We start from the raw sequence: 55,795 nt of genomic DNA on the forward strand, positions 1-55,795 counted from the left end.
CGCCGCGCCCTCGCGGGCCTGGCCGTCCAGCCCGACTACGCGCTCACCGACGGCTTCCGGGTCGACGGCCTCGCCGTCCCCGGCCTCGCTGTCTGGAAGGGCGACCAGGTCGCCGCGTGCGTCGCGGCGGCCAGCGTGGTGGCGAAGGTCACCCGGGACCGGATCATGCGGCAGCTGCACGAGTCGTATCCCGAATACGGGTTCGACGAGCACAAAGGTTATTCGACGCCGGACCACCAGACCGCGCTGACCGCGCACGGGCCGTGCCGCGAGCACCGTTTCTCCTACGCGAACGTGGCGGCGGTGGGGCGTCCGGAGCAAAGGCGCGGTAACGTCGGCGTGGCGCCCGGCGAGGCCGCACGGGTTCCGGCGCAAGTGGGCGACAATGTGGCTATGGAAGGCGGACCGCGATGAGCGCCGAAGATCTCGAGAAGTACGAAACCGAGATGGAGCTGCAGCTCTACCGGGAGTACCGCGACATCGTCCGCCAGTTCTCCTACGTGGTGGAGACGGAGCGCCGGTTCTACCTGGCCAACCAGGTCGACCTGCACGTGCGCAACTCCGACGGCGAGGTGTACTTCGAGGTCGAGATGCACGACGCGTGGGTCTGGGACATGTACCGGCCCGCCCGGTTCGTGAAGAACGTCCGGGTGATGACGTTCAAGGACGTCAACGTCGAGGAGCTCGAGAAGCCCGACATCTCGCTGCCGGACAACGGCTTCGGCGGCTGATCAAGCACCAGCGCCACGCGGACCCGGAATTCGCTACCAGCGCCGGGTCCGCGACGGCCTGCCGTAGCGGGTGTACAGATACCAGGCCCCGCCCACGACGAGCGCCCCGACAACCAGGTACAGCACCAGGCTGAACAGCAGCTTGACCAGCGACCACGCGATCATCCCGATCACGATCAGCCCGATGACGACGAGCGCCGCTTTCACCGCGTTCATGCCGGTTTCCTCCCGATGTCGCCGCCCGCCGTGCGGGGGTTATCCACAGGCCCTTCGGTTATCCACAGGATAGCCAGGTCCGGTTTGCCGCCGGCCGCCCGCATGCGCCAGGCTGCCCGCCATGTTGAAGCGACTGCTCCGCGCCGGACTCCTTGCCCTTGCCGCCTCCGTCCTCGTCGCCGCCGGCCACGCGGTTGCCGCCGCCCGCTCCGCCCGGGCCGAGCCGCCCGCCCCACCCGCCGACCCGGCCGCGTCTCCTTCGTCCCCGGGTTCGTCCGCCCCGGGGACGGCGTCCGCGCGGTACCAGGCGCCGCTCGACGGCCCGGTGACGGTCACCAGGGGCTTCGAGCCGCCGTCGGACCGCTACGCGGCCGGCCACCGCGGCGTCGACCTGGCCGGCGTGCCCGGCCAACTCGTCCGCAGCGCCGGCCCCGGCACGGTCGTCTTCGCCGGCATGGTGGGCGGCAGGCCGGTGGTGAGCGTCGAGCATCCGGGCGGGGTGCGGACCACCTACGAGCCGGTCGCACCCACGGTGGTGGCGGGCCAGGCCGTCTCGCCCGGGACGCAGCTGGGCACCCTGAGACCGGGCCATCCGCAGTGTCCGGTGGCCGCGTGCCTGCATTGGGGCCTTCGTTCTGACGAGGGGGTGTACCTCGATCCGCTCAGCCTGCTGCAGCGCTCCCGTGTGCGGCTCCTACCCGTGACGTAGCCCGGTCTGCCCCTGAGGTGGCCCTCATTCCCGTGTGAGTGGCCCTCGTCCCCGTGAGGTGGCCAGCCCCGCCGATGGCCGCCCTGCCCGCGCTTCGCCCTCGCGCACCCTCGCCGCCCCTTGCCCCGCACCGGCGCCCCGTGCCGCCTCGGCGCCCGCGCCCCGCTCCGCGCCCCGCGCTTCCGCGCCCCGCGCTTCCGCGCCCCGCGCGTCCGCGCCCGCGCGTCCGCGCCCCGCGCTTCCGCGCCCCGCCCCCAGGTCGGGTTTGCGCTGCGGCCCATGTCGGCATGCCGCGTGCGCTTCCGCGCGGTTAGGCGCGTCCGAGCAGCGCCGGCAGCCCGTCGGCGAGCCGCTGGTAGTCCTCGGGCCGGTTGTACACGTGAGCCGAGACGCGCAGGTATCCGCGTCCGCGCCAGGCCGAGAGCCCCACCTCGGCGGCGAGCTCGTCCGAGATCCGCCGTCGCAGCGCGATCGCCGCCGCCGGCTCCGCCGCCACGCCCGGGGGCAGCGGGATCAACGCCATCGGCAGCCCGGTCGCGGGCGGCAGCTCGGCCCCGATCGCGTCCGCGATCACGCGCTGCCCGTGCTCGACGAGGGCGGTGTTGTGGCGCCGTACCGCCTCGATCCCCAGCGACCGCAGCACGAACAGCCCGGTCGGCGCCGCGAGCCACGGCGTGTAGTCGTGGGAGCCCAGCCACTCGAGGTTCGCCGGGAAGCCGGCCTCGGTCGACCATGACAGCACCAGGGGCCGCACCTGTGCCCGCCGCGCGGGCGCGACCGACAGCAGCGCGGTCCCGCGCGGCGCGAACGCCCACTTGTGCAGGTTGCCGACCCAGAAGTCCGCGCCGATCTCCAGCACCGCCGGGTCGAGGATGCCCGGCACGTGTGCGGCATCCACGTGGATCGCGACCCGGTCGCCCCACCGCTCCCGCACGGCCGCGACGATCCGCCGCACCGGAAACACCCGGGCCGTCGCGGCGGTGATGTGGTCGACGATCAGCAGCCGCGTCCGGGCCGTGACCGCCTCCAGCACCGCCCCGACGACGGTGGCGTCGTCGGCCGCCAGCGGCACCCGCGCGACCCGATGAACGGCCCCGGTCCGCCGGCAGACCGCCGCGACGGCCAGGTCAACGGCGCCGTAGCCGTGATCCGTCGTGACGATTTCGTCCTCGGTACCGAGCGGCAGGCTCCCGAGCACCACCGACGTGCCCGTGGAGGCGTTGCCGACCAGCGCGGTGCCGTCCGGGTCCGCTCCCACGAACGCCGCGAGGTGGCGCCGCACGTGCGCGATGCGCTCCTCTAGCCCGACGGCGAAGAACCGATGCGGGTTGGCCTCCATCTCGTCCCGAAGCCGCTGCTGGGCCCGCTGAACGGTGATGGGCACCATCCCGAACGACCCGTGGTTCAGGTGCGCGACGGCTGCATCGTGAGAGAAGAGCAGCCGCGCGCCCGGAAGCGGCTCGGGTACGGACACATCAACGATCTTAGGGCTCCCACCCGCCCGGAGGCGTCGGATGGCCCGGACAGTGCCCGTTCACCCACCTCGCCGCACGTCCGCCGCCGCCCCTCCGCCGTTCCGCCGCTGGCCCTGCGCAATCAGCCCGCCGCCGGCGCGCACCTTCCGCCGGCGACACTATGCGCGCGGATGCGCCTGCTCGTACGCGCTGCGCAGCCGTTCGATCGACACGTGGGTGTATATCTGCGTGCTCGACAGCGAGGCGTGCCCCAGCAGCTCCTGCACCGACCGCAGATCCGCACCGCCTTCGAGGAGGTGTGTCGCGGCGGAGTGGCGCAGGTCATGCGGCGAGGTGTGCGGCAGGCCGGCCGCCCGCGCGTACCGGTCGACGATCCGCCGCGCCGCCCCCGGCTGCAGCCGTGCGCCGCGGGTGCCGAGCAGCAGCGCCTGGCCGCTCTGCGCGCCCTCGAGCGCCGGCCGCCCGTGCCGAAGCCAGGCGGTCAGCGCGTCGTCGGCCGGCAGCCCGTACGGCACCGCGCGCTCCTTGTCGCCCTTGCCGACGACCCGCACCACCCGCCGCATCCGGTCAACGTCGCCCAGGTCGAGCCCGCACAGCTCGCTGACCCGAATCCCGGTGCCGTACAGCAGTTCGAGTACCACCCGGTCGCGCAGCCCCGCCGCGTCCACGCGGCCCGACGGCGACGTCACCAGCGCCTCCGCCTGCTCGGCCCGCAACACGCTCGGCAGGTCCCGGTGCGCCTTGGGACTGGCCAGCCGCTGGCCGGGGTCGACCTCGACGAGCCCTTCCCGCCGCGCCCACGCGGTGAACGTCCGCGCGGCGGCCGCGTGCCTGGCCAGGCTGGTCCTGGCATCCCCGGCCGCCCGCCTCCGCGCGAGCCACCCGCGGAGCATCACCAGTGTGAGCTCGGAGGGCGCCTGCGCGCCCCCGGCCGCGGCGTGGTCGAGAAGCGACACGACATCGCCCACGTACGCCCGTACCGTGTGCACCGACCGGTTCCGCTCCGCCGCGAGGTACCGCGCGAAGTCGTCCACCGCCTCCCGCATGGCCACAGGCAGCCGCTCGTGCATCTCCGCGGTCCCCGCTGCGGTCGCATCCGCCCTACCGCTGACCGGCGCCCCCGCGCGTGAGGATGAGCCAACACCTCCGCGTGAGGCCGCGCCCGTGCCTCCGCGCCGGGTTTTGTCTCTGCTCGCGCCCGCGCCTCCGCGCGAGGTTGTGCCTGCGCCTGTGCGCCCATGCGTCCGGGCGGTTCGGCTCACCGGGGCGTCTGTGCCTGGGTGCGAGGCTTCGTGGCCGCCTGTGCGCGGCGCTGGCTCGTCGTCGTCCTGCGCTGCGGTCACCACACCAGTCCTCCGCTCGGTCGCGCGAGTCCCGGAACGGGACCGGAAGCTACGCCTCCGCACGATGGTGCCAGCCTCGCCGTCGATTGGCGTCGCAGCGCACCGCCGACCCTCCGCCGCGCCTCGCGCGAACCCGGGCAGGCACGACGGGGATTGGCAGGTCGATCCGTCGATGCAGCAAACCGCGTGACCTTGAGGCGCGTCCGCGCGTGGGTGCCGTAACGGAGCGACCTGCGCCGCAAGCCAGCCCAGGGCAGGGCAGGGCGCCCGCGCCCGGGTGAGGTCCTCAGCGCAGGCGATGACCAATCGAACTGCCTCCGCGGCCCCCGACGCTCGTCGCGGCCACAAGGACGCGTCCGCGCGTCGGCGTCAGGGGCGAGCGCCGGACGGAGACCCGCCACGGAGTCAGTGGCGCTGCTGCTCTTCGAGGAACCGCTCGATCAGCCCGCGCACCACGGCGGCCATCGTGAAGCCGTGCTCGGTGCACCAGGCGCGAAGTTCCGCGTGCCGCTCGGCCGGCAGCCGGAAGGTCACCAGCTGGCTCTCCTCGCCGACCGGCAGACTCCCGCCGAGCGTGCCATGGCTTGCCTCGGGGCCAAGGCTCGGCATGCCGAGCAGGGACCGGCCGCGCAACTCCGGGCTGGCGAGCAGGGACGCCATGCTCGCCGGCGCGGTCCGGTTGAGCAGCCAGGCGGTGATCTCTTGACGGTCGTCGGGCGTGAGCGTCTCGAGCAGCCTGACAAGCTTGTCGACGGCGACGGGAGGATTCATACCGCCACGATAGCGCCCGCTATCCCGCTATCGGCATCGGTCGTCTCCATCGCCACGACCCGAACTCCTTGGATCTCTTCCAGAAGTGCGGGCAGTGACCGGTCGATGACCGCACCCGGCACGCTGACCACGAACTCGTCCGTCGCCACCGCGCCGTCCCGGTTCAGCACTCTCATCTGGCGGATGTCCACGCCCAGGCGGCCGAGCAGGGTGGTCACCTGGCCGAGTGATCCGGGCCGGTCGGGAAGTTCGACGATTACGAGACGTAGCGACATAGGGCAAGCCTGACGAAACGGCGTTTCCACGGAGTTACGACGCCACGTCGCCCGGCTTTCGGCAAATGTTGACGGAGTCAAGGAAAACCATGACGATGTCAACTATGACTATCGATACGGTGGCTGCGGTGCGGCGGTTCAACCGCTTCTACACGAACTTGATCGGCGTGTTGCGGGCCGGTCTGCTCAACTCGCCCTACTCGCTGGCCGAGGCGCGCGTCTTGTACGAGCTGGGCGCCGCGCCCGCGCCCGCGCCCGCGCTGGACGTGGCGGACCTGCGGCAGAGCCTCGACATGGACGCCGGATACCTCAGCCGCATCCTGGGCCGTTTCGAAGGCGACGGCCTGGTCGTACGCGAGCGCTCGGACGCGGACGCGCGCAAGCAGCGCATCAGGCTCACCGACGCCGGCCGGGCGGCCCAGATCGAGCTGGCCCGGCGCTCGGACGCGCAGGCGGCGGTGCTGCTGGCGAACGCGACCGAGGCGGACCAGCGGCGGCTGGTGGGGGCCATGAACGCGATCGAGTCCGTCCTCGGTGAGCGCGCGCCCGCGCGGCCGGCCGTCGTGCTGCGCGAGCCCGGCCCGGGTGACCTCGGCTGGGTCGTCCAGCGTCACGGAGCGCTCTACGCCGCCGAGTACGGCTGGAATGACGAGTTCGAGGCGATGGTCGCGCGCATCGTCGCCGACTACCTGCAGTCGCGCGATCCGCGCTGGGATCGGGCCTGGATCGCCGAGGTCGACGGCGAGCCCGTCGGGTCGATCTTCTGCGTCCGCGCGAGCGAGGGCGCGGCGAAGCTGCGGCTGCTGCTGGTCGAGCCGAAGGCGCGCGGCATGGGCGTCGGCGGCCGGCTGGTCGACGAGTGCATCCGGTTCGCCCGACGCGCCGGTTATCAGGAGATGGTCCTGTTTACCCACGATGTCCTCGCCGAGGCACGCCGGCTCTATCAGCGCGCCGGGTTCGTGCTCGATCGCGAGGAGCGCAGGCCGGCGTACGGACAAGATCATTTGGTCCATCAGGACTGGCGGCTGAAATTTTTGAATCCGGCCCAGTAGTGGCTCCAACCCGTTCGACCAGCACCGCAATCCCGCCCCATACCAAAGTCAAGTAACGTGTCCGATTTAATCCACAAGCACTCGGTTATCCACAGATTGATCTTCAATCCGCCGCATTGATCATCCGGACGCGCCAGAGTCGCCCGCATGACGAACCACAACCAGCTCGTCGGCGGCTTCGGCGAACGCCTCGCCTGCCGGTACCTCGTGTCACAGGGACTCGTGCTGCTCGACCGCAACTGGCGCAGCCGGGCCGGCGAGCTCGACGTGGTCGCCCGCGACGGCGCCGACGTGGTGTTCGTGGAGGTCAAGACCCGCCGCAGTGTCCGATACGGCACGCCGGCGGAGGCGCTGGTCCCGGCCAAGGTCCGGCGCCTGCGCAACCTTGCCCGAATGTGGCTGGCGACCAATGACGTGCGCTACGACCGGGTCCGCTTCGACGTGATCAGCGTGCTGGTCGGCCGCTCGATCGCCGTGCAGCACCTGCGCGGAGCGTTCTGATGGGCTACGCGAAGGTCCGCTCCGTGGCCCTGCACGGCGTCGCCGGTGAGGTGATCGTCGTCGAGGCCGACGTGACGCCCGGCCTGCCGAGCCTCGTCGTCTCCGGCCTGCCGGACGCTGCCCTCAGTGAGGCCCGCGACCGTGTCCGCGCCGCCGTCCACAACTCCGGCGCGTACTGGCCGCAGCAACGCATCACTGTCAACCTGCTCCCCGCCCACGTGCGCAAACACGGTTCGGGCTTCGACGCCGCCATGGCGCTCGCCGTCCTCGCCGCCGGTGCGGACCTGCCGATCGCCCGGCTCGCCGACACGGTCGTCCTCGGCGAACTGGGCCTGGACGGCACGGTCCGCCCGGTCCGCGGCGTGCTACCGGCGGTCCTGGCCGCCAGCCGAGCGGGCGTCGGTTCCGCGGTGGTACCCCTGGCCAATGTCGCCGAAGCCCGCCTCGTGCCCGACATCGAGGTCCTGGCCACCGACTCCCTGGGCCGCATCATCGGCTATCTCTACGGCGCCGAAAGCCTGCTCGATCCCGTCGCAGAGACCCCGCCACCAGATACCGCCGTACTCGACCTCGCAGACGTGCTGGGCCAGGAACGAGGTCGCCGGGTCATCGAGCTTGCTGCGGCCGGCCGGCACCACGTGGCGATGTTCGGTCCTCCGGGTGCCGGCAAGACCAACCCCGGATTTTACCCCCTTTGAGAACCGGGGCGAACCCCCGCGAACCGGGCGCCTGGCGGCGATGAGGCGGGGAAACGCGAACGCGGCCACCCCAACCCCGGCTCGTCAACGGGGTCAGGATGGCCGCGTGCTGTCGGCGGCAGGTCGCGTCAGCGCGGCGATGAAGTGAGCCGCTCAGCGCCTTACGTCCGCATCCCCGCTGAGGCTGCCCGCGATCGGGCGGCAGGGTGCGGTGGGCTTGACCGCCGAGGTCAGGGTACGGGCTACGCGGACAGGTCAATCTTCACAACGCCGCTGGGTCGCAGGACGCCGAAGCCAACGCGTCCCTCGGCCAGGTAGCGGACGAGGTTGCGCTGGAAGTCGGAGGCGCCCACGCCGGCCCCGAGCGCGTCGGGGTCGTAGACGGCTTCGCTGGCGCGGATGTTCACCTCTTCACGCATGAACAGCTGGGTGCTGCCGGTCCAGTCGGCCAGATAACCGGTGCCGACCGCCACCGCTGGGCTGGCGACGACCGGGTAGCCCCAGAGGCGCCGCGCGGCGGACTCGACCGGCACGCGGGAGCCGCTGTCGGCGAGCAGGAGGTTGCCCGTGGTGGAGGCGCTGAGTTCGATCTGTTCCCAGTCCGACGGCGCGAGCGCCCACCCGGTCGGCGTGATGCCCTGGTTCTCCAGGGCCGTGATCGCCTTACGGGTCGTGGTAATGAGGTTCACGGCGTACGCCTGGGTGAGGACGCCGGAAGTGTTGGCGACGCCGAGCAGGTTCTCGCCGGTGCCGTCGCCGTTGATCACTTGGTTCTCGACCTCGCGCTCCCAACCCCAGGCCAACTCGGAGCTGATGAACGCCTCCAATTGAGCAGCGTCACTGAGATGCTGACGTGGGACGGGCTGGGTTGTGTGGGCGATGGTGACGGCTCGTCCATTCACCAGTGTCGTTTCCAGCACGCTCTCGGGCTTCAAGCCGCCGGGGGCAACTGGAGCCGCATTGAAAGTTCTCGTGGTCTGGCGCAGGTATGAATAGACGCCATCCGTGGGCACCGCCGGGATGAGCTGGCGCAGGGACAGGACCGGCTGCCCCAGGGTGATGATCGGGGGTGCCGGGACATCGACCAACGTCACATCGTTGGCCACGACTCCTTTGAACCGCACGCCGTCGCTGGCCGTCTTGACCACGGCCTTGCCCCAGGCGTGGCCCGGGTGACGCTTCGCGCCGGTCGGCGTGTAGCCGGTGAAGCGAGGGCCGTCCTGCTCTGGCAGCAGGCCGACATCGGCGCTGAGGAGGCCGAGCTGACGGTCGAGTGCCGCGTCCTTGTCGGCTTCGGCCTTGGCCTTGGCCAGCTTGGGCTTGAGCTGCTTGGCCTGGTCCAGGTGGTGCTTGACGGTGGCGATCTCGTCGCCGGTGAGGTCGCGGCCAGCGCGCTCGGCGGCGTCGGCGATGTCACGGGCGGAGTCGAGGTGGCCGAGGATCTCGGCCTGGACGGCCTTGAAGTACTTGGTGGTCATTGAAGGAGCCCTCTCGGGGTCTGAAGTCGGCTCCCTGCGCGCGCACGCCACCGGCACGGCCACGAGTCGTGGGCCGTCAGCGGGTGTGTGCAGTTGGCGCTTTCAGGGAGTGGCGACCATCGACGGGTCTGGGCTCCTCGCGCTTGGCCCCGGTGGGCTCCTCGCGCTTGGCCGATGATCCAGTGATCTGCCTGACGTGACGATACCCCCACACCGGGTCAATATGCACTCATCATGCACAAATCGTGGCTCGGCCACGCGATCGAGTACACCGGCCAGCGGTTCAGCCCGAGACGATGCGGCGGGAAACCTCGCGTCCGCCCTCCCACGTGACGATCTCGTGCTTGCCGTCCGACAGATCGGTCTGCCGCCAGGCTTGGCCATTGCTGATGCCCCACGCTGCGGCGTCGCCGTTGCCGTAGTCGGTGAGTACCGCGAACGCCGCCACGGCCCGCACGCGGCCCAGCGAGGCGCCAACCGGGATCTGCTCCGCAATGCGCGCGATGAGTTCCTCGGCGGTGGCGCGGTCGCAGTGGACGAGTTGCACGGCTTGGCCTCCTTGCTCGTACGACAGCGGAGCCACGATCTCGTGGTAGAGCGGCTGCCGGTGCAGCCACCCCGACAACTCGATCTTGCCGTCCGGGTGGGCGAGGTAGCGGTGGAGCGCGCCTCCACTCGCGCGTGTCACGGCGAAGCTGCCGTTGACGTCGGTCACGAGCTGCCTGCCGATGGCCGCGACTGGGGTGCCGGGGTCGACGTCGAGGGGCATGTGGTCGTTCATCGCGCTCAGTAGCGCGTGCATCTCGGTCTCGGTGGTCTTCCAGCGGTGCAACGTGTCACTCCGGTCAATCGATGAAGTATCTGTTCGGATCTATGCATCCACGCCGGCCCCAGCCCGGCCGGCACTCCGGCCGGGGCACGCGCCGCCGGGCGGCCGGTCAATGCAGTGCGCGTGGGTGGGTCAATCCATCAATGCCGACGCGGGAAAGGCAGCTCCGGCAGGGTTTCGTGGACATCGTGAGCGGTCAACGAAGGAATTTCATGAAACCTGCGCGCGAACGCGCGGCAGCACGCAGTGCTCGGCGAGCACACACCCATCTCAACTTTTCAACACCCTTTACCCGGCTCGTGCGCATGCTCATCAATCACCTTGCTCACGTTCGTCACTGCTTGCGCAGTCGCGCCGGTCAACGCGTGCGGATCTCTTGCCTCTGCCATCGTTTCCGGCACGCTGGCCGCGGTGCCTTGGCCGCGCTGGCGGTCCGGATGTCGTGGCGCTGCCACGGCTTCTGCCCGGCCGCTGCCGACGCCTTGGCGCTGCCACGCCTCCAGCGGCTCGGGCTCGCGGTCGCTCCGGTCCGCTGGCTCGACTGGGCGACCCCACCCCTGGACCCCACCCCCTGGGATACCCCCAGCCACCTTTCCGGGGGCAGAACCCTGCCTGAGCTGGGGTCCCGTCGCCATACGTGGGATGTGCGTGATACAAGTGGATCATGGCGGCCTGGATGTTGGCCGAGGAGTAGGGCAAGACCTGGATGAAGGAGTTCCGATGACCGACCCCGGCACGCCCCAGCGGCCCGACCTCGACGCGATGCCCGAGGAGGAAGCCGTGGCCTGGCTGATGGAGCACGGAGATGAACTCATGACCGAGGGGCACCGCGCCGGACCTGGCCGCCTGGTCGACGCCGAGGGCAATGAGGTGATGCGGCAGATCACCGTGCGGTTGCCTGTGGGTCTTGTCGTCCGGCTTGACGCGCACGCGGGCCGCGACCGGGAGGGTCGCTCCGGCTTGATCCGCATGGCGGTCGTTGACCTGCTCAACAAGCTGGATGCCGCGTAGTTGGGGTGGCACGTTCCCTGCCGCAACTGGGATCGCACGCGCTCACAGCCCGTCCAGCCGCCGCCAGTTGCGCTCGTCCCACTGGCTGGCCGCTGCCGCGTCGCGAACCTCCACGTACTCCACGGGGTAGCCGTAGATGTCGTGGGCGACGGGCACCCGCACGGCGGGCCTGACCGGGGCATCGCCCGCCGCTGCCTCGGGGTCGGGCTCATCTCGGTCTTGGCCGCGTTGGCCGCCATCGTCGGCGTCTTGGCCGCGCTGGAGTATCCATACCGAGCCGCCACCCCAGCGCGGCGCCGGAACCTTCCGGACACCGATGCGGTTTGCGGCACGGCCGAGCGTGCGCTCGGCGTGCCCCGCCCGCTTCCCTGCGGCCAGGACGTCACCGGCCAACGCCTCGCCGCCGTGCTCACGCAGGTACGCCCGAAGCCAGGTCGCCGCGCGGGCCAGCGCGGACGCGCCCTCCGGGGCGGTCACGCGGCCCCCCAGGTGCGCGCTCGGCCGCCGGACGCGGGCCGGTGAGGGCGAGACCCTGGGTGACCGGTCCAGCGGCGGCAGAACGGCGCTGAGGCGGCCAGACGACCTGCTCGCCGGGTGGCAGGGCAGCCGGTCTGGCGGTCGTGGTGGCCGTGGTCGGTGGCCGGGCGTGTCGGTGCGCTCATGGTGTCTCCCCTCGGTGCTGCGCGGCGGTGCGTGCGTTGGGTGTCTCGCGCGGCAGGCCCCAGGTCAGTTCGTGGCTGATCCAGGCTTCGGCGAGGTCGGCGATGACGGCGCGGTCGAGCGGGGACGCCGACGCGTAGTCGCCGCCGCCGGTCGGCAGGATGCTCCAGCCACGACGCCGGACCTGGCTGGCGGCCTCCACGAGCGGCCAGACGTGCTGCCGGAACCATGCCTCGGATGGCTCGGTGCGGCGGTCGGTGGTGCGCCAACGGTCCACGGCCAGGGAGCACCAGCGGCGGCCCAGCGTGACCTTGACGAGAAGCGTGCCGCCGGTGGGCGACAGCACCCGGTAGGACCGGGTGTTGCCTTCTCGGCCATCAGGCCAGCCACCCCAGCGGTCACGGATCATGTCCTCGATGGCGGTCCAGGTGGTCACGCCGCACCCCGGAGCGACTCGATGCCCGTGCGGATCTGTTCGGGCGACGGCCAGGCTCCCTGCGGTTCGATGGCGCTGTTGAAGCCCAACATGTCGTTGAAGGCGTGGACCATGCCGCTGACGGTGTTTGACGCCTCAGCCGAGTGGTCACCCTGTGTCTGGGCCGCCGTCGCCAGGATGGCTTCCAGGACTCCCGCAGCACTTGTGGTGCAGGAGTCAAGGTCGATCTCGGTCGTGAGACCACCGGCGGTCATGCGCAGCTTGCGCCCGGCAGCGTCGAGGTGCCACGGCCCCCAGTTGCGCCGGTAGGCGCGCGGGCGGATGGCCGACGCGGGCATCAGCCGCGCGGCGCGTGTCGTGTCGGTGGTCATGACAGAGCTTCACCTTCCCGGTCGTGATCGTCTTGGTCTGCTGCGCGCGCCAGCGCGCCCCCCGTGTCTGGCGGGCGTGGGCGCGTGGGCGTATGGCTGGTGCGGCTTCGCGCCAACCCGCGCCGTGCGACGTCGCGCGCCAGGGCCTTGGCCTTATCGGCGGGCAGCGTCGGCAGGGCGACGGGCCGGTGGTTGCCGTTGGCGGGCGGCGGCGCCGCGCGGAGCGTGGCGGCGGCGTCGTCCGCCTGCCTTTGACTCTCGGGTACTAGAGAGTCCCGAGAGTCAAGAGAGTCGTCTCCAGTTTCTGGAGCAGTGGGAGCGCTCCCGTGGAGCAGATTGGGGTCCGCGCTGGAGCAGATGGACGTCTCTGCTGGAGCAGATGTGTCTTCGGCTGCTCCAGTTTCTGGAGCAGCGCCTGCTCCAGAAACTGGAGTAGGCGCATCAGGCGTGGTCAATCGGTAGTAGACCTTGCGGCGCTGCACCTTCGGGCCGACCGGAGCGAGCCAGCCGAGTGTCTCCAACTGGGCCAGCGTATGAGAGATCGTCGTGGGGGACCTGATGCCGGTCTGCTGCGCGATCCGGCTGTACGACACCCACGCTTTGTCGGTGCCCTTCGCGTGATTGGCGAAGCAGAGCGCCACGATCTTCTGCGTCGAGGTCAACTCCGTGGAGTCCCACACCGCGTCGCGGTACTTCTGCGCGTGCGTCGCCATCAGCGCCCCCGCACTCCGCGGACGGTGACGCCCTTCGGCGCGTACGCCGAGATCGCCACGCCCGCCAACGCTCCAGCCGGGACAGCGCGATTCACCCCACCGGCGGCACGCGTTCCGCTCGCGCCGGCCAAGCGCGGGCCGGTAACGTGCCGGTCGGTGAGGGAAGTGGGGCGGCCTGCGTGGCCGCCCTGCTCGTTTTTCACGCGGCGCGGCCCCTCACGGGCTGGCCTGCGCTGGTGCGCCGCGTCTTGTGCATGGCGACCACGCCTGGCCGCAGCAGCATCGCCAGGCGTTCGCGTCGCTCGGGCGTCAGGGGCGGTGCCTGGCTGACGATCCAGCGGATGTGGTCGCGGTATTCCTCAGCTCGCACGGGCCTCACCGGTCCCGGTGAATGGCGCCGGGGGCTCGTCGAGCAGCTCGGCCATGGCCGCGTAGTCGCGGCGGGCACGGGCCTGGTAGGCGCGCAGCCGCAGCCGTGCGTAGTACGCCTTGCGGGCGGACAGGGCACGCCGGTCACGCTCGTCAGGGTCGAGCACCCGGTCGGGGTCGACCTCATCGAGGAACTTGCGCCACTGGACCGCGCGGGAGGCTTCGGTGCGGGCGGTGCGGTCCGTGGTCTGTGCCCACCCGGCGTGGGCGGCCACGGTGGCGATGAGCCTGCGCTCGTCCGGGTCTTTGGCTGGCATCGTGGCGGCCCCTTCGCAGTGGATCTGCCCGGCGTCCTGGTCGGGGCGTGGCCCTCACGAGAGCAGGCGGCATCACGCAGGGAGCTGTCCGCTCCGTGCGTTCGTGGACCTGTCGTGAGTTGTCGCGTCGGTGTCGGGAGCCACCGCGCGCACGCTCCGGCGCGGCTGCGCTCGGGCATTGCTGGTACGAGTGGAGCGGCTCTGTAAATCCCATACGGTGCCGCCCGACGAGCACGCTAGCCGACGGATCTGACCTGCTCAAACGGCCTGTTACGGCTGCCTAGCGGTGACCAGAGATGAACATGGGCAGTCACCCCAGGGGATGACTGCCCATTGGCCCGGGGCTGCCGGAGCCTCACTTCTTCCAGGTGATCTGCACCGTCTTCGGGTCGAACGGGCTGCGTCCGCGCCGCTTCGCCTCCAGGATCTTCACGTCCATCAACTCCTTGACGATCTCCCGCTGCGCGCCGAGCGAGAGCCCGTCCCACACCTGCCGCACATCCTTCGCGCCGATCAGCGGCGCGAGCGGAGACCGGACCGAGTGTTCAGCCAGCGTCGTCTGCGCGGCGGCGATCTTGCCCTTCAGGATTCTGGTGTTGTGGAGGAACTGCTCCCGGGTGATGCGGTCCTCGCGCTCATCGTCGGCGTACGTCAACAGCTTCTGGCGCCACCCCGCGATCTGCCTCCGTACCGCTGCGAGGTCCACCGCCTGCTCCGCCGGTGCGGCCAGCAGGTTTGCCGCTTCAGGCTGCGACAGGTACTCCACGATGCTGTCGACCACCAGCGCGTCGACGGCGGTGACGTTGCGCACGGTGTGACGCGCACCGGCACCGGATCCAGTCTCCCGGCATCGATACGCGGGCGACACCTTGTCACCTTTCTTGAGCACCTGCATGGTCGCGCCGCAGATGCACAGGTAGATGCCCGAGCCCAGCCACTTGTGCGCCGGTCCAGGCTTCCCGGGCTGACGGTTCGGGTCGATGAGCTTCGCCACCAACGTCCGCCACGTGTTCTCGTCCAGGATCGGCTCCCACGGAGCGCGGCCCCGTTCGTCGTCCTTCGTGTAGTACCGCCCGGCGGGTTTGCGGGCGCCACCACGCCTGCGCTGCGTCTCCGGGCGGTACACGACGATCCCCGCGTTGCGGGGCCGTACCAGGATGTCCTTCAACGTCTCAGCGGTCCAGCGGGTGCCCTTGACGGTCGGCACGTTCCGCTTGCGCAGGTCCAGGGCGAGCGCGCGCATGGACACCCCGCCAAGCAGCGCGTCAGCCGCCCTGATGATCTCGGCTGCCTCGCCGGAGAAGTGCAACTTGACGATCTCCTTGCTGGGCAGCTCACGCTCAACCGTTTCGCCGTCGTCGTCAGGGATCGCACCGTCATCGAGCCGAACAACTTTGCGCACGGTCACGCCGTCCGCCTCGAACCCGTATGGGCGCTTGCCGCCGCCCCACTCCCCGTTGGTCGCCTTCCGTTCGCGCGCGGCGGCAACGCGGCGCGCCGTGTCACTGCTGGACTTGTTGGCCATCGCCACCATCACGCGGGCCATCGCGTGCTCAGCATCGGTGCCGCCGTTGGTGAACCGGAGAGAGCCGCTGAGCGAGTCAGCGCTCACGCGGTGCTCCCGGCACACGTCGATCAGGTCTTCAAGGTCACGCGGGTCGCGCAGCACCCGATCCAGGTCTTCGGCGAGTAGGGCGTGGGCGCGTCCGTGCGCCAGATCATCGAGAACTGACCGGAACCCTGGCCGGTACACGCGCACCTTGATCCGGCCGTCCGGCAGCGTGATCCGGCGCCGCTTGAACGCGGATGCGCTCTTGGAGCCGCCAGGCATCTCGTCGTTCTCGATCACGACGCGGGTGACCGCCCAGCCCCGGCGTTGCGCGTGCTCGCGGAGCTTCGCTTCCCGCTCGGCGAAGCTGCCCTTCTCGTTGCGCGCGTCGGAGAGGCGCAGGTACAGGTCGACGAGAGTCGGGGATTCGGTGATTTCGGGCAGAACCGGCATAGCATTGCACCTTAGTCGAAAAGGGGTAAAAATCCGGTCTTCGGTAAGACCATGCTGGCCGCCCGGCTGCCGGGCGTGCTTCCACCCCTCGACGACCAGCAGGCCATCGAGGTGACGGCGCTGCACTCGATCGCCGGCATGCTGGCGCCCGGCGGTGCGCTGATCCGCCGCGCGCCGATCCAGGCGCCGCACCACACAGCATCCGTATCCGCGCTGGTCGGAGGCGGTGCCGGCCTCGCAAAGCCCGGGGCGATCAGCCTCGCCCATCAGGGTGTTCTCTTTCTCGACGAATGTGCCGAATTCGCCTCCGGAGTCCTCGACGCCCTACGTCAGCCGCTAGAACAAGGCGAGGTCCGGCTCCGGCGCATCTACGGCGAGACGACCTATCCCGCGCGGGCGCAGTTGGTGATGGCAGCCAACCCGTGCCCGTGCGCGAGGCCCGGAGGCCGTCAGATGTGCCAGTGCCCGTCGATCGTGCGCAGGCGATACCAGGCCAGACTCTCCGGACCGCTGATGGACCGGGTCGACCTTCAGGTGGACCTCGACCCGGTGCGCTCGGCCGCGCTGCTGGACACCGAGCACGTCGAGCCATCAGCCGTGATCGCCAAGCGTGTGCTCGAGGCCCGCGGCTCGGCCGTCCAGCGGTGGGGGCCCCAGGCCCGCTCCAACGGCGACGCGCCGTCCGCTCTGCTGCGCGACAAGAGGTTCCGGCTGTCGCGGCTCACCCTGCGCCCGCTGACCGTGGAGATGGATCGAGGTCGGCTCTCAGCCCGCGGGTTCGAGCGGGCGGTGCGAGTGGCATGGACCATTGCCGACCTCGATGGCCGTGCCCGGCCGACTGTCGACGACATCCGTGAAGCCCTCGACCTGCGATCGAGGTCGTTTCGATGAGCCAAGCACCGATGAGCCGGGGGCAGCAGATGAGCAATGACGAACGGATGGCTTGCATCGCGCTGGGGGTGCTCGTCGAGCCCGGCAGCCGCGAGCTCGGCCTGCTGGTGCGGGCGGTCGGGCCGCAGGAGGCGCTGGCCAGGGCGACCGGCGGGTACGGCGTCAGTCCGGCGCTGGCCGGCGCGGTGCGGACCAGGATGCAGGCCGCCGGCGTGGACGGCACGGCGGGCGTGGCCGCCCAGCTTGCGGAGCGGATGGGCGAGCTGGCCGAGCGGCTCGGCGCGCGGATCATCACCGCCGCCGACGAGGAGTGGCCGCACGACCTCGACGACCTGGTGCACGCCAGCCGCGATGGCCACATGCAACGCCGAGATACGGATCCTCCGTTGTGCCTCTGGCTGCGCGGGCCGCTGCGGCTGGCCGAGACGCTGGAGCGGTCGGTGTCGGTGGTCGGGGCGCGGGCGGTCACCGGGTACGGCGGCTACGTCGCCTCCGAGTTCGGGTACGGGCTGGCTGAGCGGGGGTGGACGATCGTGTCCGGCGGGGCGCTCGGCGTCGACGTGACCGTGCACCGCGGCGCGCTGGCCGGAGGCGGGCCGACGGTGGCGGTGCTCGCGTGCGGGATCGACCGGGCCTACCCGGCGGCGAACGCGGTGGTGCTCGAGCAGATCGGCGTCGAGGGGCTGCTGCTGACGGAGTGGCCACCGGGCACGCTGCCGTACAAGACCAGGTTCCTCACCCGCAACCGGGTCATCGCCGCGGCGACCCGAGGGACGGTGATGGTCGAGGCCGGGTCGCGCAGTGGGGCGCGCAGCACACTGGGGTACGCCCGGATGCTGCGGCGCTCGGCCATGGTCGTGCCCGGGCCGATCAACTCCGCGATGTCGGTCGGCTGCCACATCGAGCTGCGGCAGCCGGGGACCGTGCTGGTGACCAGGGTCGAGGAGATCATCGAGGAGATCGGCAGCATCGGCGAGCTCGCCGTGCCGATCAAGGGCGCGGGACGGCCCGAGGACACCCTCGACCCGCTGCAGGCGCGCATCCTCGACGCGGTCCGGCCGCGGCGGGCCATGTCGGCGGAGCAGATCGCCGCCGTGGCCGGAGTCAGCGGGCGCGAGGCCCGGCGCGGCCTGCCGCTGCTGGAGGAGCTGGGGTTCGTCGTGTCGAGTTCCGAGGGGTACCGCCTGAAGAGCCCTCCGCGCGGCCCGCTCGGCGAGGAGGAGTCATGAGACGGTCAGAGCCGCTGCAGCCGGGCGACCGCCTCGTCGAGCACCTCGTCACGCTTGCAGAACGCGAACCGGATCAGGCTCCGGCCGGCCGCCACGTCGTCGTAGAAGACCTGCGTGGGTACGGCGACGACGCCGCAACGCTCCGGCAACGCCAGGCAGAACTCGACGCCGTCGGTACCGCCGAGCGGGGTGATGTCGGCGGTGGCGAAGTAGGTGCCCTCCGGCTGCAGCACCGCGAAGCCGGCCTCCGACAGGCCCTTGCACAGGCGGTCGCGTTTGCGCTGCAGTTCGTCGCGGAACTCCTGGTAGTACGACGGCGGCGAGGCCAGCGCCACGGCGACGGCCGGCTGCAGCGGGCCCGCGTTGACGTACGTCAGGAACTGCTTGACCTTGGTGACCGCCGACACGAGGGCCGGCGTGCCGCAGACCCAGCCGATCTTCCAGCCGGTGCACGAGAACGTCTTGCCCGCGGAGGAGATCTGCACCGTCCGCTCCCGCATGCCGGGCAGCCCGGCGAGCGGCACGTGCTGCGCGGCGGCGTCGCTGAACACCAGATGCTCGTAGACCTCGTCGGTGACGGCGAGCGCGTCGTACTCCAGGCACAGCTCGGCGATCAGCGCCAGCTCAGCGGCGGTGAACACCTTGCCGGTCGGGTTGTGCGGGGAGTTGAGCAGCACCAGCCTGGTCCGCGGGCCGAAGGCGGCGCGCAGCTCGGCGGGGTCGAAGGAGTACCGGCCGGCGTCGACCCGCAGCGTCACTGGGCGGCGGACGGCGCCGGCGAGCGCGATCGACGCGGCGTAGGAGTCGTAGTAGGGCTCGAAGCAGACAACCTCGTCGCCCGGCTCGCACAGGGCCAGAATGCTGGCGGCGATCGCCTCGGTCGCGCCGGCGGTGATCAGGATCTCGCCGTCGGGGTCGTAGTCGAGGCCCCAGAACGCCCGCTGGTGGGTGGACACCGCGGCGCGCAGTTCGGGAATGCCGGGGCCCGGCGGGTACTGGTTACGCCCGCCGTGGATCGCGGCGGCGGCCGCATCGAGCATGGCGGCCGGCCCGTCGGTGTCGGGGAAGCCCTGGCCGAGGTTCACGGATCCGGTGCGCACGGCGAGAGCCGACATCTCCGCGAAGATGGTGGTACCGAACGGGCGCATGCGGGCGACGAGCGGATCACGGGCGGCGTCAGTCACCCCCCGAGTATGCGGCCCATCACCGCGACGGCGGCAGCGGAGACCGGCCGGCCCCGGGAGCGCCCCGGTTCACCACGGCGGCCGAGGCGGCGCGCGCGAGCTTGCGCGGCCGGGAAGCCGCCAGCCCCCGCGGCCTGCGCGGCCTGCGTGGCCGGGGCTTCGCCAGCTCGGACGACCCGGCCGACCGGGGCGCTGCCGGCCCGCGCGACCTGGGCAGATGGCAGCCGCCGCAGGCCTCGGATGCCGGCAAAGCTGTGGAGGGCGCTTGGCGGGCCGGGAGTCGAGCCGTGACCCGACTACAGCCACCAGCGATCATCGACGCCGCCCCGGGGTCGGCGCGGCGGACCGGTGCGGATAGCGCACCCATCGGGCGCAACCTGCGATCCGCGCGGCTGGGCCGGCCGTATGTCTCCGTGATCATGCGCAACGCGGCGTCGACACCAACGGTTTTTCATGATCGTGGAGTGGTGATGTACCCCTGTGTACCGAAAGGTTCCGGGATCATGGCAAACCCGTGGTGCGGTCGCCGCGGGCGGCATGATCGCGGAGACATATGTCGTAACTATTCAGGTTGGGGTGGGAGCCAGGCGTTGCCGGTGAGGGCGTCGCGCAGGGCGGTGAGGACGTGCAGGCCGTTTTTGCGCACGGTGGAGACGTAGCTGCGCACGGTCAGCCAGTGCTGGGCGCCGTGGGGGGTGCGCCAGCCGCCGGAGATCTTCTGCTGGATTTTGACCATGCGGATGTCGCGTTCGGCTTGGTTGTTGTCGAACGGGACGGTGAAGGTGTGGGCGAAGCGCCAGATCTCGCGCCGGAATCCGTGCATCCGGTCGATCAGCGCGAGGATCTTGCCGCGGCCGCCGCTGGTGGGGGTGGGTTGGCGGCGTAGCCGGCCTGGACGGCCTGGTCCCAGCGGTGCAGCAGATCGGTCAGGACGGTCTGGTCGAGACGGTCCCGGCCGGCGGCGACGGCCTGGTTGACCTGGTGTTTGCCCTCGCGGAGCAGCCCGGCCAGGGTCCCGGCCCAGGTGTGGGCCGGGTCGTGTTCGGCCCAGCCGTCCAGTTCCCGCAGGTGGTGAGCGTTGCACAAGGCATGCCCGGCGGTGTCGTAGGCGGGGTGCAGGTACGACTTGAAGCCGTCGTGGACCGCGGTCTGGCCCGCGCCCAGCGCGGTGAGCACACCGATGACGTCGATGGCGTCCCGGCCGCGTTTGTCGTCCAGGTGGTAGAAGGTGCCCAGCGGGGTGCAGGCCACGTGCAGCCACCGCAGCCGGCCGGCCACCCGCAGCCCGGTCTCGTCGAAATGCACCACCGCCGCGGTGCGCAGGACCTGCCGCAGCCGTTGCGTGAAGCCGGTCAGCCGGGTCGCGGCGCGCCCGGTCAGCCCGGCGATCCACCCCGCCGACGGCGCCGCACCGAACAGATCAGCCAGGATCTGCGCGGTACGGTCCACCGGCGTGTGATGGCCGACCAGCAGATAGACCGTCAGGGCCGCGATCGACGGCCCGTACTGCGCCGGCGCGTCCACCCCCACCGGCGCCGCGGCTGTGGTGTGCGTCCCGCACGCGCAGGCGCACCGCCACAGCCGGTGCTCGGTCACCGCCAAGCGCATCGGCGGCAGGTCGAACACCTGCCGCGCCTCGAACCCGACCGGCGCGACACCGGCCAGGACCTCACCGCACCCGGCGCACGCCACCGGCCGGTGATCCACCACCGCATCCGGCTCATCCACCTGTGTCAACGCCGCACCCGGCGCGCCGGGCTGCTTGCCCGCCCGGCGGCCCGCCGCCCGCCGCTGCGACCGCGGCGCCGGCTTCCCCAGCCCATCCGAGGACGGCGGCTTCGACGAGTTGTGCGAGTCCAGCCCCAACCGCCGCTCCAACTCCGCCACCCGCGCCCGCAACACCGCGATCTGCTCAGCCTGGACCACCACCAACGCCGCCAACTCGTCATAGCTGGGACGCGGACCGGCACTCACAACGGACACCGTGCCCTAAACCACCCAGACGATCAAGTCCCTGCCGCCAACCACCTGAATAGTTACCATATGTCCGGCCGCGCAGGTCGGCGGGTGCGCCGGCGGGTGCGACATCCGCAACGTCACCCCGCAGTGCCGCACAGAGAAGAGCGGACGTGACCGGCCGGCGATCAAAGCGTGTGCAGCGGATGACAGGGCCGTGGGACGGAGGTGGTTGGCCAAGGCGACGGACATTACAGGGACCTTTTGCCGAGTGGCGAGGATCTTGCGGAGGGCCTACCGTGACGCACCGTGGATGGACGCCGGAACTTCCCCCAGGACCCGGATGCGGATTCCCGCTGGTACGCGGACGACCGTGGGTACGACGATCGCGGGTACGACGACCGCCGTGACGATCGGATGCGTGACGCCGGTGGGCGCGACGACCGGGACTGGGACGATCGCTCCCGGGACTCGCGCGCCCGTGACGACGCCGACCGCGCCGACCGCGGGTACGGAGACGACCGGGGGTACTCGCCGGCCAGGTATGCGGACGAGCGGGAGTACGGCGACGGGTACCGCGGCGGCCGCGGCGGTGATCCGCTGGGCTACGGCGACAGCCCGAGCGGGCAGTTCAGCGCGCCGGCGGGGCGGGCCGGGGACCCGGGGGAGCTGTCCGGTGAGTACGGGCGGCGGTCGCGGAGGTCCGAGGCGATCGACCGCGGCTCGCTGCAGCGGCCCGTGTCGGGAGGCGGGGCGTCCGGGCTGACCACGTCGGGTGCGCCGGTGTCGGGGTTACCGGCCTACGGCACCCCCGGGTTCGAGGGCTCCGGGCAGCTCGGTGCCGCGTCGGGGCCGCTGGGGTCTGGTGCGACCGGGTCGCTGGGAACAGGGGCGTTAGGGCCGCTGGGCGCCGGTGGGGCCGGGCCGGTGTCCGGGATGCCCGGGATGCCCGGCTCGGTGTCCGGCGGGCCGGGTGCCGGAGGAAGCGGGGCGGGCGGGGTGGGGGTGGGTGGGGGGCCCGGGAATTCAGTGCCGGTGTCGAGCGGGCCGACCGGGGCGCCGCCGAGTGCGTTCGTGGCGCCGACCGCGCTGACCGCGGCCGTTCCGGCGCCGCAGCCGGGTGGGGCGGCGGGTGAGCCGGGCGGGGCGGTGTACCACAGCAAGCAGCCGGGGCTGGCGATCGCGCTCGGGCTGCTCGCGGTCGTGTTCGAGGTGCCGGTCCTGCGGCTGTTCCTCGCCGCTATGACGGCGGACAAGATCGAGGCGGGAGGCACGCTGGCCGGGATGTTCATGATTCCGGCCGTGCCGATGTTCGCGATCGGGCTGTACGGGCTGATCGGCGGGGCGGCCGCGGCGTCGCCCGGGGTGCGCGGGTGGCTGCGGACGCCCTTGGCGTACCTGCCGGTGGCGCTGTTGCTCTTCGTGGCCGCCGGACTGGCCGCCTAGGGGCTTGTGTCGAAGTCGGCGGTGGTGGCGGACCGCGCTGAGGTTCGGGCGTGTCGAGATCGGCAATGAGCGCGGTCTCCGGTCGTTGGTTGAACGACCAGGAACCGTAAGGGGCCCCCGGCGGCGCTTTCTCTCCGTGATCATGCCGAGGAGCGTCCCGAATGGTGGGATCTCCATGATCGTGGAGCGATGATGTACCAGGAGCGGCACTATCACTCCGCGATCATAAGGATCCCGGCCAGTGGACGCGTCCGGTGCATGATCGCGGAAGCAAAACGCCGGACCGGCCGCGCAGGGGGTCGCCAGCGCCGCGCGCGGCGGGCGGGGCCGCTGGGGGTCGCGCCGCTGTGGATCGGCGGGGTTGAGTCGGCCGCTGGATCCTGGCGGCCTGGGAGGGCGCAAGCCGGGGTCGGAGGCGGCCGGGCACCGGCTTTGACCCCGTAACCCCGCCAGCGGTGCCACGCGGTGGGGTGCGGGTCGAGCGCATCCGCGCCGTCGCGGACCGGGGTGGCGCACCGGGGGGGCTACGAAAACCGCGGTGCACATCGCCGCGATCAACGAATGGCTGTGACTGACTGCGATACAGGCCCCAGCCGTCCAGCGGGCCCGGGAACAGCTAAATTTCCCAAGCACGACGAAACCTGGACAAACGCCACGCGACCGGGCCGATTCCAGGGCGGCGCCGACCGGCGCGTACACTTTCCTCCGGCGACCGCACACCGTGTGGTCGACCTCGCGCGCCCTCCCTTAGCCCGCCGCACTTCTTCCCGCGCCGGGTGAGCGTTCAAGGGCGGCGGCCGCCCTGGTCCCGATAGACACGCCGGCAAGCAAACGCAGCGTGCGTGACGGGTGAGACGGCCGACGACCGGGCGCCAGGACGGCGGTCCGACCGGTCCGCCGTACAACCAGGATCGAAGGGATCCCGCACACCATGGCCGTAACCATGCGCCAGCTGCTCGAGAGCGGCGTGCACTTCGGGCACCAGACCCGCCGCTGGAACCCGAAGATGAAGCGCTTCATCTTCACCGAGCGCAATGGCATCTACATCATCGACCTGCGCCAGACGCTCGACTACATCGAGAAGGCGTACGACTACATCCGCACCACCGTGGCCGAGGGCGGCTCCGTGCTGTTCGTCGGCACGAAGAAGCAGGCTCAGGAGGCGATCGCCGAGCAGGCGACGCGGGTGGGCCAGCCGTATGTGAACCACCGCTGGCTGGGCGGCATGCTGACGAACTTCCAGACGGTGTACAAGCGGCTGCAGCGCATGAAGGAGCTGGAGAGCCTCGACCTGACGGGTACCGCACAGGGGTACACCAAGAAGGAGACCCTCCAGCTGTCCCGTGAGCAGACCAAGCTGAGCCGCACGCTCGGCGGCCTGCGCGACATGCAGAAGCTGCCCTCGGCGATCTGGGTGATCGACACCAAGAAGGAGCACATCGCGGTCGACGAGGCGCGCAAGCTGGGCATCCCGGTGATCGCCGTGCTCGACACGAACTGCGACCCCGACGAGGTCGACTTCCCGATTCCCGGCAACGACGACGCCATCCGCTCCGCGGCGCTGCTGACCCGGGTGGTCGCCGACGCCGTCGCCGACGGTCTCATCGCCCGGTCCGGGCGCGCGACCCGGGCCGACCAGAAGCCCGAGCCGGGCGTGGTGGCCGGCGACGAGCCGCTCGCCGAGTGGGAGCGCGAGCTGCTCGAGGGCGCCAAGTCCGGCGACGCGGCCCCCGCCGCCGCAGACAACACCCAGGCATAACCGCCCAGGCGTAACCCACAGAGCGAGAGAGAGTCATGTCCAACTTCACCGCCGCTGACGTCAAGCGGCTCCGCGAACTGACCGGCTCCGGCATGCTGGACTGCAAGAAGGCGCTCGAAGAGGCCGAGGGTGACTTCGACAAGGCGGTCGAGCTCCTGCGGATCAAGGGCGCCAAGGACGTTGGCAAGCGCGCTGGCCGGACCACCGCCAACGGCCTGGTCGCGCACTACGGCACGGGCCTGGTCGAGATCAACTGCGAGACCGACTTCGTGGCCAAGAACGAGGCGTTCGTCGAGCTTGGCCAGAAGCTGGCGCAGCAGGTCGACGTGATCAAGCCGGCCGACGTCGACGGCCTGCTCAACTCCAAGATCGGCGACGCCACGGTGGCCGACCTGATCCAGGCCGAGTCGGCCCGCATCGGCGAGAAGCTCGTGGTGAACCGGATCGCGGTGCTCGGCGAGCCGGTCGCGATCTACATGCACCGCAAGAGCCCCGACCTTCCGCCGCAGGTCGGCGTGGCGGTCGAGTTCACCGGCAAGACCGACGAGGCGGCGGTCGCCGACGCCCGCGGGGTGGCGATGCAGATCGCCGCCATGCGGCCGAAGTACCTGACCCGCGACGAGGTTCCCGCCGACGTCGTCGAGTCGGAGCGGCGCATCGCCGAGGAGACGGCCCGCGAGGAGGGCAAGCCCGCCGCGGCGCTGCCCAAGATCGTCGAGGGCCGGGTCAACGCCTTCTTCAAGGACTTCGTCCTCATCGAGCAGCCGTCGGTCGGCGACAACAAGAAGACCGTCAAGCAGGTGCTGGCGGAGGCCGGCATCGAAGTCACGCGGTTCGTGCGGTTCGAGGTCGGCCAGGCCTGATCGGCAGTACAACGGGAAATGAGGGGGTCACGGTCCACCGGGTTGGGGCGTGACCCCCTTTTCACAACGTCGCAGAAGGGTGCCCACATGACGAACACCGCCGTCGAAGCGGCCAGGCAGTCCCTGACCCCCGTCCCGATCGGGGCGCGGCGCGTCGTGCTGAAGCTCTCCGGTGAGGTGTTCGGGGGCGGCGCGGTGGGCGTCGACCCCACGGTGGTCCGCCTCATGGCCCGCCAGATCGCCGCGGTGGTCCGCCGCGGCGTCCAGGTCGCGGTCGTCGTCGGCGGCGGCAACTTCTTCCGCGGCGCGGAGCTGTCCCGGGCCGGCATGGACCGTTCGCGCGCCGACTACATGGGCATGCTCGGCACCGTGATGAACTGCCTGGCGCTGCAGGACTTCCTGGAGAAGGAGGGCATCGACACCCGGGTGCAGAGCGCGATCGCGATGGCCCAGGTCGCCGAGCCATACATCCCCCGCCGGGCGATCCGCCACCTGGAGAAGGGCCGTGTGGTCATCTTCGGCGCCGGCGCCGGCATGCCGTACTTCTCCACCGACACGGTCGCCGTGCAGCGCGCCCTGGAGATCCACGCGCACACGGTGCTCATGAGCAAGAACGGGGTCGACGGCGTGTACACCGCCGACCCGCGCACCGATCCGACCGCGCGCAAGCTCGACCATCTGACGTTCGCCGAGGCACTGCGGCAGGGGCTGCGGGTGGCGGACCAGACCGCGTTCAGCCTCTGCCAGGAGAACGCGCTGCCGATGCTGGTCTTCGGCGCGGAGGGGGAGGACAACGTCGCGCGGGCGTTGAGTGGTGAGAGGATCGGCACACTCATCACCGCCGAGCCCGTCCCGGATCGAGGAGGACAGACCACGTGATCGAAGAGACACTCTTCGAGGCCGAAGAGAAGATGGAGCGCGCGATCGAGCACGCCAAGGAGGAGTTCGCGGTCATCCGTACCGGCCGCGCCAGCCCGGCGATGTTCGGCAAGGTGATGGTCGACTACTACGGCACCCCGACCCCGCTGCCGCAGATGTCCTCGATCGCGATCCCCGAGCCGCGCATGGCGATCATCAAGCCGTACGACACGTCGCAGCTCGGTGCGATGGAAAAGGCGATCCGGGACTCCGACCTGGGTGTGAACCCGAACAACGAGGGCACCCAGATCAGGATCGTGCTGCCGCAGATGACCGAGGAGCGGCGCCGCGACATGATCAAGGTGGCCCGCAACAAGGCGGAGGACTCCCGCGTCGCGATCCGCAACGTGCGCCGCAAGGCCAAGGAGGAGCTGGACCGCATCGTCAAGGACGGCGAGGCCGGCGAGGACGAGGTCCGGCGCGCGGAGAAGGAGCTCGACGACCTGACGCACAAGTTCGTGGCGCAGGTGGACGAGCTGCTCAAGCACAAGGAAGCCGAGCTACTCGAGGTCTGATGGCCCATCTCGACCGGGCACACCGGGCCCCCGACCCGTCGTCGACGCGGGCGCGGCAGGATGACGATGCCGCGCCCGAGCCGATCGACGGCACAAACCCGGATGATTCGGTACCCCAGGTGCCGGAGCCCCAGCGCAAGAGCCGGGCGGGCCGCAACCTGCCGGCCGCCATCGGGGTGGGCGCGGGCCTGGGCGGCCTGGTCGTCGTCTCCCTGTTCGTGTGGAAGTGGCTCTTCCTCGGGCTCGTGATCGCGGCCGTGATGGTCGGCGTGTGGGAGATGGTCCGGGCGGTCAGCGTGCGGAAGGCCCAGCCGCCGCTGGTACCGCTGCTCATCGGCGCGCCGCTCATGGTCAGCCTGGCCTGGTTCGGCGGCGCCGAGCGGCTGCCGCTGGGGCTGCTCGCCACGCTGCTGCTGCTGTTCGTCTGGCGCTTCGCCGACGGCGTGGCCAACTACTCCCGTGACGTCACCGCCGGCGCGCTCATCGCCGTCTACGTGCCCTTCCTGGGATCGTTCGCCGCGCTGCTGGCCTATCCGGCGCAGGACGGCAGCGTCCGGGTCCTGGTGACCATCCTCGCCGTGGTGCTGTCGGACACCGGGGGGTACGCCACCGGTGTCTTCCTCGGCAAGCATCCGATGGCGCCGTCGGTCAGCCCGGCCAAGTCGTGGGAGGGCTTCGCCGGGTCGGTGTTCTGGACCGGCGCGGGCAGCGCGCTCGCCCTGCCGCTGCTGCTCGACGACGCGGTCTGGTGGCACGGCGCGATCTTCGGCGTGGCCGTGTCGATCGCCTCCGTCCTCGGCGACCTCGGCGAGTCGCTGATCAAGCGGGACCTCGGCGTCAAGGACATGAGCAACCTGCTGCCCGGGCACGGCGGGCTGATGGACCGCCTCGACTCGGTACTGCTGGCGCTGCCGACGGCGTATGCGGTGCTCGCCTTCCTGGTGCCGTGGAGCCCGAGCTAGGCACTCCGTCGCCCTTCCGCGCTGGTCAGCGGTCTTACAGATCATGCGGTCCGGCATGGGACACTGGAACCCTCATGACGCAGCTTCCCGTAATCAACCTGTCCAGCGCGCCCGGCACCACCGCTGACGGCCGCCGCGCCGCCCTGGACGCCCAGGCTGGCCCGCCGGGGCTCCGCAGAGGCGGCCCAGCCCAGGCGCCCCCGCGCCACCTGGCCGATCTCGACCTCGCCGGCCGGCGCGCCGCCGTCGCCGAGCTGGGGGAGCCCGCGTTCCGCGCCGGGCAGGTCTCCGCGCACTACTTCGCCCGCCTGGTCCGCGACGCCGAGGCCATGACCGACCTGCCGGCCCGCACCCGCGCCGCGATCACCAGCGCGCTGCTGCCGCGGCTGCTGGAGCCCGTGCGCGAGCTCGCCACCGACAACGGCACGACCCGCAAGACGCTGTGGCGCCTGCACGACGGCTCGCTGGTGGAGAGCGTCCTGATGGGGTATCCGGACCGGGTCACCGTCTGCGTGTCCAGCCAGGCCGGCTGCGGCATGGCGTGCCCGTTCTGCGCGACCGGCCAGGCCGGGCTGACCCGCAACCTGTCCACGGCGGAGATCGTCGACCAGGTCGTGTGGTTCGCCGGGCTCACCGCCCGCGGCGCGCTGCCGGGCTGCCCGGACCGGCTCTCCCGCGTGGTGTTCATGGGCATGGGCGAGCCGCTGGCCAACTACAACCGGGTGGTCGCGGCCGTGCGCCGGCTCACCGAGCCCGCCCCGGAGGGCCTCGGGCTGTCGCAGCGGCACATCACGGTGTCGACCGTGGGGCTCGTCCCCGCGATGCGGCGGTTGACGCAGGAGGGGCTGTCGGTGACGCTTGCGCTGTCGCTGCACGCACCCGATGATGATCTGCGCGACACGCTCGTACCGGTCAACCAACGCTGGAAGGTCGCCGAAGTGCTTGATGCCGCGTTCGAGTATGCGGCGCGCACGGGTCGGCGGGTGTCCATTGAATACGCAATGATCCGGGATGTGAACGACCATCCGTGGCGGGCGGATTTGCTCGGTCGGCTCTTGTCCGGCCGTCTCGCACATGTCAATCTCATCCCGCTCAATCCGACACCGGGCAGCAAGTGGGACGCGAGCCCCAAGCCGGTTGAGCAGGAGTTCGTCCGGCGACTCCGGGCCGCCGGTGTTCCCACTACGGTGCGTGACACGCGGGGTCGGGAGATTGACGGAGCCTGCGGGCAGCTTGCCGCCTCCGGAGGTGGCAAGGTGGGAGAAGACGGCTTGCTAGCACGGCGAGCGAACGAGGAGACACAGTGAGTCAGGGTCAGCGGTTCCGGCGCCGTGCGATGCGGCGGGGATACAAGGTCGACGAGGTCGACTCGTTCCTCGACCGGGTGGAGGCCACCCTCTCCGGAGACCCGACGGGTGCGCCGGTGAGCGCCCAGGAGGTCCACGACGTGGTCTTCCGGGTGCGCTTCGGTGGTTACGACGAGTGGCAGGTCGACCTGCACCTGGACCGCGTCGAGCGCCAGCTGGCCGAGCTGGAGGAGCGCGGCAGCGGCGCCGGGTTCGGTGGCCGGCCCCTGGACACGCGCAGCGGCGAGATGCGCATGCCGCCCGAGCGGATGCCGGACCGCATGGATCCGCAGCGTATGCCCGAGCGCATGGAGCCGCAGCGCATGCCCGACCGGGTCGGCATGACCCCGCCGCCCGACCGCATGGGCCCGCCGCAGATGGACCGCATGGGCCCGCCGCCGGACCGCATGGGGCCGCCCCCGATGGACCGGATGGCCCCCCCGCCGATGGACCGCATGGGGCCGCCGCCCGGCGCCCCGCTGCCGCCCCGGCCCGCCCCCGCGCCGGCCGGCCCGCCGCCCGGCGTCTACGGCCGCTACGACGAGCCGACCTACGGCGGCGCGTTCGACGACGAGCGCGGCCCGTATGACCAGGGCCCGCGTGTCCCGCGCGGCGACATGACCGCGGAGATCCGCATGGACCGGCCCGAGCCGGGCACCTACGGCGGCGGCCCCGACCGCGACCCGTATGGCGGCCCCCCGGACCGTGACCCGTATGGCGCCCCGCCCGACCGCGACCCGTATGGCGCACCGCCGGAGCGCGATCCCTACGGTGCCCCCGCCGACCCGTATGGCGCGCCCCCGGCCGCGCCGCCGATGGTGCACCAGTCGACCGAGGTCGCCCGCATCGACCAGTTGCGGCGCACGTTCCAGCTGCGCCGCTTCGGCAGCGGCTACGACCGCGCCCAGGTCGACCGGCTCTTCGAGGGCGTGATGGCCTCGCTGTCCGGCCGTGGCGGGCCGCTGACCGACGGCGACCTGGACCCGTCGCACTTCAATTTGGTGCCCGGGGGGTACTTCGAGGCCGAGGTCGACGCGGCGCTGAAGGAAGTTCGCGACATCGTGACCCGGCGTCGCTGACCGATCGATCTATTGCTGAGGGCGCCCCCGTGGGGGCGCCCTCAGTTCGTTATACGACACTTTCTTGACCATTACGCGGCGTGACTTTGCGACCGCCGGGCCGTGCCGGCGATTGCGGCAAGCCGCCCGGAACCGAAATAAGGTATAAATCGGATAAGTCCGGACACGAAGTGTCTGGACTTATCCGTCTCTTTGGGCGCAGTTCGCGATTCCGGGCGCCGGGTCAGCGCAGGCCGTTGCGGCGCAGGACCCAGTCGCCGACGAGGGCGAGCACGAGCAGGACGGCGCCGATGATGAGGAAGACGTCCTCGACCCGGCCGCGGTGGTTGCCGATCAACATCGACAGCAGGATCAGCGCCGAGACGGCCGCGCCGATGCGGGCCGCCCGCGGGTGACCCGGCTTGTGCTGGTCGGGAGAGGTCACGGGCTCGTGCTCGGACACGGCATGTCCTTTCGGGGCTGCGCGGCGGTCGAACGTGCTTTCCACAAGCAGTCTGGCATGCGGCACCGGCCGGGACGGGCGCGGGTCGGTCCGGTAGCGTCGGTGGGACGGGTACCACATGGAGGAGGACAAAGCGGTGCGTATCACCGGGACCGGCCACGCCAGCCTGCGCATCGACACGCCGGCCGGGAGTATCCTGTGCGACCCGTGGGTCAACCCCGCCTACTTCGCATCGTGGTTCCCGTTCCCCGACAACTCCCGGCTGGACTGGGAGGCGCTCGGCGACTGCGACTACCTCTACGTCTCCCACCTGCACCGCGACCACTTCGACGCCGAGCACCTCAAGCGGTTCGTGTCGAAGCGGGCGACCGTGCTGCTGCCCGCGTTCCCGACCAGCGAGATGCGCGACGAGCTGGAGGAGCTGGGCTTCACCCGGTTCCTGGAGACGGTCTCCAACGAGGTGCACGAGCTCGACGGCGGCCTGAAGATCATGATCCAGGCGCTGACGTCGCCGACGGACGGGCCGATCGGCGACTCGTCGCTGTGGGTCGAGTACGACGGCGTGCGGGTGCTCAACCAGAACGACGCCCGGCCGACCGACCTGACCACCTTCCACGCGCTGGGGCACGTGCACGCCCACCTGCTGCAGTTCTCCGGCGCCATCTGGTATCCGATGGTGTACGAGCTGCCCGAGGCCGCCAAGCGCGCCTTCGGCAAGCAGAAGCGCGACCGGCAGTTCGACCGCACCTTCCGGTACATCGCCGATCTCGGCGCCTCGCACGTGGTGCCCATCGCCGGCCCGCCCTGCTTCCTCGACGACGAGCTGTGGCAGTTCAACGACATCTTCGGCGACGAGGGCAACATCTTCCCCGACCAGTGGGTGTTCCAGCAGGAATACGCCAAGGCCGGCGGCACGAACTCGACGGTCCTGCTGCCCGGCTCCGTGATGACGCTCACGGCCGAGAGCGCGACCGCCGAGCACCCGGTCGACGTCGGGGAGTTCTTCGCGCACAAGCGCGAGCACCTGGAGGAGATGCGGGAGCGCAAGCGGCCGGTCATCGAGGCGGCCAAGGCGACCTGGCGGCACCCCGAGGTCGACGTGCTCAAGGAGATGCAGCGGCGCATCGAGCCGCTCCTGGACGAGTCGGTCTACCTCGCCAACGGCGTCGGCGGCCCGGTCCGTTTCGATCTCGTGGGGTACGACGGGGAATCCGTCGAGTCGATCGTCGTGGACTTCCCCGGCAAGCAGGTGCGCGCCTACGCCGACGAGAAGGTGCGGTACCGCTTCCGGACGCAACGGGCCCTCATCGAGCACCTCCTGTTCATCGAGGAGGTCGACTGGGTCAACTCGCTGTTCCTGTCCTGCCGGTTCTCCGCCGCGCGCATCGGCCAGTACAACGAGTTCGTCTACTCGTTCTTCAAGTGCCTGTCCGAGGAGCGGCTGCAGTACGCCGAGGGCTGGTTCGCCGAGCAGAAGCCCGACGCGGAGGACATCAAGCTCGGCGACTGGGTCGTGCAGCGGCGCTGCCCGCACCTCAAGGCCGACCTGACCCGCTTCGGGATCATCGACGGCAACACGCTCACCTGCCAGCTGCACGGCTGGAAGTTCGACCTGCCCAGCGGGCGCTGCCTGACCAGCGTCGGGCACGAGCTGCGCTCCCGCCCGGCCGGCACCCCCGCCGCCCCCGGCACCGAGCCCGCCGCGGCGGCGGCCGGCGAGTAGGCGCGCGGGTGCTCGACAAGGTCCGCAAGCTGCTGGCCAAGGCGGAGGACCCGGCCTGCACGCCGGAGGAGGCCGAGGCGCTGACCGCCAAGGCCGCGGCGATCATCGCCAAGTACGGCATCGACCAGGCGCTGCTCGACGCCCGGCAGGAGCGGCCGGCGGTGGTCGGCAACCGGCTCGTCGAGCTGTCCGCGCCGTACCTGCGGGAGAAGGCGTACCTGCTCCACGTCGTCGCGGCCGCGCTGCGGTGCCGCTCGATCCGGCTCGAGCGGCGCACCGCCGAGGGTCTGCGCGTGTCCGTGCACCTGTTCGGCGTCGAGTCCGACGTCGCCGGCGTCGAGCTGCTGTTCGCCTCGCTGCTGGTGCAGGCCGCGCGGGGCGTGCTGCGCGAGCCGGTGCCGCCCGGCGAGCAGCCGGCCGCGTGGCGGCGCTCGTGGCTGGTCGGGTTCGGCTCGGCGGTCGCGCAGCGCTTCGCCGCGGCCGCGCGCACCGACGAGCCCGCGCAGCCGGGCACCGCCCTCGTCCTCGCCGACCGCGAGCGCGCCGTCGACCTGGCCGTTGCCGAGCACTACCCGAACATCCGCACCGGCCGCCGCCGGCGGCTCAGCGGCGGCGGCTTCGAGGCCGGCAGCGCCGCCGGCCAGCGGGCCGACCTGGGCGGCGCCCGGGTGGACGGGGCCCGGCGGGCCGAGGTGACCTCGGGGCACTGACTCCGCTGCATCCGGCGGAATTGCGTCGCGTGATCGCGCCCGGCCCGGCACCCTGGTGGGTGCGGGGCGGCGAGTGACGACCGCCGTGGATGCCCCGCCGGTCCGGCCTCCCGTCATCGGGGCCGAGAGGCCGCGGCAGTCCCGCCGCGGCGAAGGTGTGGTGGCACCGCGACCGGCCCCATCGCCCACACCTCCGGGGAGCAGTCCTTCCAGGAGGTGGTTTTTCCATGTCGTACCGCGTGTTGTCGGCCGAGCTCGCCCGGCACCCGGCGGCCACGATCCGGCTCGCCGGCTGGGTGCACCGCCGGCGCGAGCTGGCCCGGGTCACGTTCCTGATCGTGCGCGACCGCGCGGGGCTCGCGCAGGTCGTCGTGCCCCCGGGCGTGCCGGTGCCGGCCGAGGAGTCCGTGGTCGAGGTCACCGGGCGGGTGGTGGCCAACGAGGTCGCGCCGGGCGGGTTCGAGGTGGCGTACCAGAAGATCGACGTCCTCTCGGAGGCCGAACCGCCGCCGGTCGAGCTCTTCCGGCCCACCGTGGAGGCGGGCCTGCCGGCGCTGCTCGACCACGCCGCCGTGACGCTGCGCCACCCGGCCCGCCGTTCGGTGTTCGCCGCGTCCGCGGCGGCCGTCGCCGCCTTCCGGGCCACCCTGGACGCCCTGGGCTTCACCGAGGTCTTCACCCCGAAGATCGTCGGCACCGCCACCGAGAGCGGCGCGAACGTGTTCGCCCTCGACTACTTCGGCCGCCCCGCGTACCTCGCCCAGTCCCCGCAGTTCTACAAGCAGACGATGGTCGGGGTCTTCGAGCGGGTCTACGAGGCCGGCCCGGTGTTCCGGGCCGAGCCGCACGACACGTCGCGGCACCTGGCCACGTACACCTCCCTCGACGCCGAACTGGGCTTCATCCGCGACCATCGCGACGTGATGGCCGTGCTCACCAGCGTGGTACGCGCGATGACCGAGGCGGCCGCCCTGGACGCGGTGCGCATCCCCGACGAGATCCCGGTCGTCCACTTCACCGAGGCCCTGCGGCTGGCCGGCGCCCCCGCCGACGAGCCCGACCTGGCCCCCGAACACGAGCGCGCCGTCGGCGCGTGGGCGCTGCGGGAACACGGCTCCGACCTCGTCTACGTCGAGGGCTACCCGATGGCCAAACGCCCCTTCTACACCCACCCCCAGCCGTCCGACCCGCGCTGGTCGAACTCCTTCGACCTGCTCTTCCGCGGCATGGAACTGGTCACCGGCGGCCAGCGCCTGCACCGCTACGCCGACTACCTGCGGGCACTCGGCCCGCAGGCCCAGCCCCTCGACGGCTACCTGGAGGCTTTCCGGCACGGCATGCCCCCGCACGGCGGCTTCGCCATCGGCCTGGAACGCTTCCTGGCCCGCCTCACCGGCGCCGCGAACGTCCGCGAGACGACCTTGTTCCCACGCGACCTCCACCGCCTAACCCCCTAGTAATTCGATTGCCGAAACATGTCCGATGATCTATAATTGAAACATGCGTACGAACGGGGACGGCATCTGGGATTCACCGCGCTGATGGATGGGATCGCGCCTGGCGCGAATCGCATCTGCCCAGCTCAGACCGCTGTTGCGCATGTCCGGCGGGGGTGGGCGAAGCTATGAGTGGACGCGGCCGGCGGGGATTTCCCCCGGCCGCGTTCCGGCTTGAGTCCACATAGGACCACCCGCTGGTGGCCCGCGCCTCCGCGCGCCCACGCCTGGATGGGCCTCCGCGCCTCCGCGCGCCCGCTTTTCCACGCCCGCGCGGCCCTGCTCCACGCCCCCCCGCGCCCGCGCGCCCGGCTCCGCCTCCGCGCCTCGGCGCGCGGCCGGGTGGGCCTCCGCGCCTCCGCGTCCGCGCGCCCCCCGCAGCTGCTCCTGCGCCCTGTAGCCGCGCTTGCACGCCCCACACCCGTGGCGCGTCCTCGGCCTTTTCGCCCGCGAATCTCTGCGCCTCCGCGCCCGGCCCGGTTCGCCGCGCCTGCGCCTCCGCGCCCGTGCCGCGCCTCCGCGCCCGTGCCGCGCCTCCGCGCCCGTGCCGCGCCTCCGCGCCTGTGCCGCGCCTCCGCGCCCGTGCCGCGCCTCCGCGCCCGCTGTCCGCTTCGGCGTTCTCGGCGTCCGCGCCCCCAGGAGGCGCGCCCCCGTGCTGATGCCTGTGGGCGGTCGCGTCTGGGGCAAGGGTGCGGGCGGCCGGGTGGGCGGAGTGGACGAAAAGTCTCCGTGATCATGCGGGTCGCCGGTCCGAGATGGCGGTTTGTCATGATCGTGGAGACATATGGTACCTATAGGTACATATTCGCTCCGCGATCATGGAAAAGCGTTGGTGTGCGTGGCGAGTTTGGCTGTTCGTGGAGAGTTAATGCCTGCGCGGACTCGGTGTGGTGGTGAGGAGTGCGGGCGGGGTTGCGTTGGGGGGGGTGATGGGGTGGCGCCGAGGGTGGGTGTGGGGTGGGGTTTTGCGGTGGCTGTGGCCCCCTGGCGAACGGCTGGGGCGCCTTCCGGCGGGGCCTGACACAATGAGGGAGTGACACCCCGCGAAATCGTGTTGCTCGGCTCCACCGGGTCGATCGGCACGCAGGCGATCGACATCGTTCGGCGCAATCCGGATCGGTTCCGGGTCGTGGCGGTCGGTGCGGGCGGCGGCAACGTCGGCCTGCTTGCCCGGCAGGCGCTGGAGCTCGGCGTCGAGGCGGTCGGCGTGGCTCGGGCCAGCGTCGCGCAGGACCTCCAGCTCGCCTTCTACGCCGAGGCACAGCGGCGGGGGTGGGCCAGCGGTGACTTCCGGCTGCCGAAGATCCTCGCCGGGCCGGACGCGATGACCGAGCTCGCGCAGTGGCCGTGTGACACGGTGCTCAACGGGGTGGTCGGGTCGCTCGGGCTGGCGCCCACGCTCGCGGCGCTGCGGGCCGGGCGGGTGCTGGCGCTGGCCAACAAGGAGTCCCTCGTCGCGGGGGGTCCGTTGGTGCGGGCGGCGGCCGCGCCGGGGCAGATCGTGCCGGTCGACTCCGAGCACTCGGCGCTCGCCCAGGGGCTGCGCGGCGGGAGTCGGGGTGAGGTGCGGCGGCTGGTGCTCACCGCGTCGGGGGGCGCGTTCCGCGGGCGGACCCGCGAGCAGTTGGTCGGGGTCACCCCGCAGGAGGCGCTCGCGCACCCGACGTGGGACATGGGGCCGGTCGTCACGATCAACAGTGCGACGCTGGTGAACAAGGGGCTGGAGGTGATCGAGACGCATGAGTTGTTCGGGATTTCGTACTCCGACATCGCCGTCATGATCCATCCCCAGTCGGTGATCCACTCGCTGGTCGAGTTCGCCGACGGGTCCACGCTCGCGCAGTGCAGCCCGCCCGACATGCGTCTGCCGATCGCGCTCGCGCTCGGGTGGCCGGATCGGGTGCCCGGGGCCGCCGCGGGGGTCGACTGGACCAAGGCGCACACCTGGGAGCTGTGGCCGCTCGACGACGAGGCGTTCCCGGCGGTCAGGCTGGCCAAGGCGGCGGGGGAGGCCGGGCGGTGCCGGCCGGCGATCTTCAACGCGGCCAACGAGGAGTGTGTGGCCGCGTTCACGGCCGGCGCGCTGCCATTCCTGGGCATCGTCGAGACGCTGGAGCGCACGCTCACCGAGGCACCGGATTTCGCCGAACCAGGTACCGTCGATGACGTGCTCGCCGCCGAGTCCTGGGCGCGGGCCCACGCCCGTGCGCTCATCGCGGCGGGCGCCGACCGGAGAGGGGCCTGATGACCTTCGCGCTGGGCATCGTCGTGTTCGCCGTGGGCATTCTGATCGCGGTCGCGCTGCACGAGGGTGGGCACTTCTGGTCCGCCCGCTGGTTCGGTATGAAGGCGACCCGGTTCTTCATCGGCTTCGGCCCGACGATCTTCGCGTTCAAGCGCAACGGCGTCGAGTACGGTCTCAAGGCGCTGCCGTTCGGCGCGTTCGTCAAGATCGTCGGGATGACTCCCAACGAGGAGGACATCGACCCCGAGACCGGCAAGTCCGGCTCGGAGGACCCGAAGGCCATGTGGCGGTACCCGGTGTGGAAACGCACCATCGTCATGGCCGCCGGTTCGATCACGCACTTCGCGCTGGCGCTGGTCACGCTGTGGGTGCTCTTCTCGTTCGTCGGGGTTCCCGACGCGCGGTACTACAACCAGGTGCCCGTGCGCGTCGGCGCGGTCAGCCAGTGCGTGAGCCCGACGTTCGTCTACGACCCGCAGACGAAGTCGCAGAAGGCGTGCGACCCGGCGAGCGACCCCAAGAGCCCGGCCGCCCAGCTCGGCCTGCAGCCCGGTGACGTCATCCTCAGCATCGACGGGCACGCCGTCGGCGGCAACCAGGCGCTGCGGGACGAGCTCAAGGACGACGTCGGCAAGACCGTGACAGTGCAGTACAAACGCGGAGAAGAAACCCGCAGCGGGACTGCCGAGATCCCGGAGGCCCAGCGGCTCAAGCTGGGCGTGCAGAAGACCGCCGACCAGGTCGGCGCCGGTGACCTGGAGCGGGGCGGCATGCTCGGGATCACCGTCGACATCCGCAGCACCGACCTGCCGACCCTGCGCTACGGGCCGGTCGACGGCGCCGGCCAGACCGCATCGGCCACGGCCACGCTCGTGGAGCGCACGTTCGCGTCGTTCAAGACCATCCCCGACAAGATCCCCAACCTGGTCCAGGCGATCACCGGCGGTGAGCGCGACCCGGAGACTCCGGTCAGCGTCGTCGGCGCCAGCCGCATCGGCGGCGAGCTGTTCGAGCTCGGCGACTGGGCGTCGCTGCTATTCCTGTTCGCCACCCTCAACCTGTTCTTCGGCATCTTCAACCTGTTCCCGCTGCTGCCCATGGACGGCGGGCACATCGCGATCGCCTGGTTCGAGCGGGTCCGGTCCTGGATCGCGGCCCGGATGGGCCGCCCCGACCCGGGCCGGGTCGACTACTACAAGCTGGCACCGATCACCCTGGGCGTGATCGGCGTCCTCGGCGTCTTCGTCCTGCTGACGGTGACCGCCGACGTCGTCAACCCGATCACCCTGAAATAGCCGCTGAAGTAGAACCTGCGAAGGTAGAGGGCGCAATCTCATGACCGCTGTCAGCCTCGGCCTGCCCGCCGTGCCGCCGCCACCGCTGGCGCCCCGGCGCAAGTCCCGTCAGATCATGGTCGGCCCGGTGCCCGTCGGCGGCGGCGCACCGGTCTCCGTCCAGTCGATGACGACGACCCTCACCGCGGACGTCAACGCCACCCTGCAGCAGATCGCGGAGCTCACCGCGTCCGGCTGCCAGATCGTGCGGGTCGCGGTGCCCAGCCAGGACGACGTCGAGGCCCTGCCCGCGATCGCGAAGAAGTCGCAGATCCCGGTCATCGCCGACATCCACTTCCAGCCGAAGTACGTCTTCGCCGCGATCGACGCCGGCTGCGCCGCGGTGCGGGTCAACCCGGGCAACATCCGGCAGTTCGACGACAAGGTCAAGGAGATCGCCCGGGCCGCCTCCGTCGCCGGCGTGCCGATCCGCATCGGCGTCAACGCGGGCTCCCTGGACAAGCGCCTGCTGGAGAAGTACGGCAAGGCGACCGCCGAGGCGCTGGTCGAGTCGGCGCTGTGGGAGTGCTCGCTGTTCGAGGAGCACGGCTTCCGCGACATCAAGATCTCGGTCAAGCACAACGATCCGGTCGTCATGATCCGGGCGTACCGGCAGCTGGCCGAGCAGTGCGAGTACCCCCTCCATCTCGGCGTCACCGAGGCCGGCCCGACCTTCCAGGGCACGATCAAGTCCTCGGTCGCCTTCGGCGCGCTGCTCGCCGAGGGTATCGGCGACACCATCCGGGTCTCGCTGTCCGCGCCGCCGGTCGAGGAGATCAAGGTCGGCACCGCGATCCTGGAGTCCCTGGGCCTGCGCGAGCGGGGCCTGGAGATCGTCTCCTGCCCGTCGTGCGGCCGCGCCCAGGTCGACGTGTACTCGCTCGCCGAGCAGGTCACGGCGGCCCTGGACGGCTTCCCGGCGCCGCTGCGGGTCGCGGTCATGGGCTGCGTCGTCAACGGGCCCGGCGAGGCGCGCGAGGCCGACCTCGGCGTCGCCTCCGGCAACGGCAAGGGCCAGATCTTCGTCAAGGGCCAGGTGATCAAGACCGTGCCCGAGTCGCAGATCGTCGAGACCCTGGTCGAGGAGGCCCTGCGGCTGGCCGAGGAGCAGGGCATGGAGCTGCCCGAGGAGCTGCGCGGGCTCGGGCCTTCGGTGACCGTGCACTGACCGGGGGTAATTTTTCGGGTGCTTCGCGGCACCCGGCGTTGACGCGCCCGCACCGGCGGGTGGGTATGTGCAGCCATCCACCCGCTGATCTGGCAGGCTGGTATTCATGCTGACGGTGGCAGCGCGCCTCCTCGGCGACGCCGAGCGCGGTTCGGTCGAGCGCCTCCTCGACCAGGACCCGTTCGGCGGCGCCCAGGTCGCCGAGCGCGTCTCGATGGCGGGGCTGGCCTGGTGGCGGCAGGACGCGCGGATCTTCGGCTACGGGTCCCGGCGCAACCTCGAGTCGCTGTGCTGGATCGGGGCCAACCTGATCCCCGTGCACGCCTCGGCCGCCGCCGTCGCCGCCTTCGCCGACATGGTCGCCGGCGAGCCGCGCGGCTGCTCGTCGATCGTCGGCTCCGCGGACGCGGTCCTCGGCCTCTGGTCGCACCTCGCGCCGAGCTGGGGCCCGTCCCGCGACGTGCGGCCCAACCAGCCGCTCATGGCGATCAGCAGCCCCTCGCCGGTCCCGGCCGACCCCAACGTCCGGCTCGTGCGCCCGGAGGAGATCGACCTGCTCTTCCCGGCCGCCGTCGCCATGTACACCGAAGAGGTCGGGGTCTCGCCCACCGCCGACGGCGGCGAGCGCTCCTACCGCGAGCGGATCGCCGAGCTGGTGCGGGCCCGCCGGGCGTACGCCCGCTTCCTCCACGGCCGGGTCGTGTTCAAGGCCGAGCTGGCCGTCGTCACCCGGCACACGGCCCAGATCCAGGGCGTCTGGACCGACCCCGAGCTGCGCGGCCGCGGCCTGGCCACCGCCGGCATCGCGGCCGTCGTCCGAGATGCGTTGCGCCGCGTCGCGCCATCGGTCAGCCTGTATGTCAACGACTACAACACGCCAGCCCGCCGCGTCTACGAGCACTGCGGATTCCAGCAGGTCGGCACATTTGCGACGGTTTTGTTCTAACTTGGGACAAATCGCCGTCGTGTGGCGCATGATCACGAGGAACCCCGCAGCGGTGAACGAGGGGATGCTCGCATGGGCCAGATGATCCGGCAGATCTCGCCGAACACGACCCGCTACTACTGGTACCCCGGCGACAAGAAGGAATGGCTGCGCGCCCTCCTCGCCGCTGTGACCGGCGGCGCGGTGTTCGGCCTGGCCTGCCTGCTCACGCGCAACAGCCTGCCCGCGGCGGTGCTCGGGCTGTCCGCCGCTTCCGGGGTGTACGGCTTCAATCTCGGCCGCCGCGACCTCACCGCCGTCGAGGCGCTCGACGCCCGCACCTCCCGCCGCGAGGCCGTCGGCGCCGCCGGCCGCTCGGCCTGGCGCGGCTTCGCCGAGGGCGCGGCCGCCGCGTGCGCCGCGCTGATCATCGTGCACCTGCCCGCCCGCGGCCTCGTCGCGGACTGGCTCCTGCCGCTGGTGCCGGCCGTCGTCCTCGGCGTCTCCCGGCAGGCGGCCATGCTCGCCGCCCGGCTCACCCACCGCTCGGACGCCGCGTCGGTGTTCGTCGGCCCGGACGCCACCCGCCGCGACCCTGAATCGGCCGGCTCCGGTTCGCGCGGGCTCGCGGAGGCGGCGCCGGACGCCGCCGGCGCCTGAACCGGCGCGCAGGTGCGTCCTTTCGGCGGCGATTGACCGCGCGGCAGGCTCACCGCATGACGAATGTGTCCGAGCTGCGCCACCGCGCGGGTGACGCACTCCTGATCGCCGGCGGCTTCCTCGGGAGCGGCCGCCAGCACAGCCGCCAGATGACCCGCCTGCTCCAGCCGTGGATCAACGCGTGGACCTTCTCGCACATGCGGCTGCTGCGGCCGGTCGAGCCGGTGCCCGCCGCGGACCAGCCCCGCCCGCTGCCGCGCGGGCACCGGCCGCTCGACGAGGTCCGCTACCGCTTCGACGGCGCCGACCTCGGGCTCGCCGACCTGCACCGGCGCACGGAGACGACCGCGTTCGTCGTCCTGCACGGCGGCGCCGTCGTCCACGAGGCGTATCCGGGCCGCTTCGCCGGACCCACCCGGCCGTCGCTGCTGTTCTCCCTCACCAAGTCGATGCTGTCGATGCTGGTGGGCATCGCGGTCGGCGAGGGCGCGATCGGCGACGTCCGCGACCCCGTGGTCAAGTACCGGCCGGACCTGCGCGGCACCGCCTACGACGGGCCGACGGTGCTCGACCTGCTGAACATGTCCAGCGGCGCGGGCGACCTCGAGGACTGGACCGACCCCGACGCCACGATCATCCGGTTCAAGGACGCGATCGACGGCGACGGCAGCCTCCGCGACGTCGTCACGTCCGTCGAGCGCAACACCACGCCCGGCACGGCGTTCAACTACTCCTCGATCGACGCCCAGGTGCTGGGCTGGGTGCTGGAGTCGGCGACGAACACGACGCTGCCGCAGTACGCGGCGCGCCGCCTCTGGAGCCGGCTCGGCGCGGAGCGGGACGGGTACTTCTGGCTGACCCGGAGCAGGCCGCGCACGGCGATCGGCGCGGGGTCGTTCAACGCCACGCCGCTGGACATCGCCCGCCTCGGCCTGCTGATGGCCCGCGGCGGCGCCGTCGACGGCGACCAGATCGTGCCGGGCGAGTGGGTCGAGCAGTGCCGCACGAGCACGCTGTCCCACCTGGCCGTCGGCGCGCTGGGGCCGAGCGGCTACCCGCACTACGGCTACTCCCGGCTGTGGTGGACCCTCGACGGACCGCGCAACCCGTTCACCGGCCTGGGCATCTACGGCCAGTACCTCTACGTCGACCCGGACGCCGACGTCGTCATCGTCAAGACGAGCGCCTGGCCGACCCCCGACGACGCCGACCGCGACCGTGAGACCATCACCGCGCTGCGCACCGTCGCCGACCGCCTCGCCGCCGACGCGATGATCGCGCACTGACCACGCCGACAACCGGAAGCCGCCGCAGAGATGACCGAATCCCGCACCGACAAGAGCATCGCGGCGAAACGGGACCTGCCGTCGCCGTACAACCAGGACCTCTCGAAGGTGCTGTGCAGCCTCGACCGCTCGACCGAGCAGGGCCTCATCGACGCCGCGAACAGCCGCGGCACGGCGTCGCTGCTCTACGCCGGCATGACCCTCATCCAGAACGAGCTCGGCCCGCAGGCCAGGCGCCGCGAGGCCGTGCCCGGCCAGCGGGACTCCGTCGAGCGGCGCGCCCTGGACTTCCTGTCGCAGCGCGCCGTCGTGGCCCAGACCGGCCGGAACACGGCGCCGTTCGACCGCGGGTGCACCGAGCGCGCGCTGCGCAGCCGGTGGAAGAACCAGTCCCACTACATCGCCGACCTGCTGCGGTTCGGGCTGTGGCAGGAGCAGTACGGCATCGACTACGAGCTGATGCGGATCGAACGCGAGAAGCTGCTCATGGACCACGGCCGCGACCTGGTGGAGGCGGTGCACCTGGCCGCGGTCTGGGAGCTGGACATGCTGGTCCGGATGCCGATCTTCCGGCTGCACCTGCTGGCCATCTCCACCGCGGAGGGGGACGAGGTCATCCGCACGGCGATCGGGGAGAACTACCGGGGCCTGCTCGCCGAGTGGAAGGGCACCTACGAGCGCTCCTTCACGGCGCGCGGCCTGCGGCCCCGGCCGGGCGCGTCGTTCGCCAAGCTGGCGGACATGCTGGCGGCCATGGCCGAGGGGATGGCCATGCGGGAGCTGGGCGACGCGTACTCGCCGGTGCAGACCTCGGAGCATTCGACCCTGCTGGGCGAGGGCGGGATCTGGCTGCTGCTCGGCTGCCTGCAGCGCGATGACGACCCCGACCGGCGCACGGCGGAGGAGCGGCTGCGCGCGATGATCGGTTCGCCGCGGAACTCCGTCGAATCCGATTGATCGCCTGACGGGGTATAAATCCGAAAAGTCGTGGCGCGGAGCGCCCGACTTTTCGGTAGGCCGGCGGCGGCCGGCACCGATACAGCCGTGATGCGCCGCGTGCGGTCCGTGGGTGTCCGGTACCGTCCGGCGCCGTCCTGCGTCGCGCGGGAGCCGGCACCGCTGGTCGTCATCCCTACCGGCGACCATGTGGTGCCCGGCCTGCGCACCCCAACGCCCTGGGGGGTCGGCGATCACGTCCCACCCGTCGGGCGCTGCACACCGCGCAGGGACCGGAAGTCTCCGTGATCATGCGCATCCGGGCGTCGACACCATCGGTTTTTCATGATCGTGGAGTGGTGATGTACCCCTGTGTACCGAAAGGTTCCGGGATCATGGCAAACCCGTGGTGCGGCCACCGCGGACAGCATGATCACGGAGACATACATCCGGCCCGGCCGCGCGGATCGCAGGTTGCGCCCCCGACGAGTGCGACATCCGCACCGGTGACAGGCGCCGCGCACGCGAGTGCGGCCGCGCGGCTCGGGGCGGTCTCGATGCGCAACGGGTGCGGGTGCGCGCGGTTGCAGGTGGGCTTCAGAGGTGGTGGCGGGCGTGGGTGAGCCAGGCGGACGCGGCCGGGCTGATCGGGCCGGCGAGGCGCCAGGCCAGGCCGAGGCGGCCGCGTAGCTCGGGGCGGGCGATGCGCAGCGGGTGCAGGTGCGCGCGGTTGCGGGCGATCGAGGCGGGCAGGATCGCGACGCCGAGGTGGTGGGCGGCCAGCTGCTCCAGCACCGCGAGGGAGCCGGCCTCGAACGCGACGCGCGGTGTGAAGCCCGCCTCCGCGCAGGCGGCGTCGAGGATCGCGCGGATGCCGCCCCCGCGCGGCAGGCAGATCAGCGGGCGGTCGCGCAGGGCGGTGAGCGGGATCGTGTCGCGGGTGGCGAGCTCGTGTCCCAGCCAGACCGCGGCGTCGATCGGCTCGTCGGTGACGACGTGGACGCCGAGGCCGTCGGGCGTCCGCGCGTAGGCGACGATCGCCGCGTCCAGGCGGCCCTCCCGCACGGCGTCGACGAGGCGCTCGGAGGCGTCCTCGACCAAGGTGATCTCCACGGCCGGGTGCTTGGCGTTGAAGGCGGCGAGGATGCCGGCCAGGTCGACGGCGTGCGACGTGACGGTGCCGATCGCGACACGGCCGCGGGTCAGGCCGGTGAGCTCGTCCATGACCTGACGGGCGGCGTCCACGGCGCCGAGGGCCGCGCGGGCGTACGGCAGCACTGCCCGGCCCGCCGCGGTCAGCGTGACGGCGCGGCCGGAGCGGTCCAGCAGCGGCTGGCCGAGCTCCCGCTCCAGCTTGCGCACCTGCGCGCTGACGCCCGGCTGCGCGATCCGCAACCGCGCGGCCGCGCGCGTGAAGCCGCCCTCCTCGGCGACCGCGACGAAGTACTCCAGCTGGTGCAGCTCCATAACCGCTGATTCTAGATCCGAGCATGAGCCGCTCTTGGACTTCTGGCCGCGCCCGCGCGAGGCTCGAGACATGACGAAGAAGGCGATGACCCCCGAGGAGATCTCCCCGCTGTTCGTCGAGCTGGCCAACGCCGGCGACGTGGAGGGCCTCGCCGGGCTGTACGAGCCCGACGCCGTGCTCGCCTACCCGCCGGGCAGCACGACCGTGGGGCGGGAGGCGCTCAAGGCGGTGTTCGAGCAGATGGTGCGGCACGTGCCGCGGTTCGAGGTCGAGGATGCGCTGCCGACGCTGCGCCACGGCGACCTGGCGCTGACCTCGACCGAGGCGAAGGACGGCACCGGCGGCCGGGTGCAGGTCGTGCGGCGCCAGCCCGACGGCAGCTGGCTGCGCGTCATCGACCGCCCCGAGCAGCGCTCCTAACCCCCGGCTGCGCGCGGACGCGCCGGCCGCGCGCGGACGCGGAAGAACGCGTCCCGGCTGCGCGCGGACGCGGAAGAACGCGTCCCGGCTGCGCGCGGACGCGGAAGAACGCGTCCCGGCTGCGCGCGGACGCGGAAGAACGCGTCCCGGCTGCGCGCGGACGCCGAGGGACGCGCCCCGGGCTGCGCGCGGGCGCGGGGGAGCAGCCCTGGCTACGCGCGGGCGCGGAGGGACCCAGCCGGACGCGCGGGCGCGGGCGCGGAGGGACCCAGCCGGACGCGCGGGCGCGGGCGCGGAGGGACCCAGCCGGACGCGCGGGCGCGGGCGCGGAGGGACCCAGCCGGACGCGCGGGCGCGGGCGCGGAGGGACCCGGCCCGGACGCGCGCGGGTGCGGGTGCGGAGGGACCCGCCCGGACGCGCGGGCGCGGGCGCGGAGGGACCCAGCCGGACGCGCGGGCGCGGACGCGCGCGGGTGCGGACGGAAGTGCGCCGGGCTACGCGCGGACGCGGAGGGACTTCGGGTCGTAGAGGGGCTCCTGGCGTACCACCGCCGGAACCCACCGATCGAAGACGCTCACGTCGACCGCAGTGCCCGTCGGGACGTCGGCGGGCAGGTAGGCGTAGGCGATCGAGGCACCCACGCGGTAGCCGAACCCGCCCGACGTGACCCGGCCGACCGGGCGGCCCGCCACCCGGACCGGCTCGCCGCCCAGGCAGACCGTGCCCGGGTCGTCCAGGACCAGGCAGCGCAGCAGGCGCGCGGGGGCGCCCGCGGCCAGCAGGGCGTCGCGGCCCAGGAAGGGCTTGTCCAGGCGTACGAACGGAGCCAGACCGGCGGCCAGGGGACTCACGTCCGTGGTGAGGTCGCTGCCCCACACCCGGTAGCCCTTCTCCAGGCGCATCGAGTCCATCGCGCGGTAGCCGGCCGGGCGCAGGCCCAGCGGGGCCCCGGCCTCCATGAGCAGGTCCCACAAGGTGAGCATGTACTCGGTCGGGGCGTACAGCTCCCAGCCCAGCTCGCCGACGAACGTGACGCGCTGGGCGAGGAGCGGTACCGGTCCGGCGTAGAGGCGGACGGCGCGCATGAACGGGAAGTCCGCATTGGACAGTGACGTGTCGGTGAGCGGCTGGAGGATGTCGCGCGCGCGGGGGCCCCACAGGCACAGGCAGCCGTGGGCGCCGGTGACGTCGTCGATGAGCACGTCGGCGCCGGCTCGCAGGGCGTGCTTGCGGATCCAGTCCGCGTCGCGCACGCCGCTGGCGGTGCTGGTCACGATGCGGAAGTGGGTCTCGGCGAGGCGGGTGACGGTGAGGTCGGCCTCGACGCCTCCGCGCGCGTTGAGCAGCTGGGTGTAGGTCATGGCGCCGGCCGGGCGGTCGACGTCGTTGGCGCACAGGTGCTGCAGCAGGCTCAGCGCGTCCGCGCCGCGCACGTCGAGCTTGGCGAAGGAGGACTGGTCGAACAGGCCCGCGGCGTCGGTGGTGGCCGCGACCTCGCCGGCGATGGCGGGCGACCAGTTGCGCCCGGCCCAGCCCTTCGGCCGCTGCGCCTGCGGCGTCAGGCCGGCGTTGGCGCCGAACCAGTTGACCCGCTCCCAGCCCGCCTTCTCGCCCAGCGCGGCGCCCAGCTCGCCGAGGCGGGGCCAGACCGCGGAGCGGCGCAGCGGGCGCGCGGTCGCCCACTCCTGGCCCGGGTACACGATGTCGTAGTAGCGCGAGTAGCCGTCCAGCGCGCGGGTGCCCGCCCACCGCCGGCCGCCCGCGTAGCCGCCGAAGCGGCGCACGTCCATCGTGGACACGTCGTACTCGGGCGTGCCCTCGGCGATCCACTCCGCCATCACCTTGCCGACGCCGCCCGCCGCGGCCAGGCCGTGGACGCAGAACCCGGCGGCGACCCAGAACCCCGCGACCGCGGTCTCGCCGAGCAGGAACTCGCCGTCGGGGGTAAACGCCTCCGGGCCGTGCACGACGCGGGCGATCGGCAGCTCGCGCAGCGCGGGGACGCGGTGCCGGGCGTTGTTCCACGACTCGGCGAACTTGGCCATGTCCGGCTCGAACAGGGTGCGCGGCGCGTCCAGCGGGGCGCCGGACTCCGGCCGCCACAGCGACGGGTCGCGCACATAGCCGCCGACGAGCAGGCCGGTCTCGTCGGCGCCGCGGAAGTAGACGATGCGGTCCGGGTCGCGCACCGTCGGGATGTCCATCGTGGACGTCTCCGCCAGGGGCGCGGTCACGACGTACTGGTGCTTGATCGGCACGATCGGCAGCTCGACGCCGGCGAGGCGGCCCACGGCGCCCGCGGCCGCGCCCGCCGCGTCGACGACCACGTCGGCGGCGATCGGGCCGGCGGCGGTGACCACGCCGCGCACCCGGCCGCCCTCGACGGTGACGCCGGTGACCCGGGTGCCGGTGACGATGCGCACCCCGAGGCGGGCGGCGCCGGCGGCGAGGGCGTCGGCGAGCGCGGCCGGCTCGAGCCAGCCGTCGCCCGGTAGCCAGCCGGACAGGCGCACGTCGGCGACGTTGAGCATGGGCAGCCGGTCGAGGGTCTCGGCCGGCCCGAGCAGCGCCATGTCCAGGCCGTACGTCGTGGCCGAGCTCGCCTGCCGGCGCAGCTCCTCGACCCGCTCGGGGGTCGTGGCCAGGCGCAGCCCGCCGACGCCGCGCCAGCCCGGGTCGAGGCCGGTGAGCTCGCGCAGCTCGGCGTAGAGGCCGGAGGAGTACATGATCATGCGGGTCTGGCTCACCGTCGAGCGCAGCTGGCCGACGAAGCCGGCCGAGTGCCAGGTGGTGCCCTCGGTGAGCTCGTGCTGCTCCAGCAGCACGACGTCAGTCCAGCCGAGCCGGGCCAGGTGGTAGGCGATGCTGCATCCGGCGACGCCGCCACCGATCACGACGGCGCGCGCCGTGCCCGGCAGGTCCGACTCGATCGACATCGCATGATTGTGGCCCCGGGGGTACACCCCGGAAAAGGTCTGAAGGCGTGCCAACTGTTTCCGGCTGGTAAACGCGGGGATCGCTCTTGACGTGCGGCTGACGGGGGCGTTAACTCTGGACCACCATGACGCCGGTCACTTCGAGCCCACCGGGTTAAAGGCCTGGGTTCGCCCGAATTCGGCTCATGGACCGGGTGGATCGGCGAAGGGTCCGGTGCCATGACTGCGGTGCCGTCGATCGCGGACCTGCTGGAGCGGGTCCCGTCCTGGCGCGGCCGCGCGGTCGAGTGGCAGCGCCTCGAGGGCGGTCTGTCGCACCACGTCTTCCGCGTCGACGTCGACGCCGTGCCGTATGTGCTGCGCGTGCTCGACCCGGCGGTGTCCACGGCCGGCCTCGGCGTCGCGCCCGCGCGGGAGATCGCCAACACCCGGCTGGCCGCGGGGACGGTCGGCGCGGGGGTGCACGCGGTGCTGCCCGACGTGCCGGCGATCGTGCTGGAGTTCCTGCCCGGGCGCACGCTCGGGGCGGCCGACGTGCGCCGGCCCGACATGGTGCCGGCGATCGCGCGGGCGTGCCGCCGGCTGCACGCCGGACCCGTCTTCGGCAACGACTTCGACATCTTCGCCAAGCGCGCGGAGCTGCTCGACGTGTGCCGCCGCCACGACCTGCCGCTGCCGGAGGGCTACCTCGACTCGTCATCCACAGTGGACGCGATCCGCGCGGCGCTGGCCGAACGCCCCCTGGCCGCCGTACCGTGCCACAACGACCTGCTGGCCGAGAACTTCATCGCCACGGCCGGCGGCGTGCGCATCATCGACTACCAGCTCTCCGGCAACAACGACCCGGCGTTCGAGCTCGGCGACATCGCCGCCGAGGCGGACTACGGCGCGGAGCTGACGGAGCGGCTGGCCGGCGCCTACTTCGGCGCCGAACTGACCCCGGCGCTGCTGGCCCGGGTCCGGCTGTTTCACATCGCGTCCAACGTCACGTGGGCGCTGTGGTTCACCGTCCACCAAGGACTCCTCGCCGCCGCCCGCGGCGAGGGCTTCGATTACGCCGCGGAGGCGGCCGACAAGTGGGGCCAGGCGCGACGGGCGTTGGACGACCCCGAGCTCGGCGGGCTCCTCGCAACGGTGACCGGAAGGAAATCCACCACCCCCAACCAGTACTGAGGAGGTGCCCATGTCGGCATCGCCGACCCAGGCCGACCTGCCGATCGACGACGACGAGAAACGGCTCGCCGAGCTGGGCTACAAGCAAGAGCTGCGGCGCAAGTGGAGCGGATTCTCCAACTTCGCCATCTCGTTCTCCATCATCTCCATCCTCGCCGGCTGCTTCACCACGTTCGGTCAGGCCTGGATGAACGGCGGCCCGATCGCCATCTCGTGGGGCTGGCCGCTCATCTCGATCTTCATCCTGATCATCGGCTTCTGCATGTCGGAACTGGTCTCGGCATACCCGACGGCCGGCGGCATCTACTGGTGGGCGGCCCGGATGGGCCGGCCGGTGCACGGCTGGTTCACCGGCTGGCTCAACCTCGTCGGCCTGGTCGCGGTCACCGCGTCGGTCGACTACGGCTGCGCCACCTTCCTCAGCCTGGTGCTGGACGCCTACACCTCGTGGGACAGCACCAACCTCTACCTGACGTTCCTGCTGTTCGTGGTCATCCTGGCCGCGCACGTGGCGATCAACATCTGGGGCCACAACATCATCGACGTGCTGCAGAACGTCTCGGTGTGGTGGCACGTGGCCGGCTCCGCGGTCGTGGTGCTGATCCTGGTGTTCGTACCCGAGAAGCACCAGAGCCTCGAGTTCGTCTTCACCCAGCGGTTCAACAACTCCGGGTACTCCGACGGCACCTACTGGTTCCTCGTCCTGCCGTTCGGGTTCCTGCTCACGCAGTACACCATCACCGGTTTTGACGCTTGTGCCCACGTCTCGGAGGAGACGAAGGGCGCCTCGACCGCCGCCGCGAAGGGGCTGTGGCAGTCCATCTTCTACTCGGCGATCGGCGGCTGGATCCTGCTGCTCGCGTTCCTGTTCGCCGCGACCGACGTCGACGCCATCACCAAGGCCGCGGGCTTCTCCGGCGCCATCTTCGAGACCGCGCTGAGCCCCGGCTTCTTCAAGGCGGTCATCCTCATCTCCACCATCGGGCAGTTCTTCTGCGGCATGAGCTGCGTGACGAGCATGTCCCGGATGACGTACGCCTTCAGCCGCGACCGCGCGGTGCCCGGCTGGCGGCTGTGGTCCAAGGTGGACCGCAACGGCACCCCGGTCAACGCCATCATCGGCGCGGCGTTCGCCGGCCTGGTGCTGACCCTGCCGGCGCTGTACAAGAGCCCCACGGGCGCGCCGACCGCGTTCTACGCCGTCGTCTCGGTCGCGGTCATCGGCCTGTACCTGGCCTTCCTGATCCCGATCTACCTGCGGCTGCGGATGGGCGATCGGTTCGTGCCCGGGCCGTGGACGCTCGGCGGCAAGTACAAGGTGCTCGGCTGGATCGCGGTGGTCGAGATCGTCATCGTGTCGATCTACTTCATCATGCCGTTCACGCCGGTCGCGATCCCGGGCCACGAGGGCTTCACCTGGACCGCGGTCAACTACGCGCCGATCGCGATCGTCATCGTCATCGGCGGGGCCGCGCTGTGGTGGGCGCTGTCGGCCAGACGCTGGTTCAACGGCCCGATCCGCACCGTCGACCTGCCGCCCGCGCAGGACGCGGCGGTGGCCACCGAGTAGGGAATGATGGTCCGCGGGCCGGCCGGGATGCGCCGGCCCGCGAGACCGTCCCGGGGAGGTCGGATGCCGCTGGCTGCGGAGCCCCTGTCGGGCGTGCCGATGTGGCGGCCGGTACGGGGCGGCAACGCCTTCGAGATCACCGTTGCCCGGCTGGCCCAGGCGATCCGGCTCGGCCTCGTGCCGGTCGGCGAGCGCCTCCCGCCGGAGCGGGAGCTCGCCGAGCGGCTCCAGGTGAGCCGCGTGACCCTGCGCGAGGCGATCGCCGCCCTGCGCGAGGCCGGCTTCCTGGAGTCGCGCCGCGGCCGCTCGGGCGGCACGTTCGTGGTCCGCGCCAGCGGCGATCCCGCCGACGGCCACGCGCCGGACGCGGTCGAGCTGGCCCGGGAGATGGGTGACGCGCTGCACGACGCGCTGGATTTCCGCCGCGTCCTGGAGCCCGGGGCGGCGGCGCTCGCCGCCACCCGCGCGCTGTCGGCCCCCGACCGCGCGCACCTGGTGGCCTGCCTGGCCGCCGCGCGGACGCGTGACCCGCTCACCCGCCGGGTCAACGACTCGCGGCTGCACCTGGCGCTCGCCGCGGCCAGCGGATCCACGTCGGTGGCGGCCTCGATCGCCGACGTGCAGCTGCGGCTGGACCGCCTCCTCGCGGCGATCCCGGTGCTGCGGCGCAACCTCGACCACTCCGACGCCCAGCACGAGCGCGTGGTCGAGGCGATCCTGGCGGGCGACCCGGTGGTGGCCCGCCAGGAGATGGAGGAGCACTGCGACGCCACCGCGGCGTTGTTGCGCGGCCTGCTGGGTTGAGTTTATGGTTCCTTTCTAGACCTTTAGGGGTACCTCATGTTGACCGTCGAGCAGCTGCGCATCGCCGTGGACGAGCGCGAGATCGACACCGTCGTCGTGGCGATCACCGACATGCAGGGGCGGCTGCAGGGCAAGCGCTTCCACGCCCGGCACTTCCTCGCCGACGTCGTCGCGCACGGCACCGAGGGCTGCAACTACCTGCTCGCGGTCGACGTGGACATGAACACCGTCGACGGCTACGCGATGTCCTCCTGGACCGGCGGCTACGGCGACTTCGCGATGATCCCCGACTTCACCACCCTGCGCCGCATCCCCTGGCAGCCCGGCACCGCGCTGGTCCTGGCCGACCTGCGGCTGCTTTCGGGCGGCCCGGTCACCGCCTCGCCCCGGCAGATCCTGCAGGCCCAGATCGCCGCGCTCGGCAGCGCCGGCTACACCGCATGGACCGGCACCGAGCTCGAGTTCGTCGCGTTCCGGCAGTCCTATGAGGACGCGTTCCGGCAGGGGTACCGCGACCTCACCCCGGTGACCCTGTTCAACTCCGACTACTCGCTGCTGCAGACCGCCCGGGTGGAGCCGCTGCTGCGCCGCATCCGCAACGAGATGGCCGGCGCCGGCCTGGTGCCGGAGAGCGCCAAGGGCGAGTGCAACCTGGGGCAGCTGGAGATCGCGTTCCGCTACGACGCCGCGCTGCACAACGCCGACGGGCACGTGCTTTACAAGAACGGGGCGAAGGAGATCGCGGCGCAGGAGGGCGTGTCGATCACCTTCATGGCCAAGCCCAACGCGCGGGAGGGCAACTCCTGCCACATCCACTTCTCGCTGCGCTCGGCCGCCGACGGCCGCCCCGCCGTGGCCGGCGACGGCGAGCACGGCGTCTCGCCCGTCTTCCGCAGCGCCATGGCCGGCATCCTCGCCACGCTGCGCGAGTTCACCCTCTTCTACGCGCCGAACATCAACTCCTACAAGCGCTTCCAGGCCGGCTCCTTCGCCCCGACCGCGGTGCGCTGGGGCCTGGACAACCGCACCTGCTCGCTGCGCCTGGTCGGCCACGGCGCGTCCATGCGCGTCGAGAACCGGGTGCCCGGCGCCGACGTGAACCCGTATCTGGCGATCGCCGCGATGACCGCCGGCGCCCTCTACGGCATCCGCCGCGAGCTGCCGCTCGAGGACGTCTACACCGGCAACGCCTACGACGACGCCGCGGCGCCGCGGGTGCCCGCCACCCTGCGCGAGGCGCTCGCCCTGTGGGAGGCCAGCGAGGCCGCCCGCGAGGCGTTCGGCGCCGACGTCGTCGCGCACTACGCCAACATGGCCCGCATCGAGCTGGCGGCGTTCGACGCGGCGGTCACCGACTGGGAACTCATGCGGGGCTTCGAACGCCTCTGAAAGGTCTGTCCATGCACGACGTCATTTCGCCGGTGACCGAGGAGGTCGTGGCCTCGGTCCCGTCGCTCGGCGAGGAGGAGACCGACGCCGCCGTCGAGCGCGCCCACGCCGCCTTCGGGGCCTGGCGCGCGGTCGCGCCCGGCGACCGGGCCCGGCTGCTGCGCCGCTTCGCCGCCGTGGTCGACGCCCACAACGAGGAGCTCGCCCGGCTCGAGGTCCGCAACGCCGGCCACACCATCGGCAACGCCCGCTGGGAGGCCGGCAACGTCCGCGACGTCCTCGACTACTACGCCGGCGCCCCCGAGCGGCTCAGCGGCCGCCAGATCCCCGTCCCGGGCGGGCTCGACGTCACCTTCTACGAGCCGCTCGGCGTCGTCGGCGTCATCGTCCCCTGGAACTTCCCGATGCCGATCGCCGGCTGGGGCTTCGCGCCCGCCCTCGCGGCCGGCAACACGGTCGTGCTCAAGCCCGCCGAGCTGACCCCGCTGACCGCGATCCGGCTCGGCGAGCTGGCCCTGGAGGCCGGCCTGCCCGAAGGCGTTTTCACGGTACTGCCGGGCAAAGGCTCCGTCGTGGGCCAGCGCTTCGTCACCCACCCGCTGGTCCGCAAGGTCTGCTTCACCGGGTCCACCGAGGTCGGCAAGCGCATCATGGCCGGCTGCGCCGAGCAGGTGAAGCGGGTGACCCTGGAGCTCGGCGGCAAGAGCGCGAACATCGTCTTCGCCGACGCCGACCTCGACAAGGCCGCCGCGTCCGCGCCCGCCTCCGTCTTCGACAACGCCGGCCAGGACTGCTGCGCGCGGTCGCGCCTGCTGGTGCAGGCCGCCATCTACGACGAGTTCATGGCCCGGCTGGAGGCGTCGGTGCGGGCGTTCCGCTGCGAGGACCCGGCCCTGGAGTCGGCGCAGATGGGCCCGCTGATCTCCGCCGGGCAGCTCGCCTCCGTGCGCTCCTACGTCGACGACGACGCCGTCGCCTTCCGCGGCAGCGCCCCCGGCGGCCCCGGCTACTGGATGGCGCCGACCGTCCTCACCGCACGGTCCACCCGGGACCGGCACTGGCGCGAGGAGATCTTCGGCCCGGTCCTGTCGGTGCTGCGCTTCGACGACGAGGCCGACGCGATCCGGCTGGCCAACGACACCGAGTACGGCCTGTCCGGCTCCATCTGGACCCGCGACCTCGGCCGCGGCATCCGCGTCGCCCGCGGCGTGGAGTCGGGCAACCTCAGCGTCAACTCGCACTCCTCGGTGCGCTACTGGACCCCGTTCGGCGGGGTCAAGCAGAGCGGCCTCGGCCGCGAGCTCGGCCCGGACGCGCTCGCCGCGTTCTGCGAGGTCAAGAACGTCTACTTCAGCACGGAGGTTTAGGTGCAGGCACGTCTGCAGGACCGCGTCGCGGTCATCACCGGCGCCGGCAGCGGCATCGGCCTGGCCACCGCGCGCCGGTTCGCGTCCGAGGGCGCCACGGTCGTCGCGGTCGACCTCAACGAGGACGCGGGCAAGGCCGCGGCGCAGGAGGTCGGCGGCGAGTTCATCGCCGCCGACGTGGCCGACGAGGCCGCCGTCAAGGCGCTGTTCGACGGCGTGGCGCAGCGCCACGGCCGGCTCGACATCGCCTTCAACAACGCCGGCATCTCCCCGCCCGACGACGACTCCATCCTCGACACCGGCATCGAGGCGTGGGAGCGGGTGCTGAAGGTCAACAGCACCAGCGTGTACTTCTGCTGCAAGTACGCCATCCCCCACATGCTGGCCCAGGGCAAGGGCTCGATCATCAACACCGCCAGCTTCGTCGCGCTGCTGGGCGCCGCCACCTCGCAGATCGCCTACACCGCCAGCAAGGGCGCGGTCCTGTCGATGACCCGGGAGCTGGGCGTGCAGTTCGCCCGGCAGGGCATCCGGGTCAACGCGCTGTGCCCCGGCCCGATCGCGACCCCGCTGCTCATGGAGCTCTTCGCCAAGGATCCCGAGCGCGCCCAGCGCCGGCTGGTCCACGTGCCGATGGGCCGCTTCGGCACCCCGGAGGAGATCGCCGGCGCGGTGGCGTTCCTGGCCAGCGACGACGCGTCGTTCATCACCGCCTCGACGTTCCTGGTCGACGGCGGCATCACCGGCGCCTACGTGACGCCGCTGTGACCCGGCCGCTCGTGGGCATCACCGCGTATGCCGAGCCCGCGCGGTGGGGCGTGTGGGACACCCGGGCGGTGCTGGTGCCCGAGGCGTACGTGCGGATGGTCCGCGCCGCGGGCGCCCGCCCCGTCGTGCTGCCGCCCGACGACCTCGGCGGCGGCGCGGACGCGGCCGCCCTCGTCCGGCGCCTCGACGGGCTCGTCCTGGCCGGCGGCGCCGACATCGAGCCGGCCCGCTACGGCGCGGTCGCGCACCCCACGACCAGGACGCGGCCGGACCGCGACGCGGGGGAGCTGGCCGTGCTCGCCGCCGCCCTCGACGCCGACCGGCCGGTGCTGGGCGTGTGCCGGGGCATGGAACTGCTCGCCGTCGCCTACGGCGGCACGCTCACCCAGCACCTGCCCGACCTGCTCGGCAGCGAGCGGCACCAGCCCGCGCCCGGCGTCTACGGCGCGCACCCGGCGACGTTCGCGCCCGGCTCCCGCGCGGCCGCGGTCTTCGGTCCCGCCGCCGAGATCAACTCGTACCACCACCAGGCCGTCGACAAGCCCGGCACGCTCACCGTGACCGGCTGGGCCGACGACGAGGTCATCGAGGCCGTCGAGGACCCGGACCGCCGCTTCGTGCTCGGCGTGCAGTGGCACCCGGAGGAGGCGGGCGACGTGCGCCCCTTCGCCGCGCTGGTCGCCGCGATGTGAATTAGCGCCTGTTTCAGAGCTGGGGTGAGAGCGAGGCGGAGTCCAGGTTTCGTCCAGTGGTGGCCCGCGGAAGCCAGGCTACCGGTGTTGTAACCGGGCTTTCGCGGGACGCCGCTGGGCGGAAGCTGGGCCCGCCGCAGCCTCGCCTCAGCTCTGAAACAGACGCTAAGTTCGGGG

The 55,795-nt window shown here is 71.8% G+C and carries 53 protein-coding genes and 1 pseudogene (1 of these 54 cut by a window edge); 35 read left to right on the forward strand and 19 right to left on the reverse strand.

Annotation, left to right across the window (positions count from 1 at the left end):
* Together ACQPXD_RS07540 and ACQPXD_RS07545 are read left to right on the forward strand one after the other, a co-directional pair.
* On the forward strand, window positions 1–414 hold the 3' portion of the coding sequence (locus ACQPXD_RS07540) for a ribonuclease HII (protein ID WP_432836129.1). It extends 333 nt beyond the left edge of the window; only the last 414 of its 747 coding nucleotides appear in the window; its start codon lies off the left edge, out of view; its stop codon occupies window positions 412–414.
* Window positions 411–731, forward strand: a complete 321-nt coding sequence (locus tag ACQPXD_RS07545; RefSeq protein ID WP_033357832.1) for a DUF2469 domain-containing protein — start codon at window positions 411–413, stop codon at window positions 729–731. Before ACQPXD_RS07540 ends, ACQPXD_RS07545 begins: the two co-directional genes overlap by 4 nt.
* Window positions 732–764: 33 nt before the next feature.
* Here the strand turns inward: ACQPXD_RS07545 and ACQPXD_RS07550 are convergent, their stop codons facing one another.
* Window positions 765–947 carry a hypothetical protein gene (locus ACQPXD_RS07550; RefSeq protein ID WP_432836131.1) on the reverse strand — a complete coding sequence of 61 codons (183 nt, stop codon included), beginning with the start codon at window positions 945–947 and terminating at the stop codon, window positions 765–767.
* Window positions 948–1,068: 121 nt separating this feature from the next.
* Between ACQPXD_RS07550 and ACQPXD_RS07555 the strand changes: the two genes are divergently transcribed.
* The gene (locus ACQPXD_RS07555) at window positions 1,069–1,656 is read left to right on the forward strand and encodes a murein hydrolase activator EnvC family protein (RefSeq protein ID WP_432836133.1); all 588 of its coding nucleotides are present in this window, start codon (window positions 1,069–1,071) and stop codon (window positions 1,654–1,656) included.
* Window positions 1,657–1,966: 310 nt separating this feature from the next.
* Here ACQPXD_RS07555 and ACQPXD_RS07560 read toward each other — a convergent pair whose 3' ends face one another.
* The 4 genes from ACQPXD_RS07560 to ACQPXD_RS07575 form a co-directional block, all read right to left on the reverse strand.
* Window positions 1,967–3,130, reverse strand: coding sequence for an aminotransferase class V-fold PLP-dependent enzyme (locus ACQPXD_RS07560; protein ID WP_432836135.1), 1,164 nt, complete (start codon window positions 3,128–3,130; stop codon window positions 1,967–1,969).
* 159 nt (window positions 3,131–3,289) lie between these two features.
* Window positions 3,290–4,201 (reverse strand): tyrosine recombinase XerC, encoded by a 912-nt coding sequence (locus tag ACQPXD_RS07565; protein WP_432836137.1) that lies wholly within the window; start codon window positions 4,199–4,201, stop codon window positions 3,290–3,292.
* A 678-nt stretch (window positions 4,202–4,879) separates the two neighbouring features.
* On the reverse strand, window positions 4,880–5,245 hold the full coding sequence (locus ACQPXD_RS07570; protein ID WP_432836139.1) for a hypothetical protein: 366 nt from the start codon (window positions 5,243–5,245) through the stop codon (window positions 4,880–4,882).
* A complete protein-coding gene (locus ACQPXD_RS07575) occupies window positions 5,242–5,463 on the reverse strand; it encodes a hypothetical protein (protein ID WP_432836141.1) in 222 nt (73 codons plus the stop codon). The genes ACQPXD_RS07570 and ACQPXD_RS07575 overlap by 4 nt, the downstream gene beginning before the upstream one ends.
* A gap of 161 nt (window positions 5,464–5,624) precedes the next feature.
* Between ACQPXD_RS07575 and ACQPXD_RS07580 the strand changes: the two genes are divergently transcribed.
* From ACQPXD_RS07580 to ACQPXD_RS07590, 3 genes are all read left to right on the forward strand, one after another.
* Window positions 5,625–6,572 (forward strand): bifunctional helix-turn-helix transcriptional regulator/GNAT family N-acetyltransferase, encoded by a 948-nt coding sequence (locus tag ACQPXD_RS07580; RefSeq protein ID WP_432836142.1) that lies wholly within the window; start codon window positions 5,625–5,627, stop codon window positions 6,570–6,572.
* 147 nt (window positions 6,573–6,719) lie between these two features.
* Window positions 6,720–7,073, forward strand: a complete 354-nt coding sequence (locus ACQPXD_RS07585) for a YraN family protein (RefSeq protein WP_432836144.1) — start codon at window positions 6,720–6,722, stop codon at window positions 7,071–7,073.
* Entirely contained in the window at window positions 7,073–7,771 is a 699-nt protein-coding gene (locus tag ACQPXD_RS07590; protein ID WP_432836146.1) for a magnesium chelatase domain-containing protein, read from the forward strand. The genes ACQPXD_RS07585 and ACQPXD_RS07590 overlap by 1 nt, the downstream gene beginning before the upstream one ends.
* 242 nt (window positions 7,772–8,013) lie before the next feature.
* Here the strand turns inward: ACQPXD_RS07590 and ACQPXD_RS07595 are convergent, their stop codons facing one another.
* A complete protein-coding gene (locus ACQPXD_RS07595; protein ID WP_432836148.1) occupies window positions 8,014–9,249 on the reverse strand; it encodes a phage major capsid protein in 1,236 nt (411 codons plus the stop codon).
* A 283-nt stretch (window positions 9,250–9,532) separates the two neighbouring features.
* On the reverse strand, window positions 9,533–10,081 hold the full coding sequence (locus ACQPXD_RS07600; protein ID WP_432836150.1) for a hypothetical protein: 549 nt from the start codon (window positions 10,079–10,081) through the stop codon (window positions 9,533–9,535).
* Between the two features lie 717 nt (window positions 10,082–10,798).
* Between ACQPXD_RS07600 and ACQPXD_RS07605 the strand changes: the two genes are divergently transcribed.
* The gene (locus ACQPXD_RS07605; RefSeq protein ID WP_432836152.1) at window positions 10,799–11,089 is read left to right on the forward strand and encodes a hypothetical protein; all 291 of its coding nucleotides are present in this window, start codon (window positions 10,799–10,801) and stop codon (window positions 11,087–11,089) included.
* Window positions 11,090–11,131: 42 nt separating this feature from the next.
* On the opposite strand, the gene ACQPXD_RS07610 is transcribed toward ACQPXD_RS07605, so the two are convergent.
* From ACQPXD_RS07610 to ACQPXD_RS07635, 6 genes are all read right to left on the reverse strand, one after another.
* Window positions 11,132–11,566: a hypothetical protein gene (locus ACQPXD_RS07610; protein WP_432836154.1), complete on the reverse strand. Its 435-nt coding sequence runs from the start codon at window positions 11,564–11,566 to the stop codon at window positions 11,132–11,134.
* A 181-nt stretch (window positions 11,567–11,747) separates the two neighbouring features.
* Window positions 11,748–12,185: a hypothetical protein gene (locus ACQPXD_RS07615; RefSeq protein WP_432836156.1), complete on the reverse strand. Its 438-nt coding sequence runs from the start codon at window positions 12,183–12,185 to the stop codon at window positions 11,748–11,750.
* Complete coding sequence (locus ACQPXD_RS07620; protein ID WP_432836158.1) at window positions 12,182–12,556, reverse strand: hypothetical protein; 375 nt, start codon at window positions 12,554–12,556, stop codon at window positions 12,182–12,184. Before ACQPXD_RS07620 ends, ACQPXD_RS07615 begins: the two co-directional genes overlap by 4 nt.
* Window positions 12,553–13,269 carry a helix-turn-helix domain-containing protein gene (locus ACQPXD_RS07625; protein WP_432836160.1) on the reverse strand — a complete coding sequence of 239 codons (717 nt, stop codon included), beginning with the start codon at window positions 13,267–13,269 and terminating at the stop codon, window positions 12,553–12,555. The genes ACQPXD_RS07620 and ACQPXD_RS07625 overlap by 4 nt, the downstream gene beginning before the upstream one ends.
* A 359-nt stretch (window positions 13,270–13,628) precedes the next feature.
* Complete coding sequence (locus ACQPXD_RS07630) at window positions 13,629–13,955, reverse strand: hypothetical protein (protein WP_432836162.1); 327 nt, start codon at window positions 13,953–13,955, stop codon at window positions 13,629–13,631.
* Window positions 13,956–14,310: 355 nt separating this feature from the next.
* Window positions 14,311–15,957, reverse strand: coding sequence for a recombinase family protein (locus tag ACQPXD_RS07635; RefSeq protein ID WP_432836164.1), 1,647 nt, complete (start codon window positions 15,955–15,957; stop codon window positions 14,311–14,313).
* A 33-nt stretch (window positions 15,958–15,990) separates the two neighbouring features.
* Here ACQPXD_RS07635 and ACQPXD_RS07640 point away from each other — a divergent pair.
* A pseudogene (locus ACQPXD_RS07640) lies at window positions 15,991–16,848 on the forward strand (ATP-binding protein); the annotation flags it as partial.
* On the forward strand, window positions 16,845–18,077 hold the full coding sequence (locus ACQPXD_RS07645) for a DNA-processing protein DprA (RefSeq protein WP_432836166.1): 1,233 nt from the start codon (window positions 16,845–16,847) through the stop codon (window positions 18,075–18,077). The pseudogene ACQPXD_RS07640 and the gene ACQPXD_RS07645, both read left to right, overlap by 4 nt.
* 5 nt (window positions 18,078–18,082) lie before the next feature.
* Here the strand turns inward: ACQPXD_RS07645 and ACQPXD_RS07650 are convergent, their stop codons facing one another.
* The 3 genes from ACQPXD_RS07650 to tnpC form a co-directional block, all read right to left on the reverse strand.
* On the reverse strand, window positions 18,083–19,225 hold the full coding sequence (locus ACQPXD_RS07650) for a pyridoxal phosphate-dependent aminotransferase (RefSeq protein WP_432843699.1): 1,143 nt from the start codon (window positions 19,223–19,225) through the stop codon (window positions 18,083–18,085).
* A 598-nt stretch (window positions 19,226–19,823) separates the two neighbouring features.
* Entirely contained in the window at window positions 19,824–20,084 is a 261-nt protein-coding gene (locus tag ACQPXD_RS07655) for an IS66 family transposase (RefSeq protein WP_432827772.1), read from the reverse strand.
* A gap of 8 nt (window positions 20,085–20,092) precedes the next feature.
* Window positions 20,093–21,235 (reverse strand): IS66 family transposase, encoded by a 1,143-nt coding sequence (tnpC, locus tag ACQPXD_RS07660; protein WP_432824394.1) that lies wholly within the window; start codon window positions 21,233–21,235, stop codon window positions 20,093–20,095.
* Between the two features lie 291 nt (window positions 21,236–21,526).
* Between tnpC and ACQPXD_RS07665 the strand changes: the two genes are divergently transcribed.
* The 8 genes from ACQPXD_RS07665 to ACQPXD_RS07700 all read left to right on the forward strand — a co-directional run bounded on the left by ACQPXD_RS07665 (window position 21,527) and on the right by ACQPXD_RS07700 (window position 30,105).
* Window positions 21,527–22,663 (forward strand): phage holin family protein, encoded by a 1,137-nt coding sequence (locus tag ACQPXD_RS07665; RefSeq protein ID WP_432836168.1) that lies wholly within the window; start codon window positions 21,527–21,529, stop codon window positions 22,661–22,663.
* 931 nt (window positions 22,664–23,594) lie between these two features.
* The gene (gene rpsB, locus ACQPXD_RS07670) at window positions 23,595–24,422 is read left to right on the forward strand and encodes a 30S ribosomal protein S2 (protein ID WP_432836170.1); all 828 of its coding nucleotides are present in this window, start codon (window positions 23,595–23,597) and stop codon (window positions 24,420–24,422) included.
* A gap of 35 nt (window positions 24,423–24,457) precedes the next feature.
* Window positions 24,458–25,285 (forward strand): translation elongation factor Ts, encoded by an 828-nt coding sequence (tsf, locus tag ACQPXD_RS07675; protein WP_432836172.1) that lies wholly within the window; start codon window positions 24,458–24,460, stop codon window positions 25,283–25,285.
* 87 nt (window positions 25,286–25,372) lie between these two features.
* Entirely contained in the window at window positions 25,373–26,164 is a 792-nt protein-coding gene (gene pyrH / locus ACQPXD_RS07680; RefSeq protein WP_432836174.1) for a UMP kinase, read from the forward strand.
* Window positions 26,161–26,718, forward strand: a complete 558-nt coding sequence (frr, locus tag ACQPXD_RS07685; protein WP_432836176.1) for a ribosome recycling factor — start codon at window positions 26,161–26,163, stop codon at window positions 26,716–26,718. Before pyrH ends, frr begins: the two co-directional genes overlap by 4 nt.
* Entirely contained in the window at window positions 26,718–27,680 is a 963-nt protein-coding gene (locus ACQPXD_RS07690; protein WP_432836178.1) for a phosphatidate cytidylyltransferase, read from the forward strand. The genes frr and ACQPXD_RS07690 overlap by 1 nt, the downstream gene beginning before the upstream one ends.
* Before the next feature lie 74 nt (window positions 27,681–27,754).
* The gene (gene rlmN, locus ACQPXD_RS07695; protein WP_432836180.1) at window positions 27,755–28,987 is read left to right on the forward strand and encodes a 23S rRNA (adenine(2503)-C(2))-methyltransferase RlmN; all 1,233 of its coding nucleotides are present in this window, start codon (window positions 27,755–27,757) and stop codon (window positions 28,985–28,987) included.
* A complete protein-coding gene (locus ACQPXD_RS07700) occupies window positions 28,984–30,105 on the forward strand; it encodes a DivIVA domain-containing protein (protein WP_432836182.1) in 1,122 nt (373 codons plus the stop codon). The genes rlmN and ACQPXD_RS07700 overlap by 4 nt, the downstream gene beginning before the upstream one ends.
* Before the next feature lie 223 nt (window positions 30,106–30,328).
* Here the strand turns inward: ACQPXD_RS07700 and ACQPXD_RS07705 are convergent, their stop codons facing one another.
* Window positions 30,329–30,547: a DUF2631 domain-containing protein gene (locus ACQPXD_RS07705; protein WP_432836184.1), complete on the reverse strand. Its 219-nt coding sequence runs from the start codon at window positions 30,545–30,547 to the stop codon at window positions 30,329–30,331.
* Window positions 30,548–30,683: 136 nt separating this feature from the next.
* Between ACQPXD_RS07705 and ACQPXD_RS07710 the strand changes: the two genes are divergently transcribed.
* From ACQPXD_RS07710 to ACQPXD_RS07755, 10 genes are all read left to right on the forward strand, one after another.
* On the forward strand, window positions 30,684–32,270 hold the full coding sequence (locus ACQPXD_RS07710) for a Rieske 2Fe-2S domain-containing protein (protein ID WP_432836186.1): 1,587 nt from the start codon (window positions 30,684–30,686) through the stop codon (window positions 32,268–32,270).
* Window positions 32,271–32,278: 8 nt separating this feature from the next.
* A complete protein-coding gene (locus ACQPXD_RS07715) occupies window positions 32,279–32,980 on the forward strand; it encodes a DUF2786 domain-containing protein (protein WP_432836188.1) in 702 nt (233 codons plus the stop codon).
* A gap of 227 nt (window positions 32,981–33,207) precedes the next feature.
* Window positions 33,208–34,437 carry an aspartate--tRNA(Asn) ligase gene (gene aspS, locus ACQPXD_RS07720; RefSeq protein ID WP_432836190.1) on the forward strand — a complete coding sequence of 410 codons (1,230 nt, stop codon included), beginning with the start codon at window positions 33,208–33,210 and terminating at the stop codon, window positions 34,435–34,437.
* A gap of 1,090 nt (window positions 34,438–35,527) precedes the next feature.
* Window positions 35,528–36,721: a 1-deoxy-D-xylulose-5-phosphate reductoisomerase gene (dxr, locus tag ACQPXD_RS07725; RefSeq protein ID WP_432843701.1), complete on the forward strand. Its 1,194-nt coding sequence runs from the start codon at window positions 35,528–35,530 to the stop codon at window positions 36,719–36,721.
* On the forward strand, window positions 36,721–38,016 hold the full coding sequence (locus tag ACQPXD_RS07730) for a M50 family metallopeptidase (RefSeq protein WP_432836192.1): 1,296 nt from the start codon (window positions 36,721–36,723) through the stop codon (window positions 38,014–38,016). Before dxr ends, ACQPXD_RS07730 begins: the two co-directional genes overlap by 1 nt.
* A gap of 40 nt (window positions 38,017–38,056) precedes the next feature.
* Complete coding sequence (gene ispG, locus ACQPXD_RS07735) at window positions 38,057–39,223, forward strand: flavodoxin-dependent (E)-4-hydroxy-3-methylbut-2-enyl-diphosphate synthase (RefSeq protein ID WP_432836194.1); 1,167 nt, start codon at window positions 38,057–38,059, stop codon at window positions 39,221–39,223.
* Between the two features lie 106 nt (window positions 39,224–39,329).
* A complete protein-coding gene (locus ACQPXD_RS07740) occupies window positions 39,330–40,169 on the forward strand; it encodes a GNAT family N-acetyltransferase (RefSeq protein WP_432836196.1) in 840 nt (279 codons plus the stop codon).
* A 72-nt stretch (window positions 40,170–40,241) separates the two neighbouring features.
* A complete protein-coding gene (locus ACQPXD_RS07745) occupies window positions 40,242–40,808 on the forward strand; it encodes a hypothetical protein (protein WP_432836198.1) in 567 nt (188 codons plus the stop codon).
* A 56-nt stretch (window positions 40,809–40,864) separates the two neighbouring features.
* Window positions 40,865–42,094: a serine hydrolase domain-containing protein gene (locus ACQPXD_RS07750; protein WP_432836199.1), complete on the forward strand. Its 1,230-nt coding sequence runs from the start codon at window positions 40,865–40,867 to the stop codon at window positions 42,092–42,094.
* A 30-nt stretch (window positions 42,095–42,124) separates the two neighbouring features.
* Entirely contained in the window at window positions 42,125–43,051 is a 927-nt protein-coding gene (locus ACQPXD_RS07755; RefSeq protein ID WP_432836201.1) for a hypothetical protein, read from the forward strand.
* Between the two features lie 576 nt (window positions 43,052–43,627).
* On the opposite strand, the gene ACQPXD_RS07760 is transcribed toward ACQPXD_RS07755, so the two are convergent.
* Window positions 43,628–44,497: a LysR family transcriptional regulator gene (locus ACQPXD_RS07760; RefSeq protein WP_432836203.1), complete on the reverse strand. Its 870-nt coding sequence runs from the start codon at window positions 44,495–44,497 to the stop codon at window positions 43,628–43,630.
* 85 nt (window positions 44,498–44,582) lie between these two features.
* On the opposite strand from ACQPXD_RS07760, the gene ACQPXD_RS07765 reads away from it, so the two are divergent.
* Entirely contained in the window at window positions 44,583–44,918 is a 336-nt protein-coding gene (locus ACQPXD_RS07765; RefSeq protein ID WP_432843703.1) for a YybH family protein, read from the forward strand.
* 495 nt (window positions 44,919–45,413) lie between these two features.
* Here the strand turns inward: ACQPXD_RS07765 and ACQPXD_RS07770 are convergent, their stop codons facing one another.
* Window positions 45,414–47,855 carry a GcvT family protein gene (locus tag ACQPXD_RS07770; RefSeq protein WP_432836205.1) on the reverse strand — a complete coding sequence of 814 codons (2,442 nt, stop codon included), beginning with the start codon at window positions 47,853–47,855 and terminating at the stop codon, window positions 45,414–45,416.
* Window positions 47,856–48,074: 219 nt separating this feature from the next.
* On the opposite strand from ACQPXD_RS07770, the gene ACQPXD_RS07775 reads away from it, so the two are divergent.
* The 7 genes from ACQPXD_RS07775 to ACQPXD_RS07805 all read left to right on the forward strand — a co-directional run bounded on the left by ACQPXD_RS07775 (window position 48,075) and on the right by ACQPXD_RS07805 (window position 55,618).
* Window positions 48,075–49,028 (forward strand): choline/ethanolamine kinase family protein, encoded by a 954-nt coding sequence (locus ACQPXD_RS07775; protein WP_432836207.1) that lies wholly within the window; start codon window positions 48,075–48,077, stop codon window positions 49,026–49,028.
* Between the two features lie 10 nt (window positions 49,029–49,038).
* On the forward strand, window positions 49,039–50,598 hold the full coding sequence (locus tag ACQPXD_RS07780; protein WP_432836209.1) for an amino acid permease: 1,560 nt from the start codon (window positions 49,039–49,041) through the stop codon (window positions 50,596–50,598).
* 63 nt (window positions 50,599–50,661) lie between these two features.
* A complete protein-coding gene (locus ACQPXD_RS07785) occupies window positions 50,662–51,402 on the forward strand; it encodes a FadR/GntR family transcriptional regulator (RefSeq protein WP_432836211.1) in 741 nt (246 codons plus the stop codon).
* 36 nt (window positions 51,403–51,438) lie between these two features.
* Window positions 51,439–52,791, forward strand: coding sequence for a glutamine synthetase family protein (locus ACQPXD_RS07790; protein WP_432836213.1), 1,353 nt, complete (start codon window positions 51,439–51,441; stop codon window positions 52,789–52,791).
* An 11-nt stretch (window positions 52,792–52,802) separates the two neighbouring features.
* Window positions 52,803–54,158 carry an aldehyde dehydrogenase family protein gene (locus ACQPXD_RS07795; protein WP_432836215.1) on the forward strand — a complete coding sequence of 452 codons (1,356 nt, stop codon included), beginning with the start codon at window positions 52,803–52,805 and terminating at the stop codon, window positions 54,156–54,158.
* Window positions 54,159–54,926, forward strand: coding sequence for a 3-oxoacyl-ACP reductase (locus tag ACQPXD_RS07800; protein ID WP_432836217.1), 768 nt, complete (start codon window positions 54,159–54,161; stop codon window positions 54,924–54,926).
* Window positions 54,923–55,618 carry a gamma-glutamyl-gamma-aminobutyrate hydrolase family protein gene (locus ACQPXD_RS07805; protein WP_432836219.1) on the forward strand — a complete coding sequence of 232 codons (696 nt, stop codon included), beginning with the start codon at window positions 54,923–54,925 and terminating at the stop codon, window positions 55,616–55,618. Before ACQPXD_RS07800 ends, ACQPXD_RS07805 begins: the two co-directional genes overlap by 4 nt.
* Window positions 55,619–55,795 lie beyond the last annotated feature (177 nt).

It is taken from the genome of Dactylosporangium sp. CA-092794 (assembly GCF_050948465.1).
Taxonomy (GTDB): Bacteria; Actinomycetota; Actinomycetes; order Mycobacteriales; family Micromonosporaceae; genus Dactylosporangium.

Bases quoted from the DNA above. Each gene is read 5' to 3' on its own strand.
- ACQPXD_RS07550 (WP_432836131.1), bottom strand. From the start codon at position 947: ATGAACGCGGTGAAAGCGGCGCTCGTCGTCATCGGGCTGATCGTGATC.
- ACQPXD_RS07760 (WP_432836203.1), bottom strand. From the start codon at position 44,497: ATGGAGCTGCACCAGCTGGAGTACTTCGTCGCGGTCGCCGAGGAGGGC.
- ACQPXD_RS07775 (WP_432836207.1), top strand. From the start codon at position 48,075: ATGACTGCGGTGCCGTCGATCGCGGACCTGCTGGAGCGGGTCCCGTCC.
- ACQPXD_RS07790 (WP_432836213.1), top strand. From the start codon at position 51,439: ATGTTGACCGTCGAGCAGCTGCGCATCGCCGTGGACGAGCGCGAGATC.
- ACQPXD_RS07545 (WP_033357832.1), top strand. From the start codon at position 411: ATGAGCGCCGAAGATCTCGAGAAGTACGAAACCGAGATGGAGCTGCAG.
- rlmN (WP_432836180.1), top strand. From the start codon at position 27,755: ATGACGCAGCTTCCCGTAATCAACCTGTCCAGCGCGCCCGGCACCACC.
- ACQPXD_RS07650 (WP_432843699.1), bottom strand. From the start codon at position 19,225: ATGCGCCCGTTCGGTACCACCATCTTCGCGGAGATGTCGGCTCTCGCC.
- ACQPXD_RS07690 (WP_432836178.1), top strand. From the start codon at position 26,718: ATGGCCCATCTCGACCGGGCACACCGGGCCCCCGACCCGTCGTCGACG.
- ACQPXD_RS07730 (WP_432836192.1), top strand. From the start codon at position 36,721: ATGACCTTCGCGCTGGGCATCGTCGTGTTCGCCGTGGGCATTCTGATC.
- ACQPXD_RS07645 (WP_432836166.1), top strand. From the start codon at position 16,845: ATGAGCCAAGCACCGATGAGCCGGGGGCAGCAGATGAGCAATGACGAA.
- ACQPXD_RS07555 (WP_432836133.1), top strand. From the start codon at position 1,069: ATGTTGAAGCGACTGCTCCGCGCCGGACTCCTTGCCCTTGCCGCCTCC.
- ACQPXD_RS07755 (WP_432836201.1), top strand. From the start codon at position 42,125: ATGACCGAATCCCGCACCGACAAGAGCATCGCGGCGAAACGGGACCTG.
- rpsB (WP_432836170.1), top strand. From the start codon at position 23,595: ATGGCCGTAACCATGCGCCAGCTGCTCGAGAGCGGCGTGCACTTCGGG.
- tsf (WP_432836172.1), top strand. From the start codon at position 24,458: ATGTCCAACTTCACCGCCGCTGACGTCAAGCGGCTCCGCGAACTGACC.
- pyrH (WP_432836174.1), top strand. From the start codon at position 25,373: ATGACGAACACCGCCGTCGAAGCGGCCAGGCAGTCCCTGACCCCCGTC.
- ACQPXD_RS07580 (WP_432836142.1), top strand. From the start codon at position 5,625: ATGACTATCGATACGGTGGCTGCGGTGCGGCGGTTCAACCGCTTCTAC.
- ACQPXD_RS07605 (WP_432836152.1), top strand. From the start codon at position 10,799: ATGACCGACCCCGGCACGCCCCAGCGGCCCGACCTCGACGCGATGCCC.
- ACQPXD_RS07570 (WP_432836139.1), bottom strand. From the start codon at position 5,245: ATGAATCCTCCCGTCGCCGTCGACAAGCTTGTCAGGCTGCTCGAGACG.
- ACQPXD_RS07595 (WP_432836148.1), bottom strand. From the start codon at position 9,249: ATGACCACCAAGTACTTCAAGGCCGTCCAGGCCGAGATCCTCGGCCAC.
- aspS (WP_432836190.1), top strand. From the start codon at position 33,208: ATGTCGTACCGCGTGTTGTCGGCCGAGCTCGCCCGGCACCCGGCGGCC.
- ACQPXD_RS07565 (WP_432836137.1), bottom strand. From the start codon at position 4,201: ATGCACGAGCGGCTGCCTGTGGCCATGCGGGAGGCGGTGGACGACTTC.
- ACQPXD_RS07585 (WP_432836144.1), top strand. From the start codon at position 6,720: ATGACGAACCACAACCAGCTCGTCGGCGGCTTCGGCGAACGCCTCGCC.
- ACQPXD_RS07740 (WP_432836196.1), top strand. From the start codon at position 39,330: ATGCTGACGGTGGCAGCGCGCCTCCTCGGCGACGCCGAGCGCGGTTCG.
- ACQPXD_RS07795 (WP_432836215.1), top strand. From the start codon at position 52,803: ATGCACGACGTCATTTCGCCGGTGACCGAGGAGGTCGTGGCCTCGGTC.
- ACQPXD_RS07590 (WP_432836146.1), top strand. From the start codon at position 7,073: ATGGGCTACGCGAAGGTCCGCTCCGTGGCCCTGCACGGCGTCGCCGGT.
- ACQPXD_RS07630 (WP_432836162.1), bottom strand. From the start codon at position 13,955: ATGCCAGCCAAAGACCCGGACGAGCGCAGGCTCATCGCCACCGTGGCC.
- ACQPXD_RS07635 (WP_432836164.1), bottom strand. From the start codon at position 15,957: ATGCCGGTTCTGCCCGAAATCACCGAATCCCCGACTCTCGTCGACCTG.
- ACQPXD_RS07750 (WP_432836199.1), top strand. From the start codon at position 40,865: ATGACGAATGTGTCCGAGCTGCGCCACCGCGCGGGTGACGCACTCCTG.
- ispG (WP_432836194.1), top strand. From the start codon at position 38,057: ATGACCGCTGTCAGCCTCGGCCTGCCCGCCGTGCCGCCGCCACCGCTG.
- ACQPXD_RS07625 (WP_432836160.1), bottom strand. From the start codon at position 13,269: ATGGCGACGCACGCGCAGAAGTACCGCGACGCGGTGTGGGACTCCACG.
- ACQPXD_RS07765 (WP_432843703.1), top strand. From the start codon at position 44,583: ATGACCCCCGAGGAGATCTCCCCGCTGTTCGTCGAGCTGGCCAACGCC.
- ACQPXD_RS07785 (WP_432836211.1), top strand. From the start codon at position 50,662: ATGCCGCTGGCTGCGGAGCCCCTGTCGGGCGTGCCGATGTGGCGGCCG.
- ACQPXD_RS07620 (WP_432836158.1), bottom strand. From the start codon at position 12,556: ATGACCACCGACACGACACGCGCCGCGCGGCTGATGCCCGCGTCGGCC.
- ACQPXD_RS07780 (WP_432836209.1), top strand. From the start codon at position 49,039: ATGTCGGCATCGCCGACCCAGGCCGACCTGCCGATCGACGACGACGAG.
- ACQPXD_RS07655 (WP_432827772.1), bottom strand. From the start codon at position 20,084: ATGCACGGATTCCGGCGCGAGATCTGGCGCTTCGCCCACACCTTCACC.
- ACQPXD_RS07770 (WP_432836205.1), bottom strand. From the start codon at position 47,855: ATGTCGATCGAGTCGGACCTGCCGGGCACGGCGCGCGCCGTCGTGATC.
- ACQPXD_RS07745 (WP_432836198.1), top strand. From the start codon at position 40,242: ATGGGCCAGATGATCCGGCAGATCTCGCCGAACACGACCCGCTACTAC.